The sequence below is a fragment of the Stenotrophomonas sp. BIGb0135 genome (assembly GCF_024810105.1).
GTDB classification, from domain to species: domain Bacteria; phylum Pseudomonadota; class Gammaproteobacteria; order Xanthomonadales; family Xanthomonadaceae; genus Stenotrophomonas; species Stenotrophomonas maltophilia_AB.
In genome coordinates, this window is record NZ_JANUDX010000011.1 from 1 (window position 1) to 57,671 (window position 57,671).

At 69.4% G+C, this 57,671-nt stretch carries 33 protein-coding genes (1 of these 33 running past the window's edge); 19 read left to right on the forward strand and 14 right to left on the reverse strand.

Translation table 11 applies throughout. From position 1 onward, the window contains the following. Positions 1–864: 864 nt before the first annotated feature. The 3 genes from M2421_RS17915 to hemH form a co-directional block, all read right to left on the reverse strand. Positions 865–2,631 carry a methyl-accepting chemotaxis protein gene (locus M2421_RS17915; RefSeq protein WP_310440257.1) on the reverse strand — a complete coding sequence of 589 codons (1,767 nt, stop codon included), beginning with the start codon at positions 2,629–2,631 and terminating at the stop codon, positions 865–867. 365 nt (positions 2,632–2,996) lie between these two features. Beyond that, on the reverse strand, positions 2,997–3,845 hold the full coding sequence (locus M2421_RS17920; protein WP_259209316.1) for an alpha/beta hydrolase: 849 nt from the start codon (positions 3,843–3,845) through the stop codon (positions 2,997–2,999). After that, positions 3,842–4,804 carry a ferrochelatase gene (hemH, locus tag M2421_RS17925; protein WP_259209319.1) on the reverse strand — a complete coding sequence of 321 codons (963 nt, stop codon included), beginning with the start codon at positions 4,802–4,804 and terminating at the stop codon, positions 3,842–3,844. The genes M2421_RS17920 and hemH overlap by 4 nt, the downstream gene beginning before the upstream one ends. A 204-nt stretch (positions 4,805–5,008) precedes the next feature. On the opposite strand from hemH, the gene M2421_RS17930 reads away from it, so the two are divergent. The 4 genes from M2421_RS17930 to tatC all read left to right on the forward strand — a co-directional run bounded on the left by M2421_RS17930 (position 5,009) and on the right by tatC (position 7,521). Beyond that, positions 5,009–5,899 (forward strand): YSC84-related protein, encoded by an 891-nt coding sequence (locus M2421_RS17930; RefSeq protein WP_259209321.1) that lies wholly within the window; start codon positions 5,009–5,011, stop codon positions 5,897–5,899. A 75-nt stretch (positions 5,900–5,974) separates the two neighbouring features. Continuing rightward, entirely contained in the window at positions 5,975–6,202 is a 228-nt protein-coding gene (tatA, locus tag M2421_RS17935) for a Sec-independent protein translocase subunit TatA (protein ID WP_259209323.1), read from the forward strand. Positions 6,203–6,217: 15 nt separating this feature from the next. Further along, complete coding sequence (tatB, locus tag M2421_RS17940) at positions 6,218–6,778, forward strand: Sec-independent protein translocase protein TatB (RefSeq protein ID WP_259209325.1); 561 nt, start codon at positions 6,218–6,220, stop codon at positions 6,776–6,778. After that, on the forward strand, positions 6,775–7,521 hold the full coding sequence (gene tatC / locus M2421_RS17945; RefSeq protein ID WP_259209326.1) for a twin-arginine translocase subunit TatC: 747 nt from the start codon (positions 6,775–6,777) through the stop codon (positions 7,519–7,521). Before tatB ends, tatC begins: the two co-directional genes overlap by 4 nt. 57 nt (positions 7,522–7,578) lie before the next feature. Here the strand turns inward: tatC and M2421_RS17950 are convergent, their stop codons facing one another. The 3 genes from M2421_RS17950 to M2421_RS17960 form a co-directional block, all read right to left on the reverse strand. Continuing rightward, positions 7,579–8,484: a BPSS1780 family membrane protein gene (locus M2421_RS17950; protein WP_259209328.1), complete on the reverse strand. Its 906-nt coding sequence runs from the start codon at positions 8,482–8,484 to the stop codon at positions 7,579–7,581. 128 nt (positions 8,485–8,612) lie between these two features. Further along, on the reverse strand, positions 8,613–9,332 hold the full coding sequence (locus M2421_RS17955) for a glutamine amidotransferase (RefSeq protein ID WP_259209330.1): 720 nt from the start codon (positions 9,330–9,332) through the stop codon (positions 8,613–8,615). Beyond that, positions 9,304–11,154, reverse strand: coding sequence for a type II/IV secretion system protein (locus M2421_RS17960; RefSeq protein WP_259209333.1), 1,851 nt, complete (start codon positions 11,152–11,154; stop codon positions 9,304–9,306). The genes M2421_RS17955 and M2421_RS17960 overlap by 29 nt, the downstream gene beginning before the upstream one ends. A gap of 117 nt (positions 11,155–11,271) precedes the next feature. On the opposite strand from M2421_RS17960, the gene glyQ reads away from it, so the two are divergent. The 4 genes from glyQ (at position 11,272) to M2421_RS17980 (ending at position 20,252) form a co-directional block, all read left to right on the forward strand. Next, positions 11,272–12,183: a glycine--tRNA ligase subunit alpha gene (gene glyQ / locus M2421_RS17965; protein WP_259209335.1), complete on the forward strand. Its 912-nt coding sequence runs from the start codon at positions 11,272–11,274 to the stop codon at positions 12,181–12,183. Further along, complete coding sequence (gene glyS, locus M2421_RS17970; RefSeq protein ID WP_259209338.1) at positions 12,180–14,351, forward strand: glycine--tRNA ligase subunit beta; 2,172 nt, start codon at positions 12,180–12,182, stop codon at positions 14,349–14,351. Before glyQ ends, glyS begins: the two co-directional genes overlap by 4 nt. A 277-nt stretch (positions 14,352–14,628) precedes the next feature. Next, positions 14,629–16,413, forward strand: coding sequence for an autotransporter assembly complex family protein (locus M2421_RS17975; protein ID WP_259209340.1), 1,785 nt, complete (start codon positions 14,629–14,631; stop codon positions 16,411–16,413). Then, complete coding sequence (locus M2421_RS17980) at positions 16,410–20,252, forward strand: translocation/assembly module TamB domain-containing protein (RefSeq protein ID WP_259209341.1); 3,843 nt, start codon at positions 16,410–16,412, stop codon at positions 20,250–20,252. The genes M2421_RS17975 and M2421_RS17980 overlap by 4 nt, the downstream gene beginning before the upstream one ends. A 39-nt stretch (positions 20,253–20,291) precedes the next feature. On the opposite strand, the gene M2421_RS17985 is transcribed toward M2421_RS17980, so the two are convergent. The 3 genes from M2421_RS17985 to M2421_RS17995 all read right to left on the reverse strand — a co-directional run bounded on the left by M2421_RS17985 (position 20,292) and on the right by M2421_RS17995 (position 24,974). Further along, entirely contained in the window at positions 20,292–21,689 is a 1,398-nt protein-coding gene (locus tag M2421_RS17985) for a hypothetical protein (RefSeq protein WP_259209343.1), read from the reverse strand. A 70-nt stretch (positions 21,690–21,759) separates the two neighbouring features. After that, positions 21,760–23,289, reverse strand: coding sequence for a hypothetical protein (locus M2421_RS17990; protein ID WP_259209345.1), 1,530 nt, complete (start codon positions 23,287–23,289; stop codon positions 21,760–21,762). Further along, the gene (locus M2421_RS17995) at positions 23,286–24,974 is read right to left on the reverse strand and encodes a molecular chaperone HscC (RefSeq protein ID WP_259209347.1); all 1,689 of its coding nucleotides are present in this window, start codon (positions 24,972–24,974) and stop codon (positions 23,286–23,288) included. The genes M2421_RS17990 and M2421_RS17995 overlap by 4 nt, the downstream gene beginning before the upstream one ends. 128 nt (positions 24,975–25,102) lie before the next feature. Here M2421_RS17995 and M2421_RS18000 point away from each other — a divergent pair, with 128 nt between their 5' ends. From M2421_RS18000 to M2421_RS18020, 5 genes are all read left to right on the forward strand, one after another. Further along, positions 25,103–27,250, forward strand: a complete 2,148-nt coding sequence (locus M2421_RS18000) for a S46 family peptidase (RefSeq protein ID WP_259209349.1) — start codon at positions 25,103–25,105, stop codon at positions 27,248–27,250. Between the two features lie 76 nt (positions 27,251–27,326). Then, on the forward strand, positions 27,327–28,073 hold the full coding sequence (locus M2421_RS18005) for a response regulator transcription factor (protein ID WP_259209557.1): 747 nt from the start codon (positions 27,327–27,329) through the stop codon (positions 28,071–28,073). Positions 28,074–28,282: 209 nt separating this feature from the next. Then, positions 28,283–36,169 carry an SdrD B-like domain-containing protein gene (locus M2421_RS18010; RefSeq protein WP_259209351.1) on the forward strand — a complete coding sequence of 2,629 codons (7,887 nt, stop codon included), beginning with the start codon at positions 28,283–28,285 and terminating at the stop codon, positions 36,167–36,169. Then, positions 36,166–39,519 carry a hypothetical protein gene (locus tag M2421_RS18015; RefSeq protein WP_259209353.1) on the forward strand — a complete coding sequence of 1,118 codons (3,354 nt, stop codon included), beginning with the start codon at positions 36,166–36,168 and terminating at the stop codon, positions 39,517–39,519. Before M2421_RS18010 ends, M2421_RS18015 begins: the two co-directional genes overlap by 4 nt. A 10-nt stretch (positions 39,520–39,529) precedes the next feature. Further along, positions 39,530–40,540 carry an OmpA family protein gene (locus M2421_RS18020; RefSeq protein WP_259209355.1) on the forward strand — a complete coding sequence of 337 codons (1,011 nt, stop codon included), beginning with the start codon at positions 39,530–39,532 and terminating at the stop codon, positions 40,538–40,540. 12 nt (positions 40,541–40,552) lie between these two features. Here M2421_RS18020 and M2421_RS18025 read toward each other — a convergent pair whose 3' ends face one another. After that, positions 40,553–42,484, reverse strand: coding sequence for a tetratricopeptide repeat-containing diguanylate cyclase (locus M2421_RS18025; RefSeq protein ID WP_259209357.1), 1,932 nt, complete (start codon positions 42,482–42,484; stop codon positions 40,553–40,555). Positions 42,485–42,633: 149 nt separating this feature from the next. Here M2421_RS18025 and M2421_RS18030 point away from each other — a divergent pair, with 149 nt between their 5' ends. After that, on the forward strand, positions 42,634–44,001 hold the full coding sequence (locus M2421_RS18030; RefSeq protein WP_259209360.1) for an ATP-binding protein: 1,368 nt from the start codon (positions 42,634–42,636) through the stop codon (positions 43,999–44,001). Between the two features lie 33 nt (positions 44,002–44,034). Further along, a complete protein-coding gene (locus M2421_RS18035; protein ID WP_259209361.1) occupies positions 44,035–47,481 on the forward strand; it encodes a PAS domain-containing hybrid sensor histidine kinase/response regulator in 3,447 nt (1,148 codons plus the stop codon). Positions 47,482–47,504: 23 nt separating this feature from the next. Here M2421_RS18035 and mntP read toward each other — a convergent pair whose 3' ends face one another. From mntP to acs, 3 genes are all read right to left on the reverse strand, one after another. After that, the gene (mntP, locus tag M2421_RS18040; RefSeq protein ID WP_259209363.1) at positions 47,505–48,089 is read right to left on the reverse strand and encodes a manganese efflux pump MntP; all 585 of its coding nucleotides are present in this window, start codon (positions 48,087–48,089) and stop codon (positions 47,505–47,507) included. A 673-nt stretch (positions 48,090–48,762) separates the two neighbouring features. Further along, positions 48,763–49,428: a response regulator transcription factor gene (locus tag M2421_RS18045; RefSeq protein WP_259209365.1), complete on the reverse strand. Its 666-nt coding sequence runs from the start codon at positions 49,426–49,428 to the stop codon at positions 48,763–48,765. Positions 49,429–49,627: 199 nt separating this feature from the next. Next, the gene (gene acs / locus M2421_RS18050) at positions 49,628–51,571 is read right to left on the reverse strand and encodes an acetate--CoA ligase (RefSeq protein ID WP_259209367.1); all 1,944 of its coding nucleotides are present in this window, start codon (positions 51,569–51,571) and stop codon (positions 49,628–49,630) included. A gap of 437 nt (positions 51,572–52,008) precedes the next feature. Between acs and M2421_RS18055 the strand changes: the two genes are divergently transcribed. From M2421_RS18055 to M2421_RS18065, 3 genes are all read left to right on the forward strand, one after another. Further along, the gene (locus tag M2421_RS18055) at positions 52,009–53,436 is read left to right on the forward strand and encodes a porin (RefSeq protein WP_259209369.1); all 1,428 of its coding nucleotides are present in this window, start codon (positions 52,009–52,011) and stop codon (positions 53,434–53,436) included. A gap of 61 nt (positions 53,437–53,497) precedes the next feature. Then, positions 53,498–55,153, forward strand: coding sequence for an MFS transporter (locus M2421_RS18060; protein ID WP_259209371.1), 1,656 nt, complete (start codon positions 53,498–53,500; stop codon positions 55,151–55,153). 172 nt (positions 55,154–55,325) lie between these two features. Continuing rightward, entirely contained in the window at positions 55,326–56,741 is a 1,416-nt protein-coding gene (locus M2421_RS18065) for a coniferyl aldehyde dehydrogenase (RefSeq protein WP_259209373.1), read from the forward strand. A 164-nt stretch (positions 56,742–56,905) separates the two neighbouring features. Here M2421_RS18065 and M2421_RS18070 read toward each other — a convergent pair whose 3' ends face one another. Then, complete coding sequence (locus M2421_RS18070; protein WP_259209375.1) at positions 56,906–57,241, reverse strand: hypothetical protein; 336 nt, start codon at positions 57,239–57,241, stop codon at positions 56,906–56,908. A gap of 94 nt (positions 57,242–57,335) precedes the next feature. Here M2421_RS18070 and xth point away from each other — a divergent pair, with 94 nt between their 5' ends. Continuing rightward, positions 57,336–57,671, forward strand: partial view of an exodeoxyribonuclease III gene (gene xth / locus M2421_RS18075; RefSeq protein WP_259209377.1) — the start only. It continues 432 nt past the right edge of the window; only the first 336 of its 768 coding nucleotides appear in the window; the start codon lies at positions 57,336–57,338; its stop codon lies beyond the right edge, outside the window.

Consider the following 57,671-nt stretch of genomic DNA (forward strand, 5'->3'; position numbering starts at 1 on the left):
CGCCGATGGTAGTGTGGCTCAAGCCATGCGAGAGTAGGTCATCGCCAGGGTTTATACCCAAAAACCCCGCTGCTCACGCAGCGGGGTTTTTCTTTGTGCGTTTTCCCGGCGTCGATCGTGTTCCTGTCTCGGCACAGTCCCGGCGTCGCTTCAGCGTGTTCCCGCTTCGGTAGAGCCGAGCCACGCTCGGCTGCTTTCACGACACCGGTGCATGATCCCCACCGCTACGGTGCCGAGCATGGCTCGGCACTACCTGACCGAAGGGAATGCGTTCACCTGAGGTGCAACGCATGGCGCGCTCCGCTCCCGGTGTCGGTTCCGCGTGTCCCCGCCTCGGTAGAGCCGAGCCATGCTCGGCTGCTTTCCCGACACCTGTGCATGATCCCCACCGCTACGGTGCCGAGCATGGCTCGGCACTACCTCACTGCGGGCAATCGGCTCACCTGAGGTTCGCCACGCTCCTGGCGTCGGTTCCGCGGATTCCCGCCTCGGTAGAGCCGAGCCATGCTCGGCTGCTGTCCCGACACCTCTGCATGATCCCCACCGCTGCGGTGCCGAGCAAGGCTCGGCACTACCCGATCGCGAGGAATGAACCCACCTGGGCTGCCGAGCATGGCTCGGCCCTACCCGGCACGGTCGTTTCACACTCCGCCCCCGATCTTGCCTGCTACCGCGTCGACGCATGGGCCTCTCCGGCGATCGATCAGGATGCGACGCTGCCAAGGCATGCAATTCGGCCCGGACCCGCATCCTCATCCCGAGAAGGCCTTTGCATGCACGCATGCAGAAAAACGGCGCCCTTGCGGGCGCCGTTTGTGTACCAGCCGTGCAGCAATGACCTGCCGCACTCCCGATGCCGCGGTGTCAGGCCGGCACGGCCTGCGCCTGGCGCAGCCGCGCGCTCGGTGGCGCCTGCTGCGCGTGCCGGAACACGGCTACCGCCTCGGTCAGTTCGGCGGCCTGTTCCTCCAGCAGGCGCGCGGCCGCGCTGGCTTCCTCCACCAGTGCCGCATTCTGCTGGGTCGCGTCATCCATCTGTGCCACGGTCTGGTTGACCTGGTCGATGCCGCTGGCCTGCTCCTGCGAGGCCGAGGAGATCTCGGCCATGATCCCGCTGACCGCGGACACGCTGCCGACGATCTCGGTCATGGTGCTGCCCGCATCGTGCGCCAGGCGAGCCCCATCGGCGACCTGCAGCACCGAGGCGTCGATCAAGGCCTTGATCTCCTTGGCGGCGTCGGCCGAGCGCTGCGCCAGGGTGCGTACCTCGCTGGCCACCACCGCAAAGCCACGGCCCTGCTCGCCGGCACGCGCGGCTTCGACGGCGGCATTGAGGGCGAGAATATTCGTCTGGAAGGCGATGCCGTCGATCACGCCGGTGATGTCGCCGATCCGCCGCGACGCGGCCTGGATGGCCTCCATGGTGGTGACCACGCGCCCGACCACGTCGCTGCCGCGGCTGGCCACGTCCTGCGCGCCCTGCGCCAGCGCAGTGGCCTGGCGTGCGTGCTCGGCATTCTGGCGCACGGTGGAGGTGAGTTCCTCCATCGAGGCGACGGTTTCCTCCAGGTGCGCGGCCTGGCGTTCGGTGCGCTCGGAGAGGTCACTGTTGCCGGTGGCGATCTCGCCAGCCGCCAGTGAGATGGCACCGGTGCACTGCTTGATGCGCTCGACCATGGCGGTGAGCTGCGCCGCGGTCGCATTGGCGTCGCGCTGCATGGCGGCGAACGCGCCGTCGAACTGGCCCTGCATGCGCTGGTCCAGGTCGCCTTGGGCCAGGGCGGACAGGACGCGACGGATCTCGCCGACGGTGCCGCCGACGCTCTCCAGCAAGTGGTTGATGCCGCCGGTCAGGCCGTCGAGGAAGCTGGTGCCCGCGTTGGCGGTCGGCAGGCGCTGGTCCAGGTCGCCCCGGGTGGCAGCGGCCACGATGTCGGCCACCGCCGTCTCCAGCTGCAGCTCCTGGGTACGGTCATGCCATTCCACCGCGAAGCCCAGGCGCGCGCCGGCCGCGTCGAACACCGGCGTCACCACCTGGGCGAAATGCACCGGCCCGATCCGCACGCGACCGTGATGCACCTGCTGCAGCGTGTTGAGGATGGCGCGGATGCGGTCGGGGTCCACGTGGAAGCGATGGATGCTGCTGCCGACCAGGCGTTCGGCGTCGAAGTCCGGGAAGGCCTCGCGCAGGCTGACCTGCTGGTTGCGCAGCAAGGTCACCACGGACTGGTTGACGTAGCGGATGACGTGGTCGTTGTCGGCGATCATCATCGCGGTGCGCGACACGTCCAGCGCCTGGCGGATCTGCGCGTTCTCGGCGTGCCCCGCGGCGGCCCCTGCATGCACGTCGGCGCGGGCACGCGCGTCGCTTTCGGCGCGGCGTAGCTCGCGCTGCACCTCCTGGGCGCCCCGGCGCAGGCGTGCGCCCAGGATGCTCAGCACCACCGCGGCCAGTGCCAGTGGCAGCAACAACCACGGCTGTGACTGCCAGACGGCGGCACCGCCGGTGATGGCCAGCAGCAGCGCGGCGGCGATGCAGAGCAGGGTATGCGCCGTGTGGCGGACGACCGATGGCTGCATGGCGCGGACGGGATCGGGCGGGCGTGACGGGGCGAGCGGATGGGCAGACATGACGACTCCGGGGTCAGAAACAGGCGGAAAAGCCCATCGCGCAGCGATGCGGACAGGCCGGGGGAGCGCCGGTCACCGATACGGTGGGCGCTGCGAGGATGCGGAAGATGGGGGGCCGGCGCGCGGCGCACGTGGCCGCGGCGACGGTACGGAGCACCGCCGGCATGGCCCGGTCCTGTGGGCGGTGGCACGGCCAACACGGCATTGCGACGACGTTCCCTGAAGCCTTGGGGTGGTGCGCGGCTTCGCGGCGGCGGAGCATGCGACGGCACAGGACGAAGACATCGTCCTGCCTTATCGGTATCGGTCCAATCGCGTGGAAATTGAGTGCGTCAGGTTGTCGCAGTACCTCGCGACCGATGGGCTCAGTCGGCGAGGAACGCGTTGATCACGTCGCCGACGCGCTGCGGATGTTCCATGTGCAGGTGATGCGTGCCGGGAAACACCGCCAGCCGGCCATCGCGCAGCAGGCCGATGCGCTGGCTGCGCAGCGGCTCGGGATAGTAGGACTGCGCTGGCGTGGCATAGATCACCTGGGTGGGGCACTCGATGGCGGCGAGCAGATCGTCGATCTGCGCTTCGCTCAGGCGCATCGCCGTGGGCAGCATCAGGCGCGGGTCGCTGCACCAGCTGTACCCGCCTTCCACCGGCTTGACCCCACGCTCGACCAGCAGGCGCGCGCACGCCTCGCTGAGCTGGTTGGTCATCATGCGGGCGCGGATCGGCGCGGCCAGGTCGGCAAACACGCGCAGGTTCTTTCCCGGCAACGCGCGGGCGGCACGTACGTGCTCGCGCAGGCGCGTGGCGGTTTCATCTTCCGGGCCGCGCAGGCCCCCCAGCGCTTCGATGGCCACCAGCCGCTCCACCCGTTCCGGCGCGGCAGCGGCGGTGAGGCTGGCGATGCCGGCCCCCATCGAGTGGCCGAGCAGGGTGAAGCGATCCCAGCCCAGCGCATCGGCCACGTCGAGTACGTGGCAGATTGCACCGGGGGTGTTGTATTGGGTGCCGGCGGGCAGGTGCGCGCTGTGGCCATGGCCAGGCAGGTCCAGCGCGACCAGGTCCAGGCCCGGCAACTGCGCGGCCAGCGGCACGAAGCTGGCCGCGTTGTCGAGCCAGCCGTGCAGGGCCAGGACGCGCCGCCCGTCCGGGTTGGCGGCGCGCAGCCCGGCGGCAACGAAGCCGCCCACCGTCATGGAGAACGGCTGCAGGGTCATGCCAACGCCGCGATGCTCAGCCGCGACAAGGCCAGCGCGTGTCCGGGGGCATCGTTGAGGCAGGGGATGTAGCGCATCTGCGCGCCACGTTCGGCCACGGTCTCGGTGAACCCCAGCGCGACTTCCTCCAGGGTTTCCAGGCAGTCGGTGGCAAACCCGGGGCACACCACGTCGATCCGGCGCACGCCGCTTTCGGCCATCGCCCAGAGGGTGGGCTCGGCATAGGGCTGCAGCCACTTTTCGCGGCCGAAGCGCGACTGGTAGGTAAGGCGCCAGGCGTCGTCGGGCAGCCCGAGCGCCTGCGCGATCGCCTGCGCACTGGCCTGGCAACGCTGCGGATAGGGATCGCCGGCGTCAGCCAGCCGCTGCGGGATGCCATGGAAGGAGAACACCAACTGCTCGCCGCGACCGTGTTCGGCCCACCACTCGCGGATGCTCTCGGCCACCGCCTCCACCCAGTCCGGATCGACCGCGTAATCGCGCACCAGGGTGACCGTGACGCCCGGATGGCGCGGCTGCCAATCGCGGACCTGGTCTTCGATCGAGGCGGTGGTGGTGGTGGAGTACTGCGGATACAGCGGCAGCACCACGATCCGGTGGATGCCCTCGGCCGCCAGCCGGTCCAGCTCGGCGGTCAGGGCGGGGGCGCCGTAGCGCATCGCATGGCGTACCCGCAGGTTGGGCATCAGGCCCTGCATGGCCTCGGCCAGCCGACGCGTGTACACCATCAGCGGCGACCCGTCGGGCAGCCAGACTTGGGCGTACTTGGCCGCCGAGCGGCCGCTGCGCAGCGGCAGGATCAGCCCGTACAGCAGGGGTTTCCACAGGATCGGCGGGATCGCGACCACGCGGCGATCGCTGAGGAATTCAGCCAGGTAGCGACGCACCGCCGGGGCGGTTGGCGTCTCGGGCGTGCCTAGATTGACCGCCAGCACGGCGGTGTCGGGTGCGTCGAGCATGGGGCCATTCTCGCAGGTCTGCGCGATTGACGGGATGGAATCAACCAATGGATGTCATGTGTTTCGCATATCCATAGGCGGTATCACTCATTGCCGATTCATCGGCGTGCTTCTAACGTCGGGAAAGCATATTGATCGCCCTTGCGCGACGTTGCCCGCGCCGACTTGCTTTATCTTTGTCTGAATCGACTTCTGGAGCCCACCATGCGCCGCCTTAGCCTTGCACTGTTGATCTCCGCCAGCCTGATGCTGTCCTCCCAGGCGATGGCCGGGCCGCAGGAAGACCAGCGCGCCCGCAACGCGGTGCGGGTGCTCAATGAAATCCAGGAGATCCCCGAGCAGGGCATTCCGGACAAGTTGCTGGATGAAGGCCGCGCGATCGTGGTCATTCCCGACACGATCAAGGCAGGCCTGGTGATTGGCGGGCGCCGTGGCCATGGCCTGATGTCGGTCAAGAACCCCGACGGGAGCTGGTCCAACCCGGTTTTCGTGAAGCTCACCGGGGGCAGCATCGGCTTCCAGGCCGGCGTGCAGTCCTCGGACGTGGTGCTGGTGTTCCGCAATGACCGCAGCCTGGACAATCTGGTCAACGGCAAGTTCACCCTCGGCGCCGATGCCGGCGTGGCCGCTGGCCCGGTCGGCCGCAATGCCGCGGCCGCCACCGATGGCCAGCTGAAGGCCGAGATCTGGTCGTGGTCGCGGGCGCGCGGCCTGTTTGCCGGCGTGGCGCTGGATGGCGCGGTGCTGCAGATCGATGATGCGGCCAACCTGGATGCCTACGGCACCAACACCACCCCCCGCATGGTGTTCGAAGGGCGCATGGGCGAACCGCCGTCGATCGACGTGGTGGCCTTCCGTGATCGCCTGGAAGAAGCCACCTATACCGCCCGCGAGAAGCGCGGTACCGCCGGCACGGCGCCGCCCCCGGCGGCACGCCAGGCCGCCCCGGTTGCCGCGCCCGTGACTGAACAGGCCCCGGTGGGTGGGGCGACCACCGCACCGCTGCAGCCGACCCCGGCCCAGCCGGCGCCGCAGCAGGGTTTCCAGTCGGTGGGTGAGGGCGAGGTCCGCACTGAATCGCTGGACGGCAACTGACTTTCGTCACGCGCGCCGGCCCATGGCCGGTGCGCTATGCTCAACCGTCTGATCACTACGTAACGCGAGCCGCTCATGGGCAGTTTCAGCATCTGGCATTGGTTGGTCGTGCTGGTCATCGTTCTGCTGGTGTTCGGCACCAAGAAACTGACCAGCGGCGCCAAGGACCTTGGCAGCGCCGTCAAGGAATTCAAGAAGGGCATGCGCGACGAGGACAAGCCGAACGCGCAGCTCGGCGACAGCTCGCGTCCGCAGGACTCGACGACGACGTCGCAGACCGAGCACGACCGCGACCCGCGTTGATCGGGACGGATCGGCGTGTTCGATATCGGCTTCAGTGAACTGCTGGTCATCGCGGTGGTGGCCCTGGTCGTGCTTGGCCCCGAGCGCCTGCCCAAGGCGGCGCGCTTTGCCGGGTTGTGGGTGCGCCGTGCCCGCAACCAGTGGGATTCGGTGAAGCAGGAGCTGGAGCGCGAACTGCACGCCGATGAGATCAAGCGACAGTTCCGCGACGTGCAGTCGTCCGTGCGGGACACCGAGGCGCAGCTGCGCGCCAGTGGCGAAGCGGTGCGCCGCGAGGCCGAGATGATGCGCCAGGACGTGGCACGCCACGGCGATGCGGTGGCCGCTGCGGCCAGCGACGAACCGGTGATGACCGGCCCGGCGCCGGGTTCGCCGGCCAGTGTTGCCCAGCACGTGGTGGCGCCGGATGCGGTCGACGCCCAGACGCCGCCGCGTGACGCGATGGCGCCGCCGGGTATCGATGGCACGTCGCCGCGCGCGACCCCGGCACCGGTCGCGCCGGACCCCGTGCGACTGCCGCACACCGACGACGCAGCGGCCGAACCGCCGTCGCCGGGCAACGAGGCGCCGCGATGAGCGACCACGAGTATCCGGAAAGCTCGCTGGTGGAGCATCTGATCGAGCTGCGTGCGCGCCTGGTGCGCGCGATCATCGGCCTGCTGGTGGTGCTGCTGCTGTTGCTGCCGTTTTCGCGCACGATCTATACGTGGCTGGCCGAACCGCTGATTTCGCAGCTGCCCAACGGGCAGACGATGATTGCGACCAATCCGGCCGGTGCCTTCTTCGCACCGCTCAAGCTCACCTTCTTCGTGGCTGTGTTCGTGGCGGTGCCGTGGCTGCTGTACCAGCTGTGGTCGTTCGTGGCGCCGGGGCTGTACGCGCGTGAAAAACGCCTGGCGGTGCCGCTGCTGGTGTCGTCGGTGCTGCTGTTCTACCTGGGCTGCGCGTTCGCCTACTTCCTGGTGTTGCCGGCGGTGTTCCACTTCCTGACCACCTTCCGCCCGGAGGTGATCGCGATCACCCCCGATGCCAACGCCTACCTGGACTTCGTGCTGGCGATCTTCTTCGCGTTCGGCAGCAGCTTCGAGCTGCCGGTGGCGATGGTGATCCTGGTGCTGCTGGGCTGGGTGACGCCGCAGCAGTTCAAGGACAGCCGCGGCTATGCGGTGGTGGGTATCTTCATCGTGGCGGCGGTGCTGACGCCGCCGGATGTGGTGTCGCAGCTGTTGCTGGCAATCCCGATGTGCGTGCTTTACGAGCTGGGGATCCACGCGGCGAGGTGGCTGGTGCCCTCCTCGGTGGTGAAGCCGGCCGGGTGATGGGCCGCGTCAACAACAAAAAACCCCGGCCTTGGCCGGGGTTTTTTTGTTGGCGCATCAGGCCGCGAACACGTTGCCTGGGCCACCCGGTGCCGGGGGCGGCGGGGTGCGGCCGCGGTGCGCGAACATCTGCTTCCAGGCAGCGTACACGGCGCCGACATACAGCGGCATGATCACCGTGGCCACCGCCAGCTGCATCACGAACGTCGCCGCACCCATGCCGCCGACCAGCAGCGCCACCTGCATCAGCACGAACACCAGGAAGTAGATGCACAGCGTGGCGATCAGGCCGAGCACCATGAACACGGCCATCGCGCCGAAGTTTTCCAGGCAGCCCTGCAGGCTCATGCGCAGCGCATGCATGCCGCTCTGGCGGTCGAACACGACCAGCGCCGGCTGGGTGAACATGGCCATGCTCAGCGCCACGAACGCGGCGAACGCGATCACCATCCACAGCAGGATGCGCTTGACCGGCACATCGGCCATCACGGCCATGATCTGATCGTTGCTGGGCTGGGCCGTGGATTGCTGCAGTTCCTGCAGCTTCTGCAGCATCTCGCTGGAGGCGGCCAGGCCTTGGGTACCGACCAGGGCCAACAGCAGGGTGCCCAGCGCGATCACCGCGATCAGCTGGATGGCCAGCGGCACCAGCAGGTGGGTGACGCGGCGATCGCGGATCGGCTGCAGCAGGTGGTTGGGCACGGCGCGGTTGCCACGGTCGATCTCGCCCACCGCCCACAACATGCCGCCGAACACCAGCGGCCCGACCGCGAGCGACAGCAGCTGCACCAGCACGCCGAGCCAGCCGGGCAGCATCTGCGCCAGCACCAGGATCAACGAGCTGACCAGCATGCCGATCACGCCAAGCACCGCCAACTGCATGGGGGCTCGGCCATACACGGAAAACGCGTCCAGCAGCCATTGGGCGCCCGCAGAGGCGGGCAGCTTGCGAATCTCGCTCATACCATTCCGGAACAGGGGAAGGGGCCTGTTGGCCCCGAATCCTTTGGATTATCCCTGTTTTCCGTGCCCGGCACCTGAAGGCCGGGTGGGTTGGCCGGGACACGCCATCGGCACACCCGGCGCGCGGCTCAGGCGTTGCGCGCCTGGCGCACGAAACGGCGCAGCAACTGCCGCGCCAACGGCGCGGCGCTGACCCCGCGGGCGACGCTGCGCGCGCAGCCGCCGTGGCTGCGGATGCACTCGGCGCGGGCGCGTACATAGCCGCGCATGTGGTGGGTGGCGAACTCCGGATGGAACTGCACGCCCCAGGCCTGGCGGCCGAAGCGGAAGGCATGGCAGTTGTCCTGGGCCGAGCGCGCCAGGATCGCCGCCCCGTCCGGTGCACGCAGCACCGTCTGCAGGTGGGTGGCGTGGGCCGGGAAGCGCTCGGGCAGGCCGGCGAACAGCGGGTCGCTGCTGGCCGAGGGGTCCAGGGCCAGCTCGATGGTGCCGGACTCGCGGCCGGCCGGGTTGTAGGCCACCTCGCCGCCGAGGGCATGCGCCAGCAGCTGGTGGCCGTAGCAGATGCCGAACACCGGGCGCTCGTCGTGGACGGCGCTGCGCAGCCACTGCGCGCTGCGTTCGCTCCACTCGGCCCGGTCGGTGACGTAGGCCGCCGAGCCGGTGACGATCACGCCGGCGAAGTGGCGGTGGTCGGGCAGGGCACCCCCATGTTCGACGTCCACCACCACCGTTTCGTCCGCGTCCAGCCCGGCGGCCACGCGGATCCAATGCGGGAACCGCCCGTAGCGGCGCAGCGAGGCGACGGGTTGGCCGGTTTCAAGAATCAGGAACGGGGCGGAATTCATCCGGGGGCGGCAGCACTGACAGGACTTCCTCGATTGTAGTCAGCCCTGCGGCCACCTTTTCAAGTCCCGCGCGGCGCAGGGTTCGCACCCCTTCAGCACGCGCAGCCCGGTTGAATGCGGCCAGATCCATGTCCGCGCGGATCAGGCTGCGCAGGCGCGAGCCCAATGGCAGCAACTCATACAGCCCGACCCGACCCAGGTAACCGGTGCGTCGGCAGTCGATGCAGCCGGCCGGTGCATATGGCGTGGGTGCCTGAGGTAATGCTTCTTCGGCATCAGAAAGTACCGCCCATTGGGCGGCGCTGAGCGGGCGCGGCACCTTGCAGTGGGGGCACAGGGTGCGCACCAGGCGCTGGGCCAGGACGCCGTTGAGGGTGGAGGCCAGCAGGTAGTGGGGCACGCCCAGGTCGAGCAGGCGGGTGATCGCCGAGGGGGCGTCGTTGGTATGCAGGGTGGACAGCACCAGGTGGCCGGTGAGCGAGGCCTGCACCGCCATCTGCGCGGTTTCGAGGTCGCGGATTTCGCCGATCATGATGATGTCCGGGTCCTGCCGCAGCAGGGTGCGCACGCCGCTGGCGAAGTCCAGGTCGATGTTGGTCTGCACCTGCATCTGGTTGAATTCCGGGGCGATCATCTCGATCGGGTCTTCCACCGTGCAGACGTTGACGTCCGGGGTGGCCAGGCGCTTGAGCGTGGAATACAGGGTGGTGGTCTTGCCCGAGCCGGTCGGGCCGGTGACCAGCACGATGCCGTGCGGGCGCTCGACCAGGGCGGTCCAGCCGGCCGCTTCCTGCGGGCTGAAGCCGAGCTGGTCGATGCTCTTGAACGCCGCATCCGGGTCGAAGATGCGCATCACGCACTTCTCGCCGAACGCGGTGGGCATGGTGGACAGGCGCATTTCCACTTCGCGGCCCCCCGGCGAGCGGGTCTTGATGCGGCCGTCCTGCGGGCGCCGCCGTTCGGCCAGGTCCATGCGCCCGAGCACCTTGATCCGGCTGACCACGGCGGTCATCACCGCCGGTGGTACCTCGAACACCTTGTGCAGCACCCCGTCGATGCGGAAGCGCATGCGGCCCATGTCGCGGCGCGGCTCCAGGTGGATGTCCGAGGCGCGCTGCTCGTAGGCGTACTGCAGCAGCCAGTCGACGATGTGCACGATGTGCTGGTCGTCGGCGTTGACGTCGCCGGCGCGGCCCAGTTCGACCAGCTGCTCGAAGCTGGGCAGGGTGCCGTTGGTTTCGCCGCGCACGTCGCCGCGGGCACCGCGCACCGAGCGGGTGACCCCGAAGAACTCCATGGTGTAGCGGTGCAGGTCGAGCGGGTTGACCATGGCCAGCTCGATCCGGCGCCGGGTCAGGTGCTGCAGGTCGCGCAGCCATTCCTGGGCGAGCGGTTCGCTGGTGGCCACCAGCAGGCGTTCGCCATCCACCGCCAGCGGCAGGAAGCGATGGCGGCGCGCGTAGGCATGGGAGACCAGCGCGGTGACCGAGGCGACGTCGACCCGGGTCGGGTCGATCCGCAGGTAGCGGCTGCCGGTACGTTCGGCCAGCCATTCGGTCAGCCGTTCCAGGCCCAGCTCGCCGCCGCCGCTGGCGGTCAGCTTGAGGTTGGCCAGCAGGACCAGCGGATGCACTTCGCTGGCGTTGCGCGCGCCCTGGGCGGAAAAACGGATCCGTTCCAGGTCGGCATCGGCGACCAGGCCGTCGGCGACCAGCGCGGTGGCGACCTGGTCGAAGCCGAGGCGGCCGGTCGGCAGTGGCACCGGGGCGGCCACCGCAGGGTCGGGGGCAGGGCCGGAAAGGTCCGGGGGGCGCTGGTCCATCCGCCAAAGTCCTCGTAGCGCGCCGGGCGCGCAGTAATGGGGTGGGGCCGTCCGGGAGGCGGCAACGCAGTCGCTGGCTATACTAGCGCACCCCTCCTGCAGGCAAGAATCCGCCGCATGTCCGTCACGAAGAGCGTTCCGATCACTTTCCAGGGCCTGATCCAGACCCTCAACCAGTATTGGGCGCAGCAGGGCTGCGTGCTGATCCAGCCGCTGGACCTGGAGGTCGGTGCGGGCACCTTCCACCCGGCCACGTTCCTGCGCTCGATCGGTCCGGAAAGCTGGAACGCGGCGTACGTGCAGCCCTCGCGTCGTCCCACCGACGGCCGCTACGGCGAAAACCCGAACCGCCTGCAGCGCTACTACCAGTACCAGGTGGCGATGAAGCCGAGCCCGGACAACATCCAGCAGCTGTACCTGGAGTCGCTCAAGGCGCTGGGCATCGACCCGCTGGTGCACGACCTGCGCTTCGTCGAGGACAACTGGGAATCGCCGACGCTGGGCGCCTGGGGCCTGGGCTGGGAAGTCTGGCTCAATGGCATGGAAGTTACCCAGTTCACCTACTTCCAGCAGGCCGGCGGCCTGGAGTGCAAGCCGGTGCTCGGCGAGATCACCTACGGCCTCGAGCGCCTGTGCATGTACCTGCAGAACTGCGACAACGTCTACGACCTGGTCTGGACCTACGGTCCGGATGGCACGCCGGTCACCTACGGTGATGTGTACCTGCAGAACGAGATCGAGCAGAGCACCTACAACTTCGAGTACGCCGACGTGGAGGAAATGTTCCACCGTTTCGATGCGTGCGAAAAGGAAGCACAGACGCTGGTCGACGTCGGCCTGCCGCTGCCGGCCTACGAGCAGGTGTGCAAGGCCAGCCATGCCTTCAACCTGCTGGACGCGCGCCGCGCGATCAGCGTGACCGAGCGCCAGCGCTACATCCTGCGCGTGCGCGCGCTGGCCCAGGCGGTGGCCAAGCTGTACGAGGCCAAGCGCCTCGAAGCCGTCGCCGCCAAGGAGGTGCAGGCATGAGCACGATGCTGCCGCTGCTGATCGAACTGGGCACCGAAGAACTGCCGGTGAAGGCGCTGCCGGGCCTGGCCCAGGCCTTCTTCGATGGCATCGTGGACGGCCTGACCAAGCGCGGCATCGCGGTCGAGATGGGTGATGCCAAGCCGCTGTCGACCCCGCGCCGCCTGGCCGTGCTGCTGCCCGGCGTGGCCGTCGAACAACCGGAACAGCATTCGGAAGTGCTGGGCCCCTACGTAAACCTGGCACTTGCAATGCCTCCTGCAACTACGCCCTCTGTCATACAAGGACCTGGCACTGGCAGCACCCACACGACACCGCCTATTCAGAAGCCGGTGCCGACGCCTGCCTTGCTAGGTTTCATCAGAAAAGTGGGTGTCTCTGACTGGGAGGAGCTACCAAAGGCATCGGACTCCAAGGGCGAGCGCTTCGTGCACCGGTCCACCACCCCGGGCGCGCGCACCGCGACGCTGCTGCCGGAGATCCTGCGCGAGGCGATCGCGGCGATGCCGATCCCCAAGCCGATGCGCTGGGGCAGCCATGCCTACGGCTTCGCCCGGCCGGTGCACTGGCTGGTGCTGCTGCACGGCAAGGACATCGTGGAGGCCGAGCTGCTGGGCCTGACGGCCGACCGCATGAGCCGCGGCCATCGCTTCATGCACGACAAGACCGTGTGGCTGTCCTCGCCGGAAGACTACGTGAGCTCGCTGCAGGCTGCCTTCGTGCTGGTCGATGCCGACGTGCGCCGCGCGCGCATCGTCGAGCAGGTCAATGCCGAAGCCGCCCGGGCGGGTGGCCAGGCGCGGATTACCGATGACAACCTGGAACAGGTGGTCAACCTGGTGGAATGGCCGGCGCCGGTGCTGTGCAGTTTCGAACGCGAGTTCCTGGCGGTGCCGCAGGAAGCGCTGATCGAGACGATGGAGATCAACCAGAAGTTCTTCCCGGTGCTGGATGCCGGCGGCAAGCTGACCGAGAAGTTCATCGGCATTGCCAACATCGAATCCAAGGAGGTGGCCGAGGTGGCCAAGGGCTACGAGCGGGTGATCCGTCCGCGTTTCTCCGATGCCAAGTTCTTCTTCGACGAAGACCTCAAGCAGGGCCTGGACGCGATGGGCGACGGCCTGAAGACCGTCACCTACCAGGCCAAGCTGGGCAGCGTGGCCGACAAGGTGGCCCGCGTGGTGGCGCTGGCCGAGGCGATCGCGCCGCAGGTGGGCGCCGATCCGGTGCTCGCCCGGCGCGCCGCGGTGCTGGCCAAGAACGACCTGCAGTCGCGCATGGTCAACGAGTTCCCGGAGCTGCAGGGCATCGCCGGCCGCCACTACGCGCTGACCGGTGGTGAATCGCCCGAGGTGGCGCTGGCCATCGACGAGGCCTACCAGCCGCGCTTCGGCGGCGACGACATCGCGCTGTCGGTGCTGGGCAAGGTGCTGGCCATCGCCGAGCGCCTGGACACGCTGGCCGGCGGCTTTGCCGCGGGCCTGAAGCCGACCGGCAACAAGGACCCGTTCGCGCTGCGCCGCAATGCGCTGGGCCTGGCGCGGACGATCATCGAGAGCGGGTTCGACCTGGACCTGCGCGCGCTGATCGGTACCGCCATTGCCGGGCTGCCGGTGGGCGTGCAGCCCAGTGCCGAGCGCAAGACCGAGGCGCTGCCGCAGGAGCTGTACGACTTCATCCTCGACCGCCTGCGCGGCTACTACGCCGACAAGGGCGTGCCGGCCACGCATTTCAACGCGGTGGCCGAACTGAAGCCGGCCTCGCTGTACGACGTCGACCGCCGCATCGATGCCATCGGCATCTTCGCGGCGTTGCCGGAGGCCGGGGCGCTGGCCGCCGCCAACAAGCGCATCCGCAACATCCTGCGCAAGGTCGAGGGCGACATCCCGGGCATGGTCGATCCGGCGCTGTTGGCCGAGCCGGCCGAGAGCGAGCTGGCCGAAGCGGTGGAAGCGGCCATCGACGACAGCAACGCCAGCCTGCACCAGAAGGACTATGTGAGCGTGTTGAACCGGCTGGCGCGCCTGCGCCCGCAGGTGGATGCGTTCTTCGATGCGGTGATGGTCAACGCCGAGGATCCCGCGCTGCGCGGCAATCGCCTGGCCCTGCTCAAGCGCCTGGGCGACCGCCTGGGCAGCGTGGCGGCGATCGAGCATCTGTCCAGCTGAGGTGGCCGGGGCATCCATTGCCCCGCGGAACCTCCGAAGGCGCGACTGGCCAACGCCGCTCGCGCCTTCTGTTTTTCCGGCGTTCCCCGCATCGTGGGGCCGCGTGGCGAGGGGCGGGCGAACCGTTGCGGACGGTTCTGTCCGACCGCCTGCCGACATCGATCAGGCAGTTAACGTCACACGCCGTCTTCTGGCCGATTTTAACGGGTCCTTCACTGCCGTTCTGAAACAGCCACGCCGATTTCGCATGCTTGCGATGGCCCGTTATGCTGTGTCCATGCAGCCAAAGAATTACGCCCTTCCCCTGATGTTCCTGTCGCTGGCCACCGCTTCGGTGGCACACGCCCGCGGAACGATCGACAAGGTGGACATCAACGGACTGGACAAGGGCGACGACGCCGAGATGATCGAGAACATCGAGGTCTCGCTGTCGCTGTATGACACCATCGGCAAGCCGCAGGGCGAATCGCGGCTGGAATACCTGTTGTCCCAGGCCGAGCGCCAGACCCGCGAGGCGCTGGAGCCATTCGGCTATTACAACCCGGTGATCAAGGTCGAGAGCCCGCGCGAGGGCGAGAACCTGCGCGTGGTGATCCACGTGGAAAAGGGGCCGCCGACCCTGGTGCGGCGCGAGAACATCGACATCACCGGCCCGGCGCAGAACGATCAATACCTGCAGGAAGACCTGGAGAAGTTCAAGCCGCGCAAGGGCCAACGCTTCGAGCATACCCAGTACGAAGCCAGCAAGATCACCGTGACCCGGCGCCTGGCCGAGCGCGGCTATTTCGACGCCGACTACACCCAGCGCCAGGTGCAGATCACCCGCGCCGAGAACGCCGCGGACATCGACCTGACCTGGGACAGCGGCCGCCGCTACAACATGGGCGATATCCGCTTCCACCAGGACTATTTCGTCGATACGTTGTTCGATCCGCTGGTGTACTGGGACAAGGGCAGCTATTTCCACGAAGGCAAGCTGGACCGGTTGCGCGAGTCGCTGACCAAGCTGGACTACTTCAGCGTGATCGACATCCAGCCGCGCCCGGACCAGGCCGACGACAATGGCGACGTGCCGGTGGACGTCAACCTGACCCGCGCCAAGCGCACCATCTACACCGCGGGCCTGAGCTACGGCAGCGAGAGCGGCGCCGGTGTGCGCGGCGGCCTGGAGCGGCGGTTCCTCAACAGCCGCGGCCACAAGATGAACACCCAGCTGGACTATGCGCAGAAGCGCAAGAGCCTGGTGACCAGCTACCGCATTCCCGCGTTCGCCTGGCTGGACGGCTGGTATGCGTTCACCGCCAGTGCGTATGACGAGCAGACCGATTACATCGACCTGCGCAACTTCAAGCTGTCGGCCAGCCGCAGCGGCGAAATCAACGAACACTGGACCGCGATCGCGTCGATCAACGCACTGCGCGAGCGCTGGCGCTATGCCTCGGGCACCGAGTTCACCGACGCGGTCTACAACACCTCCACGCTGGTGTACCCGCAACTGGTGGCCGACTACGTCAACGTGGACGACGACCTGTTCCCGCGTAGAGGCGTGAGCGGCAGCGCCACGCTGCGCGGCGGCGTGGAGGGGGCGGGCTCGGACACCAGCTTCGTGCAGGCCAACATGGTGCTGCGCTGGTACGTGCCGATCGGCGACAGCGACCGCCTGATCCTGCGTGGCGAAGGCGGCACGACGTGGACCAGCGACCTGGTGGCGATGCCGCCGAGCCTGCGCTTCTTCGCCGGTGGCGATCGCAGCATCCGCGGCTATGCCTACCGCGAAGTCGGCCCACGCACACCCGCACCGGACAAATACGCGCTGGGCGCGAAAAACCTGGTGATCGGCTCGGCCGAGTACGAGCATTATTTCAAGGGCGGGCCGTGGGGTGCGGCGGTGTTCGTCGATACCGGCAGCGCGTTCGACAACACCATCGACCTGCACACCGGCGTGGGCTTCGGCGTGCGCTGGAAATCGCCGGTGGGTCCGGTGCGCGTGGACATCGCGCATGGCTTGAATGACCCCGATTCGCAGTTCCAGCTGTACCTGAACATCGGAGCGGACCTGTGAGCACGCCGACGCCTCCCGCCACCCCGACACCGCCGCATCGCGTGCGTTTCTACCGCAAGCGCCGCTTCTGGGCGTGGTCCGGGTTCACCGTGCTGGGCCTGGTGCTGCTGGCGCTGCTGCTGCTGTACTGGCTGCTGCAGACGGTGGCCGGCCGCGACGTGCTGCTGGCCCAGGTGGTGGCGCGGTTGCCGGTCGGTGCGACGCTGACCTGGAGCAAGGTCGACGGCCCGGTGGCCGGGCCGCTGGTGCTGCACGACCTGGACTTCCGTTACGACGACATCCACTTCACCGCCGAGCGCGCCTACCTGGATCCGGACATCCGGCCGCTGCTCGGGCGCAAGCTGCAACTGGATGCGCTGCAGCTCAAGAACGCCACCTTGAACCTGGCCAAGAGCGATGAGCCGTTCGAACTGCCGTCGTGGCCGGAGTCGCTGCCGCAGATCGAAATGCCACTGGCGATCCAGGCCGACACCATCGTCATCGATGGCTTCCGCATCACCCAGGCCCAGCAGCCGCTGATCGACATCGCCAAGGTGCGCGGCGGGGTGGAGATCGCCAACGGCGAGTTCCGCGCGAGCCAGCTCAAGGTCGACAGCGACATGGGCGATTTCCGCGTGGACGGGCGTTACCTGCCGCGCAGCGATTACGACACCGACATCACCATCGGCGCGCTGCTGCCGGCCCCGCGCGGGCGCACCCCGGCGCGGCTGGGCCTGGTCGCACGCGGCGACCTGGGCCATATGGAAGTGGCGATTGCCGGCCATGCACCGGCGCCGCTGCAGGCCAGCCTGGTGTTCGACGGCCGCACCGACCCGGTGTGGAAGGCCGGCGCACGCAGCAGGGAACTGGATCTGGCACTGCTGGTGCCGGGCATGGACGCGACCACCCGTACGCCGATGGCGCTGGATGTGCAGGCCGACGGCAAGGGCGGCCAGGCCAACCTGCAAGGCAGCTTCAAGCAGGGCGACATCGCGGTGGAACTGGCCCCGTCCAAGGTCGGCCTGGCCGACCAGGTACTGACCGTGGCACCGCTGCAGATCAAGGCGTTTGGTGGGCAGGCGCGGTTGCAGGGCAAGGCCGATTTCACCGACAAGGAGAACGCCAGCCTGCGCTTCTCGGTGGTGGCCAACGACCTCACCTTCGTGCCGGCGCCCGACACCACCACCGCCGGCGCTGCCGCACCGGTGCCGGTGACGCTGAAGGAGGCCCGGCTGGGGTTGGCGGGCACGCTGAAGAACTGGGCGGCCGTGGGCAAGGCCTCGGTCGAGCGCGAGAAGCAGAGCGCCGACCTGCAGTTCGACGTGCGCGGCAATGACCAGGCCGCCGCGATCAAGCAGTTGCTGGCCAGCACCCCGGGCGGGTCGCTGGATGTGACCGGCCAGGTGGCCTGGGCACCGCAGCTGGATTGGGATGTGGCGGTCAAGCTGGCCGCGTTCGACCCGGGCTATTTCGTCCCGGGCTGGGACGGCAAGCTGTCCGGCGCGCTGGCCTCCAAGGGCCGGCAGTTGCCGGCACCGGTGGGCAGCCCGGCGGGCACCGCCGGCAGCTACGAGGCGACCGTCGACGTACCCGGGATCAAGGGCACGCTGCGCAAGCGCGCGGTGGATGCACAGGGCCGGTTCGCGTTGCGCGGCGAACAGGGCGAGGGCAACGTGAAGCTGGCGGTGGGCAACAGCCGCCTGACCGCGAAGGGCTCGGTCGGTGACCGGCTCGATATCGATGCACAGCTCGACCCGGTGCAGCTGGACGACCTGCTGCCCGGCAGCAGCGGCAGCCTGCGCGGCCACGTGCTGGTGAAGGGACCGCGGACCGCGCCGGACATCACCGCCGACCTGGTCGGCAATGGCCTGCGCTGGGACGACTGGAGCGCCGAGGCGATCAGCATCAAGGGCCGCCTGCCGTGGCAGGGCGACAGCGGCACGCTGGCGGTGCAGGGCAGCAAGGTGCAGGTGGGCATGCTGCTGGACAGCGTGAACGTGGACGCGCGCGGCAGTGTGTCCAACCTGCGGCTGGATGCGCAGACGAAGAACGAGCTGGGCGCGGTGGCGTTGAGTGGCAGCGTGCGCCAGCAGGGCCAGGCGTGGCGTGGCGAGCTGGGCGCGCTGCGCATCGCACCGGTCAAGGGCGATGCGTGGAGCCTGCGCGCGCCGGCGACCTTCAGCATGCAGGGCAGCAACGTCACCCTCAGCGACGCCTGCCTGGGCGCGGCCACCGGCGGTGCGCTGTGCGCCAGTGCCAACTGGCCGCGCGAGGGCCTGCTGGTCCGCGGCGATGCGCTGCCGCTGGCGCTGGTGCAGCCGTGGCTGCCACCGCAATCCGGCCGCCGCATGTACCTGCGCGGCGAGCTGACCCTGGATGGGCGCATCCGCCCGCGCGGCAACGCGTGGGAAGGCAGCGCCAAGATCGCCTCGGCCGAAGGCGGGATCCGGCTGGGCGACAACGCCCGCGGTGAACTGGTGCGCTACGACCACTTCTCGGTGGACGTGGAGATGACCCAGTCGCAGATCAACGGCAAGCTCGGCGTCGGCTTCCAGGGCGACGGCTTCGTGGATGCCAAGGTGCAGACCGGCTGGGACGCCAACGCGCCGCTGACCGGCGAGCTGTACATGAACATCGCGCGGCTGTACTGGCTTGAGCTGTTCTCACCGGACATCGTGCGCCCGACCGGGCTGATCGAAGGCCACGTCAGCCTGCGCGGCACGCGCGGTACGCCGTCGCTGGGTGGCGAGGCCACGCTGAGCAAGTTCAAGGGCGAGTTCCCGGCGCTGGGCCTGACCTTCGATGAGGGCAAGGGCAGCTTCACCGCGCAGCCGGATGGCTCGGCCAAGATCACCGCGCAGGCCAATTCGGGGAAGGGCACGCTGTTCGTGGATGGCGGGCTGTCGTGGTTCGGCGATGCCCAGCCGCTGCAGCTGCACATCCATGGCGAGAACGTGCTGCTGGCCAATACCAGCGAGCTGCGCGTGATCGCCAACCCCAACCTCGACTTCACCCTGGCCGGCACCGCGATGCAGTTGCGCGGCAGCGTGCACGTGCCCGAGGCCGACCTCGACCTGGAGCGGCTGGATCGCGGCACCTCGGTGTCCGAAGACGTGGTGGTGCTGGACCCGGTGGACCCGGAAGAGACCCCGACCTCGCCGCTGGACATGGACCTGACCGTGAGCCTGGGCGACAAGGTCAAGATGAGCGGGTTCGGCCTGAAGGGCGCACTGGGCGGCAAGATGCAGGTGTGGTCGCGGCCGGGCCGTGAGATGACCGCCAACGGCGGGCTGGAAGTGAGCGGGCGCTACAAGGCCTACGGCCAGGACCTGACCATCACCCGCGGCAACCTCAACTGGAACTACAACGCGGTCTCCGACCCACGCATCAACATCCGCGCCGAACGCACCATCGGTGATGTCGTGGCCGGTATCGATGTGACCGGTCGCGCGCAGTCGCCGCGCGTGGACGTGTGGTCCACCCCGGCGATGTCGCAGTCCGAAGCGCTGGCCTACCTGGTGCTGGGCCGCAGCCTGACCGGCGCCAGCAGCGACCAGGCCCAGCAGGTCAACGCGGCCTCGGCGGCGCTGTCGGCCGGCAGCGGCCTGCTGGCGTCGCAGCTGGGCGCCAAGCTGGGCCTGGACGATGCCGGGGTGAGCCAGTCGCGCGCGCTGGGCGGATCGGTGATCGGCGTGGGCAAGTACATCTCGCCCAAGCTGTACGTCGGTTACGGCGTTTCGCTGGTCGGCAGCGGCTCGGTGCTGACGTTGAAGTACCTGCTGCGCCGCGGCTTCGATATCGAAGTGGAATCGAGCACGGTGGAAAACCGCGGGTCGTTGAACTGGCGGCGCGAGAAGTAAGGGGCGACGGCGCACCTGCGTCGGCGCGTCATCGGCGGCTCACGACCGCGGGTCGTGAGCCGTGCGATTGGACCAGCGCAGCCGGTCGCGGTGCTGGTGCAGGTCCTGCGCCCACCACACCAGCGCCATCCCCCAGGCGGGGACGATGGTCAGCAGCGCCAGCACCCGCCAGAGTCCCCGAAATTCATCGGCGTTGGGAGTGAAGGGACCGCAGCGGGCCAGCAGCCGCTGCCACGCGACGTGCAGGATGATCGCGTTGGCCACCAGCAGGCCCGCCAGCGCGGCCACCGGGATGCCGGGGGTCAGGCGCAGGGCCAGCCACAGGCTGCCCATGGCGCTGGCGACCAGCAGCGGAATGGTCAGGATGCGCAACCCGGGCAGGGCGGTGGGCATCTGTTCCGGCGCGCGCTGCCAACGCACCAGTGCGCGCAGGGCCACGCCGGACAACCACAGCGTCGGCACGAACAGCGTTCCGATCAGCATGATCAGGATGGCGCGCTGGGTGCCGCTGAACTGGCCATCGCCGGTCGGCGGCAACGGCCAGCTGCCCAGCACGCCCCACAGGCAGACCAGCCCGCAGAAGGCGGCCAGCGTGCCGGCGCGCAGCGCGCCGCTGAGCAGGTGGATGCGATCGCCTTCGTTGCCGAAGCGCGCCCAGAACGCGACCTGCGCAGGGGCCAGGCCAGGCGGTGTCTCCCGGGTGGTCCAGAAGTCCAGGGCGCGCAGCACGCCGATGGCTTCGTTGACGCGCGGGGGCACCAGCGTGGTCAGCAGGTTGCGCCACAGCGGGCGGTCCTGGCGCAGGCTGCGCAACACGCTGCTGTCGGGCAGCAGCAGGCTGTCGGTGACGTCCAGGTAGCGCTGGGCCAGGCTGGCGGCGCCCTGCGGCGACAGCAGCCAGGCCTGGTGCCAACGGCGCACGGCGGCCTCCAGGTCCCAGCGATCGATGTCCCCGCGCAGGTCGTCCCAGGCGAAGCATGCGGTGAGGCAGGCGACCACCGGCGGCGGCAGCGGTGGGTCGCCGGCCTGGAGGGCCTGCAACACGGCCTCGCCGATGGCCGGCTTGTCGCCGAGCGACCACAGTTCCGGTTGCTGCTGCAGCCAGGCCTCGAGCGTGGCGGCGTCGTGCTCCCTGGCGAAGGCGGCGATGCGGCTGCCTACCGCGTCGACATCCACCGCCGATGCCCATGGCCGGGCCGGGGCGGCTGCAGGCGCGTCGGCACGGGCAGGGACGCCCCGGCCGGGAGGGGGAGGGCCATCGTCCTGCGCCTGCACCCATGCCAGCGCATCCTGGTAGGCCGCGTGCAGGTGCTGGAACGCCTCCGGATCGTCGTCCGGCCGGGTAACCCGCAGCCGTTGCGCGTACGCGCGCTTGACCGCGCGCACGTCGACCGGTGTGCCGTCATCCAGGCCCAGCCAGGTCAGGCCCCAGCTCATGCGCGCTGTTCAAGGCGCAGCGCGCCCGCGGTGCCCGGACGCGCCGGCCCGGGGCGCGCTGCGTGGCGCCTCACCGATGCACGACCTTGGTCATCGCATCCACCGTCCAGGCCAGCAGCGCGCCGACCACGGCGATCTCGCCGAACATCAGCGCCAGCCCGCCCAGTTTCAGGAACGGCCAGATCCCGAGCAGCAGCCAGCCGTTGAACTGGAAGACGTAGCCGGCGCGATGCCACCAGCGCCGGATCGACAGGCCGAGCGTGGCCCAGGCCAGCGCGCTGCCGGCGACGCGCGCATCGCCGAGGTGGATGACCAGCAGCGCGCCGATCGCCAGGAGCGGGATCAGCCACAGCCGCAGCAGGGGCCAGCGCACCGGCGGGTGTTCCTCGGCGAGTTGCCATTGGCCGAGGCTGCGCAGCGGCAACAGCAAGGCGCCCACCCCCATCACCAGCAGCGCCGCGTACACACCCTGCATCGCGACGGCGGGAGCGCGCCCCAGCACGCCGAGCAGCGTCATCACCGCAAGCACCACCAGCGCGCACAACGCACTGCGCAGCAGCGCCAGCTGCATGCGTGGCCAGCTCAGCCGCTGGCCATCGGCGAGTGCGCGCCAGAACGCGACCTGTGCCGGCCGCAGCGGCGGGACCGCATCGTCGGCATCGTGCACGCCGAGCAGGTCGAGGGTGTCGCGCATGGCGGCCACGCGATGTGCCGGCCATGCGTCCCAGAGCGCGCGCCAGGGTTGCCAGGGACGGGTCAGGCGCTGCAGGCGGGTGCGCGCCTCGTCCGCATTGACCGGTGCCTGCGGGCGGTGCAGGTAGCGCGCCAGCCCGTGCTGGTTGCGCGGCTGCAGCACCCACAGCCGATGCAGGCGCAGCCGGCACGCATTCGCTTCGTAAGGGTCCAGGCCGCTGCCAACGTCGTCCCAGCCGAAGCACTGGGCGAGCAGGTCGAAGTTGTCGGCGCAGATCGGCGCATCGTGGGTCAGCAGGTGGTGCAGCACGTGGTCGCCGATCAGCGGCTTGTCGCGCAGCGACCACAGTTCCGGGCGCAGCTGCAGCCAGCGTTCGAACGCGGCCGGTTCGGACTGCTGGGCTTCGGCGATGACCCGCTGCGCGAAGGTGCCCGGATCGAGCTGCGCCGCTGCCGGTTGCGGCAGCGGCTCGGTCGCACGCGCGGGTGCGGCCGGGGCAGCGGGCGGGAAGGTGGTGTCACCCCGGTCCAGGATGCGCACCGGGTCGTGCGCGTCCGCGTCATCGACCACGGCCGTCCAGACAACCTCGGCCGGCGCCGCGGTGGCGTCGTGGGCGAACGAGCGCGCCAGCGCCTGGTCCAGCGGCAGCGCTTCTGCGATGCCGGTGGCCTGCGCGGCGGACAGGTCGTGCCCGCGGTTGTCCTCGTTCTCGTCCTCGTCTTCGTCCTGCCAGTGCGCGCGATGGCGCGCCCAGTCCAGCGCGGCCTGGTAGGCCTGGTGCAGCTGCTGGAACGCGACCGGGTCATCGTCGGGCCGGGTGGTGCGCAGGCGCGCGGCGTAAGCGCGCTTGACCGCGCGCTCGTCGGCATCCTCCGCCAGGTCGAGGGCCGCGTGGCCCCAGCTCATGCGTCGCGTTCCAGCGCGTCCATCGCCGCGGACAGCTCACCGCGGTGCTGGTCGATGCGCTTGATGTCCTGGCTGTCCAGCGCGTGCCGGAACTGCTCCAGCCACGATTGCAGCAGGTCGCGCTGGTCCAGGTACTCCTCGTACAGGCGCTCGGCGCGGGCCACGGTGGCCAGGTTCTGCTGCTGGTCGCGCGGGTGGATCTTCAGGTCCTGCAGGGCCAGCAGTCGCTCACGGATGTCCTGCGCGGAGAGCAGCCCGGGATTCTGTTCCAGGATCAGTTCGTGGCGGGTGCCGCTGGCGTCTTCGGTGACTTCCACCTGCAGCAGGCCATTGACGTCGTAGGTGAAGCGGGTGGTGACGGCCTTGTCGGCGGCCGTGCCCTGGCGCGACAACGGCACGCGCAGTTCGCCCAGCTTGATGTTCTTGTCCACCGTCGGGCTTTCGCCCTGGTAGATGTCGATCACCACCTCGCGCTGGTCGTCGCGCATGGGGAAGAAGCGGTCCTCGCGGCTGACCGGGACCACGCTGTTGCGCTGGATGATCGGGTGGAAGTACCCGCTGCGCTCGCTGCCGTCCGGCCCGCGCCGCGATACCTGGGTGCCCAGGGTGTAGGGGCAGACGTCGGTGAGCACGATCTCGCGCAGGCTCTGGTCGCGGTCCTTCAGGCCCGCCGCCACGGCCGCGCCCAGCGCGATCGCCTGGTCGGGGTGGATGTGGCGCAGCGGCAGCCGGCCGAACATGCGGGTGACCAGGCGGCTGATCATCGGCATGCGCACCGCGCCGCCGACCAGCACGATGTCATCCAGCGCCTCCGGCTTGAGCCGGGCGTCGCGGATGGCGCGTTCGATGGGCGCCCGCATGCGCTGCAGCAGCGGCTCGCACAGCTGGGCGTAGCGGGTTTCGTCGAGCTGCCAGGACAGCTCGCGGCTGCCCAGCGCGATCTCCAGGCGACCGTCGCCCTGCTGGCTCAGCTCGCGCTTGAACAGCTCCAGCCGGCGCAGCAGCTGGGCCTGCTCGGCGCTGGACAGGCTGGCCGGGTCCAGGTCGTTCTCGGCGTGGAAGGCCTGGGCCAGCACGTGCAGGAAATCTTCGCCGCCGAGGAAGTTGTCGCCGGCGCTGGCATGCACTTCGATCACGCCGTCGAACAGCTCCAGGATCGAGACGTCGAAGGTGCCACCGCCGAGGTCCAGCACCAGCACGCGGCCCTCCTCGTCGCGCTGCTGCAGGCCGTAGGCGAGCGCCGCGGCGGTCGGTTCGTTGATCAGCCGTTCCACGCGGATGCCGGCCAGCTCGCCGGCCGCGCGCGTGGCCTTGCGCTGTGCATCCGAGAAGTAGGCCGGCACGCTGATCACCGCTTCCTCCACCGGCTGCCCGAGCGCGGCCTCGGCATCGGCCAGCAGCGAGCGCAGCACCAGCGCGGACAGCTCCTCCGGCCGGAACCGGCGGCCGCCGAGGCGGACCTCGCGGTCGCTGCCCATCCAGCGCTTGAAGTTGGCCACGCTGTGCTGCGGGTGGCTGACCAGGCGGTCGCGGGCCGGCTGGCCGACCAGCACGGCGTCATCGACCAGGCTGACCACCGAGGGGGTCAGCAGCTCGCCGTGCGCGTTGGGGAACAAGCGTGGGCCATCCGTGCCATGGATGCCGATCAGCGAATGGGTGGTGCCCAGGTCGATACCGACGATCATCTGCGTCCGTCCGTTGTGTGCAGAAAAACGCGATTGTAGGAGCGCAGCGCACCCCTGACCATCGGGCGTTGCCCGACGCCGCCCCAATGGCTATGGTTCCGGCTCGTTCTGACGTACCGGATGTGCCCATGTCGCCACGCAACCCCCTGACCGCCGCCCTGGCCCTCGGCCTCACCCTCGCCGCCGGCGCCCACGCCGATGAAGGCATGTGGATGCCGACCCAGCTGCCGGAACTGGCCAAGCCGCTGAAGGCGGCCGGCTTCAAGGGCGACCCGGCCGACCTGGCCAACGTGACCGCCGCGCCGCTGAGCGCGGTGGTGCGGGCCGGTGGCGGTACCGGTTCGTTCGTGTCCGGCGACGGCCTGCTGCTCACCAACCACCACGTGGCGATGGGCGTGATCCAGTACAACAGCTCGCCCGAGCACAACCTGATCGACGACGGCTTCATCGCCCAGGGCCGCAGCGACGAACGCGCCGCCAACCCGGACTTCCGGGTGCTGGTCACCACCGGCTTCGACAAGGTCACCGAGCAGGTACTGGGCGCGGCGCGCGGCAAGACCGGCCGGGCCTATTTCGATGCCGTGGACCGTGCCAGCAAGCAGCTGGTGGCCGACTGCGAGAAGGACGGCAACGTGCGCTGCAGCGTGGCCGACATGTACTACGGCACCGATTTCTACCGCATCCGCCAGTTGGAGCTGAGCGATGTGCGCCTGGTCTACGCACCGCCGCGTGCGATCGGCAACTACGGCGATGAGATCGACAACTTCATGTGGCCGCGCCACACCGGCGATTTCACCCTGCTGCGCGCCTACGTGGGCAAGGATGGCAAGCCGGCCCCGTACAGCCCGGACAACGTGCCCTACCAGCCGCCGGCCCACCTGAAGATGGCCATCGATGGGCCCAAAACCGGCGACTACGCGATGCTGGCCGGCTACCCGGGCATCACCTACCGCCACCGCACCGCCGCCGAGTTCGCCGGGCAGATCGATGCGGTGCTGCCGCGCCGTGTGGCGGTGTTCCAGCAGATGATCGACACCATCGAGGCGGCCACCGCCAAGGATGCGCAGGCGCGCACCCGCTATGCCTCGCAGCTGCAATCGCTGAAGAACAACCGCAAGCGCGCCGCCGGCGAGCTGGAAGGCCTGCTGCGCAGCGATGCCAAGGCCCAGCGTGCCGCCGATGAAACGGCCATGCTCAAGGCCACCGACGCGCGTTACCAGGGCGACATCCAGGCCCTGCTGGGCTCGCTGTCGCAGGGCGCCTCGGTGGGCGAACGCGACCTGCTGCTGGACCTGCTCTCGACGCAGAGCCAGCTGCTGCGTTCGGCACTCACCCTGGAACGGCTGCGCATCGAGTCGGCCAAGCCCGATGCCGAGCGCGAGAGCGGCTACCAGCAGCGCGACCTGGCGCTGATCGAAGGCGTGCTCAAGCAGGTCCAGCGCCGATATGCGCCGGCGGTGGAAAAAGCCCTGCTGACCAGCCTGCTCACCCGTTACCAGCAGCTGCCCGACGCGCAGCGCGTGCCCGAGTTCGATGCGGCCTTCGGCCGCACCCCGGCGGCGTTGGCCAAGGCGCTGGATGGCCTGTATGCCGCCACCACGCTGGGCGACGAAGCCCAGCGCCTGTCGCGCTTCAACGCGGCCAGGGAAGGCAAGCCACTGGCCCGTGATCCGCTGATCGACCTGGCCGGCCCGCTGGTGGCCGCGCAGCTGCGCCTGGACGACCAGGCCAAGGAGCGCGCCGGCGAGCAGCTGCGCCTGCGCCCGGCCTACATGCAGGCCCTGTTCGCCTGGCGCGCCAGCCAGGGCCGTGCGGTGTACCCCGATGCCAACCGCACCCTGCGCATCAGCTACGGCAAGGTGGAGGCGCTGTCGCCGCGCGATGCGGTGCATTTCGACCCGGTGACCACCGTGGCCGGGATCGTCGAGAAGAACACCAACGCCTACCCGTTCGATGCGCCCAAGCCGCTGCTGGCCGCGATCGCCAAGGGCGACTTCGGCTCCACCGCCGATCCGGTGCTGAAGACCCAGACGGTCAACTTCCTGACCAACCTGGACACCACCGGCGGCAACTCCGGTTCGCCGGTGCTCAATGCCAAGGGTGAGCTGATCGGGCTGAACTTCGACAGCAACTGGGAGTCGGTCAGTGCCAGCTGGTGGTTCGACCCGCGCTACAAGCGCGCGGTGCACGTGGACATGCGCTACCTGCGCTGGCTGCTGGCCAAGGTCTACCCGGCGCCCGAGCTGCTGAAGGAAATGGGCGTCCCGGCCGAATGACCCGCGGGTGGGCCACGACCGCCGGTCGTGGCCTACACTGCGTGCTGGCGCTGGGGAGCGGACACACGTGGTGGCAATGCAGGACGAGGACGACGGCACGACGCCGACGACGGCACGGCGGGATCTGCACGGGCTTCGGGTCTGGGTGGTCGAGGATGATCCGGAGCTGCTCGCGCTCAGCGTGGACGACCTGCGCTGGCGTGGCGCCGAGGCGATGGGGCTGGACAGCGCCGAGGCGCTGTACCGGGCCCTGGCGGTGGGCCGTTGCGACATCGTGGTCCTGGACGTCGGCCTGCCCGGCGAAGACGGCTATGCCGTGGCCCGGCACCTGCGCCGGATCGCCGATATCGGCATCGTGATGCTGACCGGGCGTGGCAGTTCCCATGAGATGGCCCACGGGCTGTCGCTGGGTGCCGATGTCTACCTGGTCAAACCGCTGGACGGCGACCTGCTGGCCGCCGCACTCACCAGCCTGCGCCGCCGCCTGCCCGCGGCGGCACCGATCGCGCATGCCGCGCCTGCAACCGGTACCTGGCGATTGCAGGCGGACGGGTGGGACCTCTGCGCCCCCAACGGCGCGGTGTTGGCGATCACCCGCGCCGAACGTGGTTTCCTGCGGGCGCTGCTGGCCGCGCCCGGCCGCCCGGTCGAGCGCGACGCGCTGATCGCCGCGGTCACCGATGAACCCTGGGACTTCGATCCGCATCGGCTGGAAGTGCTGGTGCATCGGCTGCGCACGCGGGTGCGCGGGGGGATCGGCCTCACCCTGCCGGTGCGCGCGCTGCGCGGGGCCGGCTACCTGTGGACCGACGAGGCGTCCTGAGCCCTACCCATGGGGTGCGTGTGAGCAAGTGAGAGCAACCGTGAGGTGCTGGTACTGCCTTTGCACGCCGCCCTCACCAGAATCCCTGCCGCCTCCGGCCAACCGGCCGAGGCCGCGCGTCCGTCGTCGACGGCGCGCCATGAATGCCAGGGAGGCGGGTCTGCAATCGCGGCTGCGGCCCTGGCTTTGTCGCCAGCAGGGGAACAGTCGTGCACAAGCAGCAGGTTCGGACGGATGCCGTCGCAGGCATCGCATCGTCGTGGGGTTCGTCGTGGCGCGTACGCGGCTGGCGGCTGCTGTGCGGCAGCCTGCTGGGCTGCCTGCTGGCACCCGCCGCCATGGCCGCCAATCTCAGCGTGTCGCAGCTGTCCGACTCGACCAGCGGCTGGCTGCGTGGGGATGGCACCGCCTCGGGCACGGCGAGCAGCGATCCGGCGCCGGTCGGGGCGATCGTGGTGTACGACGTCACCCTGTCCAACAGCGATACCGCCGCAGCCAGCGGCGTCGCGGCGATCTTCGACCTGCCGGCCAATACCCGCGCCTACCAGCTGCCTGCCGCCTGCACCGCGCAGACCGATACGCGCATCGTCTGCCGCTACGCCAGCTTCCCCGGCCAGGCGGCCGGTGGCATCAGCTTCCAGCTCAAGGTCGATACCCAGAACGCGCAGCCGGGCACCACCAAGGTGGTGGCGGCGATCGGCAACGAATCGGCCCTGCCGCCGTCGACCACGCCGGTCGCCAGCCTGACCAACGCCGATCCGTTCTTCGCCGGTGACAGCAACCCGGCCAACAACCGCCTCGAACAGAACACCACGCTGACCGCCGGCGCCGACCTGGGCCTGACCAAGAGTGGCAACCCCGCCTCGGTGATCGCCGGCGGCGAGGTGACCTACACCCTCACCGTGCGCAACGCCGGCCCCAGCCCGTCCACCAACTTCCAGGTGATCGACACGCTGCCGGCCGGCTTCGCGGTGGTCCCGGGCAGCTTCAGCGGCACCGGCTGGACCTTCAATTACGGCTCCACCACGGCCACCCACGCCGGCAGCCTGGCCAATGGGCTGACCAGCACGTTCACCTTCCGTGCCAAGGCCAACGTGTCCAGCGGCGCGGTCACCAACTCCGCGCGCGTGGCCGCCAACGGCACTCCGGACCCCCGTCCGGACAACGACGTGGCCACCGCCAACACCGTGGTGACCACCGGTGCCGACGTGACCGTGGCGATGGTCGCTTCGCCGGCCCCCGCCGCCACCGACGGGCCGGTGGTGTTCACCGTCACCGCCGACAATCTTGGCCCGGAGGCCTCCAGCGGCGTGAGCGTGACCGGCCAGCTGCCGGCGGGCTTCAGCTTCACCGGCACCGGCTCGCTGCCGGCCAACTGGACCTGCACCAGCCCGACCCCGACCACGTTCTCCTGTTCGCGCAGCGGTGCGATGCCGGCCGGCAGCAAGGACATCCTGCAGATCCAGGCGACGGCCCCGGCCACGCCCGGCAATGTCACGGCCACCGTGCAGATCCAGTCGGCGCTCACCCCCGACCCGAACGATGCCACCCATGGCACCAACAACAACATCGCCACCACCGCGCTGACCGTGCTCGCCGATGGCGCCGACCTGCGCCTGGCCAAGAGCAAGCTGGGCAGCAACGAAAACGGCGAAGTGGTGCCGGTCGGGACCACCTCGGCCAGCAACATGACCTCCACCCTGCGCCTGTGGAACAACGGCCCGGCCCGCATCACCGCCGGTGCGCAGATCGTGGACGTGCTGGCCGATGGCGAGGAATTCATCGCCACCACCGGACCGTTCAGCTGCTCGGCAGTGCCGGCCGCGTACACCCCGGGCACGCGCCAGGTGGTGACCTGCGATTTCACCGGCACCTACCCGGTGGCCGTCGCCACCGGCACCGGCAATGGCAACGCGTTCGCCACGCTGGTGATGACCACCCGCGCGCGCGCGGCCGGGGTACTGACCAACAACGCCTGCACCGGCGGTTCGGCACCCAGCGGTGGCCCGGCCTCGCTGGAGCCGACCACCGACAGCGGCGTCAACCAGGACAAGATCACCGGCAACGACTGCGCCGGCAGCGGCATCCGCGCCACCGACGATGCGGCCAACCTGTCGATCACCAAGGTCGCCAGCACCGAAGCCGGCGGCGACAAGGTGGTGGGCGTCACCGAAACCTGGGCCGAGTACCTGCTGACCGTGCGCAACAGCGGTGCCGATACCGCCGGCGTGGTGGTCAACGACCCGCTGCCGGGCTTCCTGGACAACAACCGCACCGTGGTGGACATCACCGCGCCGGCCGGTTGGCCGGCCGCCAACTGCCGCATCAACAGCGGCAGCCTGATCTGCGAATCGGGCAACGTGGTGCTGGCCCGCAACGCCACCGCTGTGATCCGCCTGCGCCTGCGCACGGCCGGCAACACCCCGGGCATCCTGTTCGACAGCGTCGGCAAGACCGCCGCCAGCGGCGCCAACGCGGCCTGCGTGGCGGCCGGCACGGTACCGGCGTCGGGCCACTTCCATTGCAACCGCGCCGGCGTTGGCGTGGACGGTCGCATCACCGGCTCGGTGGGCGAGTCGGACTGGAGCGACAACTACGCCACCGACTGGCTGCGCGTGGAGCGCGTGGCCAACATGCAGACCGTCGAGAAGGTGATCACCAGCGGCGACAACAGCGGTCGTGCCGGCGTGGTCGCCGACTACCGCATCCAGTACCGCAACCAGGGCCCGTCGGCGATCCCGCGGGTCGCCTTCACCGATACCTTCACCCTGCCGGCCGGCGACAGCGGCTTCGTGCTGGTCAACGCGCGTCTGGCCTCCAACAACCAGGCCTGCACCATCACCGCGATGGAGACGGGCATCACCGCCAGCAACACCGCTGGCGGCATTTCCTACCGCAATACCGATACCGCGAACCCGCGCACGCTGACCCTGACCTGCCCGGCGGTGGCGTTGGCCAATGGCGCGGTGGACACCGTCAACCTGGGCATCCGCCCGAACGTCAACGCCAGCAACACCGGCCGTGTGTTCGACAACGTGGCCGGTTTCAGCTTCCCCGATGGCGCCACCGGCAGCGATGCCAACGGCAGCTGGAACTACAACCTGGTCAGCACCGCGGCCGATGACACCCGGCAGGCGCGGCTGACCTTCGGCGAAGGCCGGGTCGACCTGCTGGTGCAGAAGAACGACCAGGGCTTTGCCGGTGGCATCGACCCGCTGGGCTTCGACCCGCAGGTGCCGGCCAACAACTACCTCACCTATCGGGTGACGGTGGGCAACCAGGGCCCGTCGCTGGCCAGCGATACCCGCATCCGCGACAGCCTGGTGCCGCCGGATGGCCGCACCGTGACCTTCATCGGCGCATCGACGACGGCCGGCGGTAGCTTCAACGTGGCCGGCTGCAGCGTGGTGGAAGGCAGCAACCCGTTCACCGGCAACGGCAGCAGCGCGATGGTGCTGGACTGCCTGATGCCGGGCGCCGGCTTTGCCGGCAGCAACGAGGACGGCACCGTGGCCGCCGGCGCGGAGAGCGAACTGTTCCTCCGCTACCGCTACGACAGCGCGCCGGGCGGCGGCGGCGATACCTTGAGCAACACCGCGCTGGCGCACTCGGCCGAAACCCGCCAGGGCGCCGACCTGACCGCCGGCGATGCCAACCGCGCCGACAACAGCACCACCGAAACCACCAGCGTGTTCATGCGCTCGGACATGACCGTGCGCAAGACCATGGTGACCGTCTCGCCGGGGGCCGCCCCGAGCGTGGCACTGCCGGCCAGCGTGGCCGGCGTCACCGTGCGCCAGCCGTTCTGGTACGTCATTACCGGCGTCAACAATGGCCCCGGCCAGAGCCTGTCGCGCGACCGCAGCGCCACCGCGCAGCTGCGTGGTACCGGCACCGTGGTGGTGGATACGCTGCCGGCCGGCGTCCAGGTCACCGGCCCGGTCACCTGGCAGAAGCAGGGCCCGGCCTACGCCGGGGCCACCCCCGATGGCAGCGGCACCTGCAGCGTGCTCGACCGGGTGGTGACCTGCGAAGTGGGCGACACCACCTTCGCCACCGGCAACCCCGGCCAGGTCCGCATCCTGGTGCCGGCGATGTGGCCGCAGCTGCCGGCCGGCAGCACCGCACCGCGTGGCAGTGCCAGCAACCATGCGCAGATCAGCACCGAGCAGGTCGACGAGAACCCGGCCAACGACAGCGTCGATGTGCCGCTGGACGTAGTCAACCTGTCGCTCGCCGGCAAGGTGTTCGTGGATAGCGACCAGGCCGCCGGCAACGGCGGCACCGTGCAAGCCGGTGAAGCCGGCATTGCCGGTGTGTCGATCCGCCTGAGCGGCACCGATGCCTACGGCCAGGCGGTCAACCTGACCGTCACCACCGATGCCAGCGGCCAGTACCGCTTCGACAACCTGGCCCCGTCCGACGCGGCCGGCTACACCGTGCTGGAAGTGCAGCCGGCCGGCTATGCCAATGGCCGCATCGATCCGCCCACCAGTGGCGCGCAGGCCGCGACCTTCAACCCGGACAGCTACCAGGCCGGCAGCCCGGACAGCCGCTACGTGGTGCTGCTGGGCACCGACGTGGCCGTGCCCGGTGGCACGATCGGCAGCGTCGGCGCGGTGGCGGTGAACTACAACTTCCCCGAAGTGCGGCGCCCCAGCCTGTCCGGTTACGTCTACGTGGACCTGGACTTCAACAACCAGCGCACCGTGGGCACCGACAGCGCCATCGTCGGTGCCAGCGTGGAGCTGCTGGACGCCAGCACCGGCGCGGTGCTGGCCACCGTGCAGACCGACGCCAACGGCCACTACCGTTTCGACGACCTGGACCCGCACCTGCTGTACGCCGTGCGCGAGCCCTTGCCCAATGGCCCCTATACCAACCGGCCGAGCGCCGTGAACGCGGGCACCATCGGTGCCGCGGCCTGCGCCGTCGGCACGTGCGTGGTGGGCACCGGCGTGGCCAGCCCGGGCGGGCCGGACGCGGCCAGCACCGACCGCATCACCGGTATCGACCTGGGCACCGGTGCCGATGGGGAGAACTTCAATTTCGGCGAGAACCCCAACGGCAGCTCGATCGCCGGGCGGGTCTGGCTGGACCTGGACAACGACGGCGTCATCGACCCGACCGAAACCGGCCTGGGCGGCGTGGAGATCGTGCTCACCGGTACCGACCGCAACGGCCAGCCGGTGCAGTTGACCACCACCACCGCCGCCGACGGCAGCTACGCCTTCGTCGGCCTGCTGCCGGGCACCTACGTGGTGACCGAACCGACCCAGCCGGGCAACACCCTCAACGGCACCACCGTGCCCGGCGACAAGGGCGGCACCGCGACCTCGCCGGAGACCGTGCCATCGGCGATCAGCACGATCGTGCTGGGCAGCAACGAAGCGGCCGCGGCCTACAACTTCGGCGAGATCCCGATCGCCTCGATCGCCGGCCGCGTGTACTACGACAACAACGACAACGGCAGCATCGACGCCGACGAAACCGGCATCGCCGACGTGCAGATCGTGCTCACCGGCACCGATGACGCCGGGCAGCCGGTCAACCTCACCACCCGCACCGATGCGCAGGGCAACTACAGCTTCCCCAACCTGCGCCCGGGCAGCTACGTGCTGACCGAACCGGACCAGCCGGCCTACACCACCAACGGCATCACCAGCGCCGGCACCGTGCAGGGCAGCGTGGTGGGCGTGGCCACCGACCGCACGACGGTACCGTCGGCGATCAGCCAGGTGGTGCTGGGCGCGGGCATGCAGTCGGTGCAGAACAACTTCGGCGAAGTGGCCGACACCCCGGACCTGGTGGTCAGCAAGCGCGCCACCACGGCCGTGTTCACCGTCAACCATGCAGCCGAGTACCAGATCCAGGTGCGCAACATCGGCCCACGCCAGACCCTGGCCGGCTACGAGGTGCATGACCGCCTGCCGGTCGGCCTGACCCTGCTCGACACGCCGACCGGCAACGGCTGGCTGTGCGAGGGCGCGGCCGGCGCACAGCGCTTCGTGTGCCGCAGCAGCACGCTGATCGCTGCCGGTGCGACCCTGCCCGATGCGATCACGGTCAAGGTGAAGGTGGGCGCCGACGCGGCCAATGGCAGCACCGTGCACAACGCGGTGCTGGTCCAGGGCGGTGGCGAAGATGCGCCGCACGGCCCGAGCCCGGCCGAACGCGCGGCGTTCGAGGGCGATGTCACCGCGCTGCCCGAGTGCGATCCGGCGATCACCCTGAACGTGTGCCGCGTGCCCAGCAAGGTGCAGCTCAGCGCCTCGGTGGGGGGCACGGTGTGGTACGACGTGGGGGGCGATGACCAGCTGCTCGATGGCGGCGACCAGCGCCTGCCGGCCTGGATCGTCGAACTGGTCGACCCGGCCACGGGCGAGGTGGTGGCCAGCCAGGTCACCGCGGCCGATGGCAGCTACCGATTCAACGACGTGCTGCCGGGAGTGAAGTGGAACATCCGCTTCCGCGACCCGCGCTCGAACATCGTCTGGCCGCACCCGGTCACCCGCGAGAGCGTGGCCGGCGTGCAGGCCATCTGCGACGCCGCCGGCGCCATCGCGCGCGCCGGTACCAGCGCCTGCCAGGTCAACGACAACGCCAGCAGCGTGCTCGAGGTGGTGCTGGCACCGGGCCAGTACCTGCCGCAGCAGAGCCTGCCGGTGGATCCGTCCGGCGTGGTCTACGACGCGGTGTCGCGCGACCCGGTGCCCGGTGCGATCGTGACCCTGTCGCCGGTGGGCATGTGCAGCGGTTACGACCCGCGCACCGCCGTGCTCAATGCAGGCCAGGGCGGCTACCGCATCGACGGCAACACGATCTCGATGACCGTGGGCAGCGAGGGCTTCTACCAGTTCGCCTTCGGCCCCGCCGCGCCGGCCCGCTGCGAGTTCCAGCTCAGCGTGACCCCGCCGGGCGGCTATGCGTTCGTGTCCACCCTGATCCCGCCGCAGGACGGTACCTTGTCGCCGCTCGGCGGCGGCGGCGCCAACCACGTGGTCCAGCCCAACACCGCAGCGCCCACCGGCGCGGTCGGCACGGCCACCCAGTACTACCTGGGCCTGTTCGGCGGTTCGGACACCGCCGCGATCGTGCACAACCACCTGCCGCTGGACACCGCGGTGGCCACCGGGCTGGCGATCAGCAAGAACGGTGACCGCCAGACCGCCGAGATCGGCGACACCGTGCAGTACACCATCACCGTGCGCCAGACCGCCGGCAGCGCGCTGCGCACCGTCAACGTGGTCGACCGCCTGCCGCGTGGCTTCACCTACATCGACGGCACTGCCCGTGCCGATGGCCGCGCCGTGGTCGACCCGGACGGCAAGCCGGGCCCGCTGCTGGGCTTCCGCCTCGGCTCGATCAGCGTGGGGGGCCAGATCGTGCTGACCTACCGCGTGCGGGTCGGCGTGGGTGCGCAGCAGGGCGATGGCATCAACCGCGCGCAGGCGTTCGGTTGCGCCTTCGACGGCGGCTGCATCAGCACCGACAGCCTCACCCCGCTGCCCGGCGCGCTGCCCTCCAACCGCGCCGAGTACCGCGTGCGGGTCACCGGCGGCGTGTTCACCGACCAGGCCTGCGTGCTCGGCAAGGTGTTCGTGGACTGCAACAACAACCACGTGCAGGACCGCGAGGAACTGGGCATCCCCGGGGTGCGCCTGTACTTCTCCGACGGCACCTGGGTGATCAGCGATTCGGAGGGCAAGTACAGCTACTGCGGCCTGCCGCCGCAGAGCCACACCCTGAAGGTGGATGCCGCCACCCTGCCGCTGGGGGCGCGCCTGACCACCAGCAGCAACCGCAACCTGGGCGATGCCGACAGCCTGTTCCTGGACCTCAAGAACGGCGAGCTGCACCGCGCCGACTTCATCGAGGGCAGCTGCGCCAACCCGGTGCTCGAGCAGGTCAAGGCGCGCCGCACCCAGGGCGAGGTGCGCGCACCGGAAACCGAAACCGGGCAGCCGCCGTTGCGCTTTGACAGCAAACCCGCGCGGGCGCCGCAGCAGGCGACCGACTCGGCCAACCAGAGACCGATCGTGCATCCCAGGACCCTCCCGCCTGCCGCAGGCGCCGCCGTGGAGGTGCAGCCATGAGCCGCCGCCATCCGCTGACCCGCCTGCCGCGGCTGAGCCTGCTGGCGTGTGCGCTGGCTGCCGCGCCGGCGATGGCGCAGAGCGTGGGCACCCCGGGCCGCTTCACCCCGGTGCTCGGCGAGGCCTCCAGCCTGTATCCGCGCAGTGCCACCAGCACCGACGCCGCGCCGCGCGCGCTGGACGGTGCCGCGGCGGGCACCCTGGACCGCATCGTGGTCGAGCTGGATCGCGACGGCGTGCCGGCCGATGGCCAGAGCGCCGTGCACGTGCGCGTGCAGCTGCTGGATGCGCAGGGCCGCGCGCTGAGCGGCAGCCGCTACGCCACGATCGAACACAGCGCCGGTCGCATCCGCCTGCCGGGCTCGCGTACCGATGAGCTGGGCCCGGGTGCACTGGATGCCGACACGATCACCCCGGGCGTGCAGCTGCAGGTGGTCGATGGCCTGGCCGAGTTCGACCTGCTGGCCCCGCACGATCCGCAGGACGTGCTGCTGCGGGTCACCGCGGGGGCGGAGACTGCGCAGGGCAGCATCGCCTTCCTGCCGGAAATGCGCGAGATGCTGGCCACCGGCCTGATCGAGGGCGTGGTCAACTTCCGTCGTCGCAACACGGCCGGGCTGGTCGCGCCGGTGGACCACGACGACGCGTTCGACCGCGATATCCGCCGCTGGGAACGCCAGTTCAACAACGGCAAGGCCAATGCCGCCGCGCGCACCGCGTTCTTCGTCAAGGGCCGGATCAAGGGCGAGTACCTGCTCACCGCGGCCTACGATTCGGACAAGGACACCCGCGGCCGGCTGCTGCGTGACATCCAGCCGGAGGAGTTCTATCCGGTCTACGGCGACGCATCGCTGCGCGGCTTCGATGCGCGCTCGGCCGAACGCCTGTACGTGCGCGTGGACAACCGCCGCAGCTACCTGCTGTATGGCGACTTCCAGACCGGCGACGGGCTGGCCACGGTTACCGGCATCGGCGGCAGCGGCGCGCTGCCGCAGCGCAGCCTGGGCACCTACAACCGCACCGCCACCGGCCTGGGCTGGCATTTCGAAAGCGAGCGCGTGCGCAGCAACGTGTTTGCGATGCAGGATTCGCTGCGCCAGGTGATCGAGGAGTTCCGCAGCCAGGGCAGCGGCCCGTACGCGCTGCGCAACAACGCCGTACTCGAAGGCAGCGAGCGGGTGGAAGTGATCGTGCGCGACCGCAACCAGCCCACCCGCATCGTCTCGGTGCGCGCGCTGGCGCGGCTGGTCGACTACAGTTTCGAGCCGTTCTCCGGGCGCATCCTGCTCAACCAGTTCCTGCCGGCGTTCGACAGCGACCTCAACACGGTCTCGCTGCGCATCACCTACGAACTGGACCAGGACACCGAGAAGTTCTGGGTGGCCGGTGCCGATGCCCAGGTCAAGCTGGGCGAGCGCATGGAAGTGGGGGCGGCGGTGGTCGACGACCGCAACCCGTATGCCCAGTTCAGCATGGGCAGCGCCAACGCCAGCTACCGCTTCGGCGACAGTACGCTGCTGGTGGCCGAGTTCGCGCGTACCCGCAGCGAGGTCAACACCAACACCATCAACCAGGTCACCTCGCAGGGGCTCAAGGACGTCACCGGCGAGGTCGAGGGCGATGCGTGGCGGGTCGAGTTCGCGCATGACGGCGCGCGCTTCGACGCGCGTCTGTTCGCCGCCCGCACCGATCCGGCCTTCAACAATCCGGCGGCGCCGTTGTACGGCGGCCGTGGCGAATACAACGCCCGGCTCGGCTACCGGGTCGGCCCGAAGCTGGAGCTGTACGCCGAAGGCCTGCGCAGCGAAGACCGCAACCCGGACGGTGGCAAGCGCGACGCCGGCGGTGCCGGCGTGCGCATTGGCGCCAGCGAGCGGCTCACCGTGGACGTGGGCGTGCGCAGCATCCGCGAGACCATCGGCGTGACCTCGCCGTGGTCGTCGGGCGTTCCCTTCGGTGACGCGGGCGGGCTCACCGGTGGCTTTGCCACCGGCAGTGGTGGCGGCGCGCTCGGCTATGGCCAGCAGGCGCTCGATCCGCTCACCGGGTTGATGGTGATCAACGGCAGCAGCGGCAGTCCGATCACCAGCGACCTGCCGGTGGGCACCGAGCTGGCGTCGGACAGTGCCCGCATCGGCCTGGGTTATCGCGTCAGCGATCGCCTCAGCGCCGGTGCCGAGGTGGAGCAGAGCGTCAGCGGCGAAGATCGCAAGCGCCTGGCGGCCGGCCTGGATTACCAGGTGTTCGAACGCAGCCGCGTCTACGGCCGATACGAGAAGCAGACCGGCCTGACCAGCGCGTATGGCATCACCACCACCGACCGCGAGGCCGATGCGCTGGTGTTCGGCATCGACAGCAGCTACCTGCGCGATACCCAGACCTTCAGCGAGTACCGGTTGCGCGACTCGATCAGCGGCCGCGACGTCCAGGCCGCATCGGGCATCCGCAACACCTGGGATATCGCCGAGGGCCTGCGCCTGGGCAGCTCGGCCGAGCACGTCAAGGTGATCGACGGCAGCGCCGGCGACACCACCGGCCTGGCGCTCGCGCTGGACTACAGCGCCAACCCGCTGTGGCGCGGTGCGATCCGCGCCGAGCACCGGATCTCCGAGGATGTGCCGGACACCGCGACCAACGAGGCTTTCAACACCACGCTGCTGCAGGCCATGCTGGCCCGCAAGCTCAGCCGCGACTGGACGCTGCTGGCCCGCAACTACCTGCTCAGCACCCGCTACGACGCGCGTGGCGACGTGCTGCAGGACCGCTTCCAGCTCGGCGTGGCCTACCGCGATACCGACCGCAACCGGATCAATGCGCTGGCCCGCTACGAGTACAAGCTCGAACGCGATGAGAGCGGGCTGACCCTGTCCGATGGCGCGGCCGTGGATGGCAGCAGCCAGGACGTGCGCACGCGCGCGCACATCGTCTCCACCCATGCCGACTGGCATCCGTCGCGGCCGTGGTGGCTGACTGGGCGCATTGCCGGCAAGTGGCAGCAGGACCAGTTCGCCTACGGCGACGGGGTGCGCGTCAACAGCCGTTTCCATGCGGTGCTGGTGTCCGGGCGGGTGGTGTATGACATCACCGAAAACTGGGACATCGGCGTGCTCGGCTCGACCTTCCGCGGCCAGACCGGCGCCAACCAGTACGCCTGGGGCATGGAAGTCGGGCGCCTGCTGCGCCAGAACCTGTGGCTGTCGGCCGGTTACAACTGGAGCGGTTTCACCGGCGACCGCGATCTCAATGGCTACGAGTACACCCAGCAGGGCGTGTTCGTGCGCCTGCGCTTCAAGTTCGATGAAGACCTTTTCCGGCCGGACCCCGTCCGCTACCGCGACCCGGCACGCTGAGGATGCCCCGATGACCACGCTTTCCCCGATTTCCCGAGTTGTCCCCGCGCTGCTGGTGGTGGCCATCGCCACCACGCTGGCCGGTACCGCCGCTGCCCAGCAGACCCGGCTGCGGCCGGAGCAGCAGCGCATCACCGATGCGGCCATCCATGCCGACCACCAGGCCTACGAAGCGACCCAGGGCCGCATCCAGGCGCTCAACGACGGCGGCCGGCCGATCCGCGACTACCACCTGTCCAAGGCGCAGTGCTGGCTCGACGTGTCCTTCCACGAGTACAGCCGCAACGACCGCAGCGACTTCCCGCAGCAGGCGCTGACCGAGTCGGAAACGCTGATCGTGGGCATGGAGCAGGGCGCCTCGCCGCTGCCGACCGACACGCCGCTGGTCAATGGCGCCAAGTACCTGCGCGATGACCTGTGGCAGCGCCTGCGCGTGCTGCACGGCGCGCCGGGGTTCAGTTGCGCGCAGCAGCAGGTGGCCTGTGGCGAGGTCGAACTGGTGCATGCCGGCAACGAGTTCAACCAGCAGCAGTGGCGCCATTCCAAGCCGTACATCCAGATCGCCGAGGAGCTGGTCAACGATGCCGAAGCGGCGGCGCGCCAGTGCGAGGTGGGCACGCCGGTCGCGGCGTCACCGACCCCACTGGTGGCCAACGTGCTGTTCGAGTTCGACCGCGACGGTTACCGCGACATCCGCACCTATTCGCTGGAGAGCGTGGACCGCGCACTGGCCAGCGTGCGCAGCGAAGCGCTGCAGCTGCGCGGCATCGCGCTGGTCGGGCACGCCGACCGCATGCAGGGGCGTGGCTTCGATGCCAACCAGGCGCTGTCCGAGCGGCGCGCCCGCACCGTGCGCGATCTGCTGGTCGGCCGCGGCATCGACCCGGCGTTGATCCGCTACGAGTACCGCGGCGATACCCAGCAGGTGCAGCAGTGCGATGGCGTGCGTCCGCGCGCGGCGCTGCTGGAATGCCTGCTGCCCAATCGCCGGGTGGAAGTGCGTTTCGATGTGACGCGCTGAGGCGACAGGCCCTCAGTCGCGGGGCCCGGTCGCCGCCTCGGTGGTAGCCGGGTGGGGCCGCGCCGGCTCCGGCCGCGGCGGTGTCCACGGCAGCGGTCGGCTGCCGGCCAGCGTCACCCAGCCCAGCACCTGCGCTTCGGTCGGATCGTGCAGCACGCTGTACAGGTCGACCTCGCTGCCGGTGGCTGCGCCCCAGAGGCAGGCCCAGGCGTTGCGGCCGCTGCGGCGCGCGCTCTGCAGGGCGCGGTCGGCCGCGCGCAGGCTGTCGTCCAGGTGCGCGGGTTGGTCGGCGAACAACGGCAGCGGGGCCAGGCCCAGGCTGGCGCTGAGGGTGATCGGCTGCCCGGGGCGGGTGTCCACCAGCAGGTGCTCGATGCGGGTGCGCAGGTGGTTGGCCAGCGCCTGCGCGGCGGCCTCGGAGGTGTCGTGGCGCGCGACCAGGAACCGGGTGCCGCCCCAGCGGGCCACCAGGTCGCCGCGGTCCACGGCGCTGCGCAGGCAGCGCGCCACCGCGCGCAGTACCGCATCGCCGCCCGCCTGGCCGTGGCGGTCGTTGAGTGCCTGGAAGTCGTCGATCTCCAGCAGCAGCAGCGCACTGCGCCGCTGGCCCGATGGCCGGGCATCGCCCAGCAGGCGTTCGGCCTCGTGCCGGCTGGGCAGCCCGGTGACCGCATCGGTCCGGCTCAGCGCCGCCAGTTCGTGGCGCTGGCGGCGCAGGCGCAGGATCAGGACGGCCGCGATCGCCAGTACCGCCAGCAGCGCGGCCACCGCGCTGTTGCGGACCACCCGCACCCGTCCCAGGTCCTGTTCGGCGTTGACCTCGGCCGGTGCGATGTGGCGCTCGGCGCTGGCCTGCAGCCTGGCCAGGCGGTTGAGGGTGTCGCCCTTGCTGCGCGCCTGGTCCAGGTCGCGCGCCTGGCGGGCCACCTGCAGCGCCTGCTGGCGCAGGCCGAGCAGCGTGTAGGCATCGCCGAGCACATCCAGGCCATGGCGGATCTCATCGGTGAAGTGGCCGCTGTCGGCCAGCGCCTGCGCCTGTTCGGCCAGGGCCAGGCCCTGGGCGGCCTGGCCGCGGTCGAGCGCCACCCGGGCCAGGCGCTGCAGGGTGATGATCCGGCCCTGCGCGTCCTGCGTCGTCTGCCAGGCCAGGGCCTGGTCCAGCCCCTTCTGGGCCCGGTCCAGTTCGCCGCGCACGCGCTGGATCTCGGCGCGGTGGCTGCCGATGCGGTGCATCAGCAGCTCCTGGCCGTTGAGCCGTGCGCCGATCGCGGCCGCACGATCGAAGGCGGTCTGCGCCTCTTCGTAGCGTTGCATCGACAGCAGCGCATAACCGACGTTGTAGTGGATCAACAGGTCGCCCGGGTTGGGCGGCCGGCGCAGGTGCTCGCTCAGCGCGGCGGCCTTCTGCAGGTAGGTCAGCGCGCCCTGGGCATCGCCCATCGCATCGCCGCGGATCATCGCGATCTGCATCAGCGCGCTGATCTGGCCGTGCACGTCGCGGGTGCGTACCGCATCGTCGAGCAGGGTGCGGGTCAGCTCCAGGGCCTGGGCCTGGTCGCCGCGCCACAGCAGCAGGTGCGCGGCCAGCGCACGTGCGCGCTGGGTGTCCTCGGCGCTGGCATCGGCGCGTGCGGCGGCGGCCAGCAGGCGCTCGGGCAGGCCCTCGGTCTGCGCCAGGCGGCCCTGCGAACGCAGCGCCATGCCCAGGCAGCCGATCGCCCCGATCTCCACCGAGGTGGGCAGCGTCGGTCGCGCCAGCAATGCCGTGGCGATCTGCAGCGATGTCTCCGGGGTGCTGGCCAGCAGGGCATTGCACTGCTCCACCTGGGCGATCAACGGCCGCCCATCGCCCGGGCGCTGTGCCTGCGCAGGCAAGGTGGAAACGGCAAGGGCAACGCACAGCAGCGCAGGCAGACTGCGCCGGACACGCGACAAGCAGTTCATGGTCCACAACATCCTGGCGGCGATCCGGCGGAGGCGGGCGTGGCGGCGAGAAGGCTGCCGCCAATCGGGGGATGCCGGATCGTGGAAGGCTAATATACCGGCGTTGTCGACAAAACTTGACGCTTCTGGCCCGTTCGGACCCGCCGTACATGCCGATTACCCCGTTCTCCTCCCTCCTTGACGATGCGCCTGGCGCGGCCACACCGGGCCTGGGCGAGCGCACCGACGCCATGTTGCGCGGCCTCTGGCTGCTGGTGGCGGCCTTCCACCTGCTGACCGCCAGCTGGTTGCTGCTGCGCCTGGGCGACGGAGTGGACACCCTGGTCCTGGCCCTGGCCGGGGCGCACCTGGCGGTGTGCGTGGGCTGCCTGGTCGAGCAGCGGCGCGGCCGTGGGGTGCGTGCGGCGACGCTGTTCGTGGTCGGCCAGTTGCTGCTGCTGTCGGTGACCGAAGGCTATTGGGGCCTGGCGTCGCTGTCGCGGGTCCAACTCGTGCAGGTGGTGCCGGTGCTGCTGGTGGCGGCGCTGCTGGGCGCGGCGCCGTTGCGCTGGGCCACGCTCTGGGCGTGCCTGGCGATGCTGCTGGGTGCCTGGATCGACCTGGCCGGCATCCTGTTCCGCCCCGACCGCGTCGCGCACGTGGTCACCGATCTGGGCGTGTGCGTGTTCGGCTGCGTACTGGTGGCCTGGCTGCTGCACCACAGCGTCACCGGCCTGCGTGAGAGCCTGCAGGTGGCGCGGCAGCACGGCGTCGAGCTGGCGCGCAAGCGCGATGAGCTGCAGCTGGAAATGCAGGAGAAGGAGCGCTCGCGCGACCAGCTGGTGCACGCGATGAAAATGGAAAACGTGGGCCGGCTGGCCAGCGGCATCGCGCATGACTTCAACCACCTGCTGGCGCTGGTGCACGGGTACGTGGGCAAGGCGCGCCGCGCGCCCGATCCGGCGACCGTGGCCGAGGCATTGCAGGGCATCGACTCGGCCGCCCGCCGGGCCAGCGCGGTCAGCCGGCGGCTGCTGGATTTCAGCCGGCTGGAGGCCAGCCGGCCGCAGCTGCTCGATGCCGCCGCGACCATCGACGCGATGGCGCCGACGCTGCGCCAGGTCTTCGGCGAGAGCGTCCACTGCCATGTCGATAGCGGCCAGGTGCAGTGCCGCGTCCACTTCGACCCGGCGCAGCTGGAATCGATCCTGCTCAGCCTGGCGGTCAACGCCGGCCAGGCGATGCCCGAGGGGGGGCGCTTCGCGCTGCGGCTGGGGTGGTTGCCCGACGCCGGCGAGCTGTCGATACAGGCCGCCGACACCGGCCTGGGCATGAGCGAGGAGGTCCGGGCGCGCTGCCTGGAACCCTTCTTCACCACCAAGCCGGTCGGGCAGGGCACCGGGCTGGGGCTGGCCGTCAGCGCCAGCCTGGTGGCGGCCGCCGGTGGCCGCATCGAGGTGGAAAGCCGGCTTGGCCATGGCACCTGCGTGGACATCCGCCTGCCGGCGCGCGCTGCCCCTGTCGAGCAAGCGTCGTGATCTACTAGCGGTCTGCTCGCACGGAATCATCCCGTGGTCTCCAGTTGGATCCTGCTGTTGGTATCGGTGGCCTACGCCGCGCTGTTGTTCGGCGTGGCGTGGTGGGGCGACCGTCGCCCGATGTACCCGGACCGGCCGTGGCTGCGCCCGGTGGTCTACAGCCTGGCGCTGGCGGTGTACTGCTCGTCGTGGACGTTCTACGGCGCGGTCGGCACCGCGGTGCGCAACGGCATCGGCTACCTGCCGATCTACCTGGGGCCGTTGCTGCTGTGGCTGTTCGGCTGGCGCATCATCGAACGCCTGGCGCTGGTCGCGCGCAGCCAGAACGTGGTGTCCATCGCCGACTTCATCTCCTCCCGCTTCGGGCGCTCGCGGCGGCTGGCCGCGCTGGTGGCGGTGATCGCGCTGATCGGCATCGTGCCGTACCTGGCGCTGCAGTACAAAGCGGTGGCGATGAGCCTGCAGGTGCTCACCGGCAACGTCGGGCCGACCGGTTTCTTCACCGATCCGGCGCTGTACGTGGCGCTGCTGATGGCGCTGTTCGCCACGCTGTTCGGCACCCGCCAGGTGGACGCCACCGAGCACCACCACGGCATGATGCTGGCCATCGCGCTGGAATCGATGATCAAGCTGATCGCGATGGTCGCGCTCGGCCTGTTCGCCTACCTGTGGCTCAACGACCACACCGATGCGGTGCTGCAGTCCGCGCACACGCTGTTCAGTGGGTTGCCGCCGGTGGGCTTCATCTCGCAGACCCTGCTCAGCTTCCTGGCGATCATCTGCCTGCCGCGCCAGTTCCACGTGGCCGTGGTGGAGTGCGGCGACGTGCGCGACATCCGCCGCGCGCGCTGGATGTTCGGTGCGTACCTGGTGATCATCTCGGCGATGGTGATCCCGATCGCCACCGCCGGCGTCACCCTGTTCGGCACCGGTGGCAGCGTCGCCGACGACAGCATGGTGCTGGCCCTGCCGCTGGCCGAGGGCCGCAAGTTCCTGGCGCTGGTGGCCTACGTGGGCGGCTTCTCGGCGGCCACCGGCATGGTCATCGTGGCCTCCATCGCGCTGGCCACCATGGTCAGCAACGACCTGGTGATGCCGGTGCTGCTGCGCCGCAGTGGCGACCACCAGGAAGCGGCCGACGTCGCCTCGCGCGTGCTGTGGATCCGCCGCACCGCGATCCTGCTGCTGGCACTGGTCGCCTACAGCTACTACCGCGGCAGCAGCAACGACAGCACCCTGGCCTCCTACGGGCTGATGGCGTTCGCCGCGGTGGCCCAGTTCGCGCCCGGGCTGATCGGCGGCCTGTACTGGCGCGGCGCCAGCCGGCGGGGCGTGGAGGTGGGCATGCTGCTCGGCTTCGGCACCTGGGTGTACACCCTGCTGTTGCCGGCGTTGACCCACGCCGGCTGGATGGACGCGACGTGGCTGGTGCAGGGGCCGTTCGGCATCGCCTGGCTGCAGCCGCAGCACCTGTTCGGCATGAGCGGCTGGGATCCGCTGACCCATGGCACGTTCTGGTCGCTGCTGGTCAATGTGGCGGCGATGCTGCTGGTCTCGGTGCGCTGGCGCCCGGGCGTGGACGAGCGCCTGCGCGCGGCGCCGTTCCTGGACCCGTACGCGCAGCGGCCCTCGGTGGCCGGCGCGTGGCCGGGCCATGTGCACGTGGAAGACCTGCTGGCGCTGGCCTCGCGGGTGGTGGGGGACCGGCACGCGCGGCGTTCGTTCCTGGAGCAGGCCCAGTCGATGGGCCGCGAACTGCAGGCCTCGGCGCCGGCCGACCGCGCCTGGGTGCAGTTCACCGAGCGCCTGCTCGCCGCCTCGATCGGCGCGGCCTCGGCGCGCCTGCTGCTGACCAGCCTGTTGCGCGGCTCGGGCATGGACCTGGGCGAAGTGGTGGCGGTGCTGGACGAGGCCGGGCAGGAACTGCGCTTCAACCGCGAGATCCTGTCCACCACCCTGGAGAACATCAGCGCCGGTGTCAGCGTGGTCGACCCGGACATGCGCCTGACCGCGTGGAACCGCCGCTACCAGCAGATGTTCGGCTACCCCGACGGCATGCTTTACGTGGGCCGCCCGGTGGCCGACCTGATCCGCTACAACGCCGAGCGCGGCGAGCTCGGCGAGGGCGACATCGAGGTGCAGATCAACCGCCGCATCGGCTACATGCGCGCCGGCTCGCCGCATATCTTCGAGCGCACCCGCAGCGACGGCAAGGTCATCGAGATGCGCGGGCAGGCGTTGCCCGGCGGTGGTTATGTCACCAGCTACAACGACATCACCGATTACAAGCATGCCGAGAAGGCGCTGCTGGAGGCCAACGAAACCTTGGAGCAGCGCGTGGCCGAGCGCTCGCACGAGGCCGAGGTGGCCCAGCAGTCCAAGACCCGCTTCCTGGCCGCGATCAGCCACGACGTGCTGCAGCCGTTGAACGCCGCACGCCTGTTCGCGTCGGCATTGCGCGAGAGCCACCACCACAACGAAGAGCAGCGGCATCTGGCCGAGCGCGTGGACGCTTCGCTGCGTGCCGCCGAAGAACTGCTGGACGGCCTGCTGGACGTGTCGCGGCTGGATGCCGGCGGATTGCACCCGGTGATCGGCGATTTCGACGTCAGCCTGTTGATGCGCGAGCTGGCCGCGCAGTATTCACCGGTCGCGGCCGGCCGCGGGCTGCGCCTGGACCTGTTCGCGCGCCCGGCCTGGATCCGCAGCGATCGCCGCCTGTTGCGGCGCGTGCTGCAGAACTTCCTGGCCAATGCCTTGCGCTACACGCGGCAGGGCCGGATCGTGCTGGCGGTGCGGCATCGGGGCGACGAGGTGGAGCTGCAGGTCTGGGACACCGGGCCGGGCATTCCCGAGCACCACATGCAGCAGATCTTCGACGAGTTCCACCGCTACCAGCAGCCGTTCGACTGGGGCGAGCAGGGCCTGGGGCTGGGGCTGTCGATCTGCCAGCGCATCTCGCGCCTGCTCGACCACCGCCTCAATGCACGCAGCCGGGTGGGCAGTGGCAGCATGTTCTCGATCATGCTGCCCCGGGTGGAGGCGCCGGCCCTGCCCCAGGCCGCGGCCACCGCGCCCGCGCCACCGCCGCGCACCGATTCGCTGGCCGGCATGCGGGTGCTGTGCGTGGACAACGACCAGGAGATCCTGGATGGCATGCGCGCGCTGCTCGGCCGCTGGCAGGTGGAGGTGATCACCGCCAGCACCGTGGACCAGGCGCTGGAAAAGGTGGATGCGCAGCCGGATGTCATGCTGGTGGACTACCACCTGCACGACCGCCTGGACGGGCTGGACACGCTGGTGGCGATGCGCGACAAGGCCGGCCGGGCGATTCCCGGGGCGTTGCTGACCGCCGACGGTCGCGACGAGTTGAAGCGGATGGCGCGTGAGCGGGGCTATCGCCTGCTGACCAAGCCGATCAAACCGGCCTCCCTGCGTGCCTTCCTGGCCGCCTTCCACGCGCCGCGCGGCGACCTGTAGCCACGCGGCGCCGGGCCGCGCCGTCAGGCCATGGCGCCGCTGAGGTGTTCGTACAGGATGGTGGCGCCGATGATGATCAGGATGATGCCGCCGATGATCTCCGCGCGCTTGCCCACCATGTTGCCGAGCACGCGGCCGAGCATGACCCCGGCGGTGACCATGCTGAAGGTGCACAGGCCGATGACCAGCGCCATCACCCCGATGTGCACATCCAGGAAGGCCAGGCCGATGCCGACCGCCATGGCGTCGATGCTGGTGGCGAAGCCGGTGACGGCCAGGCGCCAGAAGCCGTGATGCTTGCGGGTGTCCTCGTCTTCGTCCTCGTCGCCGTCATCGGGCCGGATGCCATTGATGATCATGTGCACGCCCAGCGCGCCGAGCAGGCCGAAGGCGATCCAGTGGTCGAATGCCTCGACGTACTGCAGGGCGGCGCGGCCCAGCAGCCAGCCAATGATCGGGGTGATGGCTTCGATCACGCCGAAGATGAGACCGGCGCGCAACGCATCGGGGAACCGCGGCTTGCGCATGGCCGCGCCTTTGCCGATCGCCGCGGCGAAGGCATCGGTGGACATGGCAAAGCCGATCAACAGAATCGAGAGGGGGGACATGGGGACACGGCAGGTTGGGCAATGGCAGGCAACGGACCGCGCTCGCGCCCAACCTGTCGTTGCGCACGCGGACCGCTGGTCTCGCCAACCATCATGGCTACCCGCACCACGGCGCACTGGCCGAGTATGTTGATGCGGGCAATTCCTGCAGCAGGAATCAGGCTACTCCCCAAGGGGACGCGAAGCTTAGCACCGGGCCTGCGGATTGGAGCGTTCACCGGCAATTGCGCAGGCAACGCTGGATTTCATAGCCCCGGCTATAAGCCCAAGCGGGTAGATCCACGCCATGCGTGGATGCTTTTCGTTCCGGCATCGCGCCATCCGTGGATGCTCTTCGTTCCGGCATCGCGCCATCCACGCGTGGCGTGGATCTACTCTTCTTCCGGCGGCAACACGATCTGTTCGTCGTCGATCGCCAGTGGATGCTCCAATGCCGCAGGCTTCATAGCCCAATCGCGTAGATCCACGCCATGCGTGGATGCTCTTCGTTCCGGCATCGCGCCATCCACGCATGGCGTGGATTTACTCTTCTTCCGGCGGCAACACGATCTGTTCGTCTTCGATCGCCAGTGGATGCTCCAATGCCGCAGGCGTCACAGCCCAATCGCGTAGATCCACGCCATGCGTGGATGCTCTCCGTTCCGGCATCGCGCCATCCACGCGTGGCGTGGATCTACTCTTCTTCCGGCGGCAACACGATCTGTTCGTCGTCGATCGCCAGCTTGCCGGCCATCAGCACCGCCTGGGTGCGGTTGGTGACGCCGAGTTTGCGCAGGATCGCGGTGACGTGGGCCTTGATCGTCGCCTCGGACACGTTGAGATCGTACGCGATCTGCTTGTTGAGCCGGCCGGCGCCGAGCATCTGCAGCACACGGAACTGCTGCGGGGTGAGCTCGCGCAGGCGCTGGCCGATCTCGCGCTCCTCGCGCCCGGTCGGCGGCACGTTGTGCGCCTCCGGCGGGGCCCAGGTCTCGCCATCGAGGATGGTGCCCAAGGCGTGGCCGATGGTGTCCGAATCGGCGGATTTGGGGATGAAGCCGAACGCGCCATGGTCGAGCGCGCGGCGCATCACCGTGGCTTCCTCGCGCGCGGACACCACCACCACCGGCAGCTGCGGGTGCAGGGCGCGCATGTGCACCAGTGCATTGAAGCCCTGGGCACCGGGCATGTTGAGGTCCATCAGGACCAGGTCGGCATCGGTGTGCTGGTCGGCCAGCTGGTACAGCGCTTCCACGCTGTCGGCCTCGAACAGCTGCACGCCGGGGATGACGCGTTGCACGGCCCCGCGAAGGGCTTCGCGGAACAGCGGGTGGTCGTCGGCAATCAGGAGGGTTGTCATGGTGGGGGCCATGTTGCGGAGGAATGCAGCGACGCAACGAAAAAGTGTAGCGAGGGGCCAGCCCCCTGAGTCAGGGGGCGGCCGCGAAGCGGCGGAATGCGGGTGCGGGTGAGGCCGGGCCCACGATCCGGTTGCGGAGGGTGGGCGCGGCAGCGCACATGCGCCGACGCGGTCCCATTCTGCGCCGGGTGCCGGAGGACTATTTCACCTTGCGCTCTTCCACCAGCGACGCCACCACCGACGGATCGGCCAGGGTCGAGGTGTCGCCCAGCTGGTCCGGCGCGTTCTCGGCGATCTTGCGCAGGATGCGGCGCATGATCTTGCCCGACCGCGTCTTGGGCAGGCCCGGCGCCCACTGCAGGTGGTCGGGCGCGGCGATCGGGCCGATCTCCTTGCGCACCCAGGCGATCAGTTCCTTGTGCAGTTCCTCGCTGGGGGTCTCGTCGGCAATCAGGGTGACATAGGCATAGATGCCTTGGCCCTTGATGTCGTGCGGGAAGCCGACCACGGCGGCCTCGGCCACCTTCGGGTGCGAGACCAGGGCGCTTTCCACTTCGGCGGTGCCGATGCGGTGGCCGGACACGTTGATCACATCGTCCACGCGGCCGGTGATCCAGTAGTAGCCGTCCTCATCGCGACGGCAGCCGTCACCGGTGAAGTAGCTGCCCGGGTAGGTGCGGAAGTAGGTGTCGATGAAGCGCTGGTGGTCGCCGTAGACGCTGCGCATCTGGCCCGGCCACGAATCACGGATGATCAGGTTGCCCTCGGTGGGGCCGTCCTGGATCTCGCCCTCGGCGTTGACCAGCGCCGGCTGCACGCCAAAGAAGGGCAGGGTGGCCGACCCGGGCTTGAGGTCGACCGCGCCCGGCAGCGGGGAAATCAGGATGCCGCCGGTTTCGGTCTGCCACCAGGTGTCCACGATCGGGCAGCGGCTGTCGCCCACCACGTCGTAATACCAGCGCCAGGCCTCGGGATTGATCGGCTCGCCCACGCTGCCCAGCAGGCGCAGCGAGGCGCGCGAGGTGCGCTTGACCGGGGCATCGCCTTCGCGCATCAACGCGCGGATCGCGGTCGGGGCGGTGTAGAAGATGCTCACCTGGTGCTTGTCGATCACCTCCCAGAACCGCGAGGTGGTCGGGAAGTTCGGCACGCCTTCGAACATCAGCGAGGTCGCGCCGTTGGCCAGCGGCCCGTACACGATGTAGCTGTGGCCGGTGACCCAGCCCACGTCGGCGGTGCACCAGTAGATGTCGTCCTCGCGCAGGTCGAACACCGCCTCATGGGTGTAGGCGGCGTACAGCAGGTAGCCGCCGGTGGTGTGCAGCACGCCCTTGGGCTTGCCGGTGGACCCGGAGGTATACAGGATGAACAGCGGGTCTTCGGCGTTCATCCGCTCCGGTTCGCACTGCGCCGGCTGCGGGTCCACCACGTCGTGGAACCAGCGGTCGCGCGGGGCCTGCATGTCCACCGCACCGCCGGTGTGGCGCACCACCAGTACCGTTTCCACGGTGGTGGTGCCGGGCAGTTTCAGCGCGGCGTCGACGTTGGCCTTGAGCGGCACCTTGCGACCACCGCGCAGGCCTTCGTCGGCGGTGATGATCAGCTTGCTGCCGCAGTCGATCACCCGGTCGGCGATCGAGTTGGGCGCGAAGCCACCGAACACCACCGAGTGCACCGCACCGATGCGCGCGCAGGCGAGCATGGCCACGGCTGCATCGACGATCATCGGCAGGTAGATGGTGACCCGGTCGCCCTTCTTGACCCCCAGGCTGCGCAGCGCATTGCCGAGCCGGCACACGCGCTCATACAACTGCCGATAGGTGACGCCCTGCGCGGGCGCATCCGGGCTGTCCGGTTCGAACAGCAGGGCGACCTTGTCGCCGCGCGTGTCCAGCTGCCGGTCCAGGCAGTTGACGCTGGCGTTGAGTTCGCCGTCTTCGAACCACTTGATGCGGAAATCGTCGAGGTCGTAGCTGACGTTCTTGATCGTGGTCGGCTTCTTGAACCACTGCAGGCGCTCGGCGGCCTTGCCCCAGAAAGCATCCGGGTGCTCCACCGACTCGCGGTAGAGCGCTTCATACGTGTTCTTGTCAATGCGCGCCTTGGCGGAGAAATCCGCCTTGACGGGGTAAAGATCGGCCATGGCACCCTCACTTGCACTAGGACTTGGGTTGTGCGATCGCAGCATAACCCGCGACCCTTCCCCCTCAGTTTGCCGCATCCACCCTCCTTCGCGTTGCCTGGGTGGTTAGACCTTGGTCGAACGCGGGAGACCCCGGGCAGGGCGCGACGCCGGGCGTGCGGCAGGGCGGCCACGACCGACGGTCGACGGGTACGCGGCGCGTTTGCGGCGGCGGTGCGTTGGTGTGGCCTCGTCTGCGGGTGAAAGCGTACTGGCCAACCGTCGGAACCTGCCCGGGTGTCGGCGGCACCTGCCGTTCGCCCGTGGCGCCCGGGTCGTGCTCGCCCGGTGGGCGAGTACGACTAATGGCCAATAGCCGCTGCCGGTGGCACAGCCGCACTGTCGGCTCGACCGTGCCCAGCGCGGCGTTCGCATTGCCACCCGGGAGAGAGGGCAACATGAGCCACCGTTTACTGAAGACGACACGCCGGCCGTTGGCGGCCGCCCTGTTCGTTGCATTGATCGCGCCAGGCGTGGCGTTCGCCGACACCGCCAAAGAAAAGGCGCTCGAAGCGCGCATCGCCGAGCTGGAGCGCCAGGTGCAGATGCTGGTCAACACCAGCCAGCAGCAACAGACCCAGATCAGCCAGGCCCAGACCGATGTCACCGCGGTCAAGACCGTGCAGGCCCAGCAGCCGGTGGCCGCGCAGGTGCCGGCAGGCAAGCAGCCGATCCAGGTCACCACCATCACCCCGGGCGCCGCGCCGGGCACCACGGTCAAGATCGGTGGCTTCATCAAGGCCGACTTCCTCGCCACCCAGACCAGCGATGGCCAGTTGGCCGACGATGCCACCGGCCGTGCGCTGTACCTGCCCGGGCAGACCCCGGTCGCCGGGGCCGGCGGCAGCGGCAAGCGCTCGGACGTGGACTACAACGCCCACGCCAAGTTCTCGCGCTTCAACCTGGGTATCGACAACGTGAGCGATGCCGGCAACAAGGCCGGTGCGTTCTTCGAGATGGACTTCTTCGGCAACTCGCTGGGCAACCAGACCGCCACCAACACCTACGGCGTCACCCTGCGGCATGCCTACATGTACTGGAACAACTGGCTCGCCGGCCAGACCTGGTCCAACTTCATGGACGCGGCCTCGCTGCCGGAAGCGGCCGATTTCGTCGGTCCCACCGACGGCGTGCTGTTCGTGCGCCAGGCGCAGATCCGCTATACCCAGGGCGGCTTCAGCGTCGCGCTGGAAAACCCGGAAACCACCCTGCTCACCGGCACCCGCAACCCGATCACCGGGGCGTGGACCAACGTGGCCAGCAACTCCGACCGCGGCGCGCTGCCCGACCTGACCCTGCGTTACGGCTGGAAGGGCGATTGGGGCACCTTCGGCGTCGGTGCGGTGGTGCGCCAGCTCAAGGTGGACAACCAGGCCACCGGCGCCGACGCGGACAAGATCGGCGGCGGCCTGACCCTGGGCGGCAAGTGGGTGATGGGCAGCACCGATACCCTGCACTACCAGATCAGCGGCGGCGAAGGCATCGCCCGTTACGTCGGCCTCGGCGTCACCGCCGATACCGCCTATGACGTGGCCCGCGACGAGCTCAACCCGACCGGCGTGCTGGCCGGCTACGTCGGCTGGCGCCACGCCTTCACCCCGAAGCTGCGCACCAACCTGATCTACGCGCGCAGCGACTACGACAACGACGGCAGCCTGGGCCCACTGGTCACCAAGAGCGTGCAGAGCATCCGCGGCAACATCTTCTACACCCCGATGCCCAAGGTCGATATCGGCGCCGAATACATGTACGGCGTGCGCGAGATCGAGGACGGGCGCAAGGGCGACATCAACCGCCTGCAGTTCACCACGAAATACAGTTTCTAAATGAGTGCCGACCCACGGTCGGCACCTGCCAACAACGATTGCTTCGGAGGGGAAGCGTCCCATGTCAACAACACCTGCACCGGCGAAAGCCCAACTTACCCAGGGACACAAGAAGGTCATCTTCGCGTCCAGCCTGGGTACCGTCTTCGAGTGGTACGACTTCTTCCTGTATGGCTCGCTCGCGGCGATCATCGCCAAGCAGTTCTTCAGTGGCGTCAACGAAACCACGGGCATGATCTTCGCCCTGCTGGCCTTCGCCGCCGGCTTCTTCGTGCGCCCGTTCGGCGCGGCGTTCTTCGGTAGCCTCGGCGACCGCATCGGCCGCAAGTACACCTTCCTGGTCACGATCCTGATCATGGGCATCTCGACCTTCCTGGTCGGCGTGCTGCCCAACTACGCCTCGATCGGCTTTGCCGCCCCGGTGATCCTGATCATCCTGCGCCTGGCCCAGGGCCTGGCGATGGGCGGCGAGTACGGTGGCGCGGCCACCTACGTGGCCGAGCATGCCCCGGTCGACAAGCGTGGCCTGTACACCAGCTTCATCCAGTGCACCGCGACGCTGGGCCTGTTCATGTCGCTGCTGATCATCCTCGCCTGCCGCTATTTCCTCGGCAACGAGGCCTTCGAAGCCTGGGGCTGGCGCATTCCGTTCCTGGTCTCCATCGTGCTGCTCGGCGTCTCGGTGTGGATCCGCCTGCAGCTGAGCGAATCGCCGCTGTTCCAGCAGATGAAGGCCGAAGGCAAGGGCTCCAAGACCCCGTTCCGTGACAGCCTCAAGGACGGCAACCTCAAGCTGATGCTGCTGGTGCTGCTGGGTGCCGCCGCTGGCCAGGCCGTGGTCTGGTACGGCGGTCAGTTCTACGCGCTGTTCTTCCTGAGCAGCATGCTCAAGGTCGATGCCACCACCTCCTACCTGCTGATCGCCGCCGCCCTTGCGCTGGGCGTGCCGTTCTTCATCTTCTTCGGCTGGCTGTCCGACCGCATCGGCCGCAAGAAGATCATCCTGGCCGGCTGCCTGCTCGCGGCCGTCACCTACATCCCGATCTTCAAGGGCCTGACCCACTTCGCCAACCCGGCCATCGAAGAAGCCCGCTCCAGTTCGCCGGCGCTGGTGGTGGCCGACCCGAACACCTGCTCGTTCCAGTTCGATCCGGTCGGCATGCGCAAGTTCACCAGCTCCTGCGACGTGGCCACCGCGGCCCTGACCAAGGCCGGCGTGCCGTATGAGGTCAAGCCGGCCGCCGCCGGTACCCTGGCCATCGTCAACGTGGGCAGTGCCAGCGTCACCTCCTACGAGGCGGCCGGGCTCACCAAGGAAGACGGCAAGGCCAAGGCCGATGCGTTCGGCGCCGAACTGAAGACCGCACTCACCGCCGCCGGTTACCCGGCCAAGGCCGACAACGCGCGCATCAACATCCCCGGCACGATCTTCATGCTGTGGCTGCTGGTGCTGTACGTGACCATGGTCTACGGCCCGATCGCCGCCTACCTGGTCGAACTGTTCCCGACCCGCATCCGCTACACCTCGATGTCGCTGCCGTACCACATCGGCAACGGCTGGTTCGGTGGCTTCCTGCCGGCGATTTCCTTCGCGCTGGTGGCCGGCACCGGCAACCTCTACTACGGCCTGTGGTACCCGATCATCATCGCGTTGATGACGGTCGTGGTCGGTGGCCTGTTCCTGCGCGAGACGCGCGGGGTGGACATCACCAAGTAACGGTGCACCACACGGTATGAAACAGGGGCCGCGATGCAGATCGCGGCCCTTTTCATTCCCGCAGTGCCGGCCGTTGGCCGGCAACCAGGCGACCCCATCCGGCGGTGCAGGACGTCCCCGCCCAGCGGCCGGCACGACCGCCCATCACACCCCCTGCCGCTATAGTCGCCGCATGAGCGAAGCCCACACCGATCCCGCCGCGCTACCCGCGATCCTGCACAGCCTGCGCAGCGCGTGGCAGGCCCAGCGCCCGTCGCTGGACCAGCGCCGCGGCGACCTGCAGCGCCTGCGCGCCGCGCTGAAGGCACGGTTGCCGCAGATGGCCGAGGCCATCTCGGCCGACTTCGGCCACCGTTCCACCCACGAATCGCTGATCGCCGACGGCATGACCGTGCTCGGCGATATCGACCACCTGTGCAGCCACCTGCGCCGCTGGATGCGGCCGCGCCGGGTCGGTGTCGGCTGGCGGTTCTGGCCGGCGCGCGCGCAGACCCGCGCGGTGCCGCTGGGCGTGGTCGCGGTGATCTCGCCCTGGAACTACCCGGTCAACCTCGCGCTGATCCCGCTGGCCACCGCGATCGCCGCCGGCAACCACGTCATCCTCAAGCCGTCCGAGCACACCCCGCGCACCAGCGCCTTCCTGCAGGCGCTGCTGGCCGAGGTGTTTCCGCGCGACCGCGTGGCGGTGGTGCAGGGCGACGCCGCGCTGGCCAGCGCGCTGGCCGGCTCGCCGTTGGACCACCTGGTGTTCACCGGCTCCACCACGGTGGGCCGCAAGGTGATGGCCGCCGCGGCCGAGCACCTCACCCCGTTGACCCTGGAGCTGGGCGGCAAGTCGCCGGCCATCGTCTGCAGCGACTACCCCCTGGACAAGGCCGCCGCACGCCTGGCCACCGGCAAGTGGTTCAACGCCGGCCAGACCTGCATCGCGCCGGATTACGTCCTGATCGATGGCGCCCGCCAGCGCGAACTGGTGCAGCAGCTGCAGACCCAGGTGCGCGCGCGTTACGGCGATTTCAGCGATGCGTCGGACTACACCCGGATCATCCATGAAGGCCAGTACCAGCGGCTGCGTGGCTACCTCGACCAGGCCCGCGCGCGCGGCGTGCCGGTGATCGAACTGGCCAACGTGGATCCCGAGCGCGCGCGCCGCGAGCGCCTGATCGTGCCGACCATCGTGCTCGATCCGCCGGCCGACCTGGACCTGATGCGCGAGGAGATCTTCGGTCCGATCCTGCCGGTGTGCGCCTACCCGGACCTGGATGCGGCACTGGCCGAGGTGCAGGGCCGCGACCGGCCGCTGGCGTTGTACGTCTTCAGCCAGCAGCGCGAAAGCGTCGAGCGCGTGCTGGGCCAGGTGGTGGCCGGTGGCGTCACCGTCAACGACACCCTGCTGCATTTCGCCGTCAACGACCTGCCCTTCGGCGGGGTGGGGCCGAGCGGCATGGGCGCTTACCATGGCCGCGCCGGCTTCGATGGCCTGAGCAAGCAGCTGCCGATCCTGTGGCAGTCGCGCTGGGCCGCCAGCGACCTGCTCAAACCGCCGTATTCGACGATCGCCGGGATGTTGAAGGCACTGCTGCGCTAGCGGCAGCCAACCCCAAGGGTAGAGCCGAGCCATGCTCGGCTGCGCCTGGCACCGCCCATGACCCCGCAAACCGCGTCGGATGCGCCAATGGCCCGCCTCTTCGGCTCACGCGACCACGCAACCACGTCCGGACCCGCCCGAATCAGCCCGACTGACAGGAACGATCAGGATCCAGGCCGCGAGCGCCGCCCTTCGTGGAACCACGCATAGGCAGCAGCCTCCAGATCGCCTTCCTCCGCGACCACCGAGCCATCTTCGTCCAACAGCGTGTAGTGGCGCTGGTCGCCTCCCAGTGCGGCGCTGCCATCCAGTCCGAGCAGCAGCGTGTACATGGCATCGCTGACGAACACGTCGAGCATGTCCCGCAACGCTTGCGCCTGCCCGGGTGACAGCGCCATGGACGCGATCCTTGCCGCGGACGCCGTGCCCGGGGTCCAGGCGGCGGCCAGCAGCTGCTCTTTCTCGGCGTACCAGTTGGCGACGAAGGTGTCTGCGTCCATGGGGTCTGCGTGCGATGAGGGCCCACAGCCTAGCGTGGAACCAGGCCCCAGGGCTGCCGGCCAACGGCCGGCACGACCCGGTAGAATGGCGCCCATGAAAATCGCCTCCTGGAACGTCAATTCGCTCAACGTGCGCCTGCCGCACCTGGAACAGTGGCTCACCGCGTTCGCGCCGGACGTGGTCGGCATCCAGGAAACCAAGATGGAGGACCACAAGTTCCCCGACGCGGTGCTGGCCGGGCTGGGCTACCGCAGCGTGTTTGCCGGGCAGAAGACCTACAACGGCGTGGCGCTGCTCTCGCGCGAGCCGGCGCAGGAGGTGCAGATCGGCATCCCGGGCTTCGAGGACGAGCAGAAACGCGTCATCGCCGGCACCGTCAACGGCGTGCGCATCATCAACCTCTACGTGGTCAACGGCCAGGACGTGGGC

What these genes read in the sequence shown, in the direction of transcription:
- M2421_RS17915 (WP_310440257.1), bottom strand. Translation starts at nt 2,631, where the DNA reads ATGTCTGCCCATCCGCTCGCCCCGTCACGCCCGCCCGATCCCGTCCGC.
- M2421_RS17920 (WP_259209316.1), bottom strand. Translation starts at nt 3,845, where the DNA reads ATGACCCTGCAGCCGTTCTCCATGACGGTGGGCGGCTTCGTTGCCGCC.
- hemH (WP_259209319.1), bottom strand. Translation starts at nt 4,804, where the DNA reads ATGCTCGACGCACCCGACACCGCCGTGCTGGCGGTCAATCTAGGCACG.
- M2421_RS17930 (WP_259209321.1), top strand. Translation starts at nt 5,009, where the DNA reads ATGCGCCGCCTTAGCCTTGCACTGTTGATCTCCGCCAGCCTGATGCTG.
- tatA (WP_259209323.1), top strand. Translation starts at nt 5,975, where the DNA reads ATGGGCAGTTTCAGCATCTGGCATTGGTTGGTCGTGCTGGTCATCGTT.
- tatC (WP_259209326.1), top strand. Translation starts at nt 6,775, where the DNA reads ATGAGCGACCACGAGTATCCGGAAAGCTCGCTGGTGGAGCATCTGATC.
- M2421_RS17950 (WP_259209328.1), bottom strand. Translation starts at nt 8,484, where the DNA reads ATGAGCGAGATTCGCAAGCTGCCCGCCTCTGCGGGCGCCCAATGGCTG.
- M2421_RS17955 (WP_259209330.1), bottom strand. Translation starts at nt 9,332, where the DNA reads ATGAATTCCGCCCCGTTCCTGATTCTTGAAACCGGCCAACCCGTCGCC.
- M2421_RS17960 (WP_259209333.1), bottom strand. Translation starts at nt 11,154, where the DNA reads ATGGACCAGCGCCCCCCGGACCTTTCCGGCCCTGCCCCCGACCCTGCG.
- glyQ (WP_259209335.1), top strand. Translation starts at nt 11,272, where the DNA reads ATGTCCGTCACGAAGAGCGTTCCGATCACTTTCCAGGGCCTGATCCAG.
- glyS (WP_259209338.1), top strand. Translation starts at nt 12,180, where the DNA reads ATGAGCACGATGCTGCCGCTGCTGATCGAACTGGGCACCGAAGAACTG.
- M2421_RS17975 (WP_259209340.1), top strand. Translation starts at nt 14,629, where the DNA reads ATGCAGCCAAAGAATTACGCCCTTCCCCTGATGTTCCTGTCGCTGGCC.
- M2421_RS17985 (WP_259209343.1), bottom strand. Translation starts at nt 21,689, where the DNA reads ATGAGCTGGGGCCTGACCTGGCTGGGCCTGGATGACGGCACACCGGTC.
- M2421_RS17990 (WP_259209345.1), bottom strand. Translation starts at nt 23,289, where the DNA reads ATGAGCTGGGGCCACGCGGCCCTCGACCTGGCGGAGGATGCCGACGAG.
- M2421_RS17995 (WP_259209347.1), bottom strand. Translation starts at nt 24,974, where the DNA reads ATGATCGTCGGTATCGACCTGGGCACCACCCATTCGCTGATCGGCATC.
- M2421_RS18000 (WP_259209349.1), top strand. Translation starts at nt 25,103, where the DNA reads ATGTCGCCACGCAACCCCCTGACCGCCGCCCTGGCCCTCGGCCTCACC.
- M2421_RS18005 (WP_259209557.1), top strand. Translation starts at nt 27,327, where the DNA reads ATGCAGGACGAGGACGACGGCACGACGCCGACGACGGCACGGCGGGAT.
- M2421_RS18015 (WP_259209353.1), top strand. Translation starts at nt 36,166, where the DNA reads ATGAGCCGCCGCCATCCGCTGACCCGCCTGCCGCGGCTGAGCCTGCTG.
- M2421_RS18020 (WP_259209355.1), top strand. Translation starts at nt 39,530, where the DNA reads ATGACCACGCTTTCCCCGATTTCCCGAGTTGTCCCCGCGCTGCTGGTG.
- M2421_RS18025 (WP_259209357.1), bottom strand. Translation starts at nt 42,484, where the DNA reads ATGAACTGCTTGTCGCGTGTCCGGCGCAGTCTGCCTGCGCTGCTGTGC.
- M2421_RS18030 (WP_259209360.1), top strand. Translation starts at nt 42,634, where the DNA reads ATGCCGATTACCCCGTTCTCCTCCCTCCTTGACGATGCGCCTGGCGCG.
- mntP (WP_259209363.1), bottom strand. Translation starts at nt 48,089, where the DNA reads ATGTCCCCCCTCTCGATTCTGTTGATCGGCTTTGCCATGTCCACCGAT.
- M2421_RS18045 (WP_259209365.1), bottom strand. Translation starts at nt 49,428, where the DNA reads ATGACAACCCTCCTGATTGCCGACGACCACCCGCTGTTCCGCGAAGCC.
- acs (WP_259209367.1), bottom strand. Translation starts at nt 51,571, where the DNA reads ATGGCCGATCTTTACCCCGTCAAGGCGGATTTCTCCGCCAAGGCGCGC.
- M2421_RS18055 (WP_259209369.1), top strand. Translation starts at nt 52,009, where the DNA reads ATGAGCCACCGTTTACTGAAGACGACACGCCGGCCGTTGGCGGCCGCC.
- M2421_RS18060 (WP_259209371.1), top strand. Translation starts at nt 53,498, where the DNA reads ATGTCAACAACACCTGCACCGGCGAAAGCCCAACTTACCCAGGGACAC.
- M2421_RS18065 (WP_259209373.1), top strand. Translation starts at nt 55,326, where the DNA reads ATGAGCGAAGCCCACACCGATCCCGCCGCGCTACCCGCGATCCTGCAC.
- M2421_RS18070 (WP_259209375.1), bottom strand. Translation starts at nt 57,241, where the DNA reads ATGGACGCAGACACCTTCGTCGCCAACTGGTACGCCGAGAAAGAGCAG.